Below are 57,671 nucleotides of genomic sequence, written 5' to 3'. Positions count from 1 at the left end.
AGTCGCCAATTGACTGACAACTGAGCAACAGCGCCTGTTCTTCACACCAGCTCGGTTCACCGCTCAGTACCAGCAATCGCCGGACGCCATAGCGTTGCTGCCGGTATTGGCTGTGGAGAAAATCACGCAGCATCATCACACGCGCCGGATGAATCAGGTCTTGCCGATCAGCAGAGAAAGTAACCCTGCGGCGATCAGCGGTCCGACGGGAACACCGCGAAACAGCGCCACGCCCATCACCGTTCCCACCAGCAATCCCGCCACAACGGAGGGTTGGCTGCTCATCAGCGACACGCCGCGTCCGCCAAGCCAAGACACAACAACGCCAATGAGGATCGCCAGCAGAGATTTCCAGTGCAGGAAGGAATGCATCACTTCACTGGCGGTAATTTTTCCGCTGGCAATCGGTGCCATCACGCCAATCGTCAGCACTACAATACCGATACTCAGTCCATATTTTTCCACCCACGGGAAATAGTTATTTAAAGGGGTGATACGTATTGCCAGCAGAATCAGAATTGCCAGCGTGACGGTCATGTTGTGGCTGATAATGCCCAGCCCCGCCAGAACGAGCAGAATTAACAATGTTGGATCGAAGTAAGCCATGGCTGCGAGTCTATCGAGAGTAGTCAGGTTGCGCGTTAAGCAAACCGCGATGATAACATTAATCAGAGTCAGGGGCAGGTCAGCAAATCATGCAGACGGCGGGGGATAGAAACAGCAACTGGAAAGGTTCACCATTAAAACGTTCGAAGTGCCAGCCTATCGCAGACTGGCACCCCGAACGTAAACGATTGCGCAGTTAGTCTAATTTTACGCCGATACGGTGCGCAACTTCTTCATACGCTTCAATCAAACCACCGAGGCTTTGACGGAAACGGTCTTTATCCATTTTGTTCAGCGTTTCTTTATCCCACAGGCGGCTACCGTCTGGTGAGAACTCATCACCCAGCACGACTTCGCCCTTGAACAAACCAAATTCCAGCTTGAAATCGACCAGAATCAGCCCGGCGTCGCCAAACAGTTTGCTCAGCACGTCGTTCGCCTTGTAGCTCAGCTCTTTCATGCGAGCCAGATTCTCTTCATTCACCCAGCCGAACGTCTTGCAGTAAGATTCGTTCACCATTGGGTCATGCATCGCATCATTTTTCAGGAACAGATCGAACAATGGCGGATTCAGCTCAATGCCCTCTTCAACGCCCAGACGTTTTACCAGCGACCCTGCCGCACGGTTACGCACGACACACTCGACCGGCACCATCTCCAGCTTTTTCACCAGCACTTCATTGTCAGACAGCAGGCTCACCATTTGCGTTGGGATTCCCGCTTCTTCCAGCTTGCTCATGATGAAATGGTTGAATTTGTTATTTACCATTCCTTTACGGTCAAACTGCTCAATGCGCGCACCGTCTCCTGCTGATGTATCATTGCGGAACTCCAGCACCAGTAGATCGGGATCTTCGGTGGTGTAGACGGTTTTCGCCTTTCCACGATACAGCTCAGCTAGCTTTTGCATCTTTAATTACTCCACACAGTGAGGGCCAAAAATACGACCCGTATATTTAACGCTTCCCCGAACGGTTGCCAACAACGCCCGCCAATTCGGGTAGAGAGGTTGAATGAAGAAGGGCCGGATAATCCGACCCTTGGTTTATGCGTTATTTACCGAACGCCGCCTGGAATACGGCCACCAGCGCATCGTTCTGAGACTGGGTTAGCGTATGCCCTTTGGAATCGATAAATTGCAGACTGCTGCGGTTATCTAAATCGCCAACCTGCAATTTGTAATCGCCGTTAGGCAGTTCAGGATTTTTCGCGCCTAGGTCATCCCAGGTTCCACCGCTTGGTGCACGATACGTGACGGAGACAGAGCCTTGCGGACGGCTACGATCGTTCACCTTCATGCCGATCTTGTCCAGCGCAGCAGGCAGACGATCCCACACCACCGTGTACGGACCGCGCACAATCAGCAGTGGCAGACCCGTATCATCCGCTCCACTCTGTACATCCAGCGAACCAATAGTGCGGTTTGCCAGCGCGTTTTCGCGTGCCGTTGCCTGAGAATCCAGACCATTACTAAGCGCATTCAGCATCAGCCCAGTGTAACGCTGAGTCTGATCGCCCGCGGTGACTGGCTGACCGTTCAACTGCAATCCCAGCAATTTTACGATCAAAACAACCTGATAGCCCTGCTGCTGCACGGAAACCTGATAACGCCCCTGATACGGTACGTCTTCATCTTCACGCGGCCATGAGATCCAGTCAGTCGTCAGCGTTTGGCTGGCATCCTGACGGCTAGCAATGGTGAACGCCTTGTCTTGCAACACGCGGATAACCTGAGACCAGAGCTGGCTGTTTTGCGCGCTGTTTTCTAAAAACAGCGTGGCCGTATCCCCCGAAACCTGGGTACGGGAACCATTCAACAAAGCCAATGGCTGCACGGGAGGACGAATATCCAGTGCCTTGCCGACCGCACCATTCAGGGTAACCGGTGGGATGTCATAATCCCCGTTCTGCACGGGTAAAATCATCCCGGCAGGCGTATTCAGCGCGTGATGCTCAGGCGCTTTCAAATAGGATTCATCGCCACTGACCTGACGCTTATAGCGCTGATCGCTGGAACAAGCCGCAAGCAACATCACGAGTGATACGCCAACGACTTTTGCCACCATCGACTTTTGTAATGAATAACTCATTAAATCTCCCTAACGATTACAGCAAACCCGCTTGCTTAAGTGCTTGCCCCATCACCGTGCGGCCGGAATCGGTCAGCGGTGTCATCGGCAGGCGCAGCGTATCGGTCGCTATGAGTCCCAATTCCTTACAGGCCCACTTCACCGGAATAGGATTGGGTTCAACAAATAACTTCTGATGCAGTGGCATCAGGCGCTGATTTAAACGGCGCGCTTCGACAAAATTGCCCTGCGCCGCCAGCTTGCAAAGTTCCGCCATTTCACGCGCAGCAATGTTCGCCGTTACGGAAATCACACCTTTACCGCCGAGTTGCATAAAGTCTAACCCGCTGGCGTCATCGCCGCTTAGCAAAATGAAGTCTTCACTAACCAGCTCTTGGATCTGGCTTACCCGACTTAAGTTCCCCGTTGCTTCTTTAATTGCGACAATATTTTTCACTTCAGACAAACGGGCAACCGTTTCCGGCAGCATATCGCAACCGGTACGAGAAGGTACGTTATACAGGATTTGTGGTAAATCGGTATGTTCAGCGATCGCTTTGAAGTGCTGGAATAGCCCCTCCTGCGTCGGTTTATTATAGTACGGTGTCACCGTCAGGCAGCCAACAACGCCCGTGCCATGAAAGCGTTTAGTCAGTGAAACGCCTTCGGCGGTAGCATTCGCACCAGTTCCAGCGATAACGGGAATACGCCCGTCGCTCAGCTCCAGCGTCAACAACACGACATCGCCATGTTCGTCATGGCTCAGCGTAGCGGATTCGCCCGTCGTGCCGACAGAGACAATCGCCGATGTACCGCTAGCGACATGATAATCAATCAGTTTCTTCAAGCTCGCCCGATCGACAGCGCCTTTGGCGTCCATCGGCGTAACCAGCGCAACAATACTTCCCGTAAACATTGGCCATCCCCTCCACAAACAAGTGCTTCATGGTACTTTTGACCTCTATGGAAAAGCAAGCGGACAAGGGCGTTGTAGGTGCATGACGCAGGTTTTTTTATGACGCAGTAAACGAAATTAAAAATGCTTCTGACGTTTTGGGAAAATAGACCGCGTAAATCGAGCTAAAAATGGCTCCAGGCTTTTTATTACGGGCTATCACTGCCCACCGCAAGCGGCGTTAAAAATTGCTCCAGGCTTTTTACGGCGGGCTATCCCTGCCCGCCGCCCTTCGGGCCGCCGCAAGCGGCGTTAAAAATTGCTCCAGGCAATTTTTTATGTTTACCATGTATTCATGGGAAAAAAGACAGGAAGCATGATGTTGCCAAGCTCACAAGAACACTATCTGGTTATTACCGCGCTGGGAGTCGATCGCCCCGGTATCGTCAATGCGATTACCCGCCACGTCAGTAGCTGTGGCTGCAATATCGAAGATAGCCGTCTTGCTATGCTGGGCAAAGAGTTCACGTTTATTATGCTGCTGTCCGGCAGTTGGAACGCGATAACGCTGATTGAATCGACCCTGCCGCTGAAAGGCGCAGAGATGGATTTACTCATTGTGATGAAGCGGACAGAGTCACAGGCCAGCCAGCCGACGCCTTCTACCGTTTGGGTGAAGGTTGACGTCGCCGATTCGCCTCACATTATTGAGCGTTTCACTGATTTGTTCGATTCTCACCAGTTAAACATTGCTGAGCTGGTGTCAAAAACCCAGCCCGCAGAGGGTGGAAAACCCCCTCAGTTGTATATTCAGATTGCCGCACACAGCTCTGCAACGCTTGATAGCTTAATTATTGAGCCAGCCTTTCATCAGCTATGTACAGAATTGAACGCACAAGGCAGTATTAGCGTCGTTAACTATGCCCAATAGTATAAATTATGGGTATATCCACAGCATGAAGAGACACAAGACGGAGAGTCGTGATGAACACACTGAAAGCCGGTGATATTGCACCGAAATTTAGCTTGCCCGACCAAGATGGCGAACAAGTAAATTTAACCGACTTCCAGGGACAGAAAGTGTTGGTGTATTTCTACCCTAAAGCGATGACGCCAGGATGCACCGTTCAGGCTTGCGGCCTGCGCGATAACATGGACGATTTGAAAAAACATGGCGTTGAAGTTCTCGGCATTAGCACGGACAAATCAGAAAAACTGTCCCGCTTCGTCGAGAAAGAAGTCTTAAATTTCACCCTACTTTCTGATGAAGATCATCAGGTTTCAGAAGGGTTTGGCGTTTGGGGAGAAAAAACCTTCATGGGGAAAACCTATGACGGTATTCATCGCATCAGTTTCCTGATCGATGAAAACGGCAAGGTAGAGAAGGTGTTTGACGACTTCAAAACCAGCAACCACCACGACATCGTTCTTGATTATCTGAAAAGCGCCTGATTCGCGGTTTTCAAATCGTCCACCGGCACCGTCATACGTGCCGGTTTTTCTTGCCTTTATCCCTCTTCACCACGTTTTTCCCGTTCGGGCATTTCTTTGTCTGCCATCGCTGGCTAAGATAGTCGGCAGAATGCTTTCACGTTAGCTGTTGATAAGGTTATCTTCCGTTATGTCTATTCGGTTAAGAAAAACGCTCATGTCCGTCCTGTTTGGGACATTACTGGCTGGCAACCTGCTCCCTGTTCAGGCTGACACGCAGGATCGGCTGCCGGATATCGGCACTACCGCGGGTGGTACGCTCAGTATCAATCAGGAGCTGGCGATGGGTGATTTTTATGTCCGTCAACTGCGGGCCGGTGCGCCGCTTATCAACGATCCCCTGCTGTCTAATTACATTAACCAGCTCGGTAACAGATTGGTCAAACAGGCCGACTCCGTGCGCACGCCGTTCCATTTTTATCTGATCCGTAATGACGACATCAACGCCTTCGCCTTCTTCGGCGGCAACGTAGTTCTGCATTCCGCGCTGTTTCGCTATGCCGATAGTGAAAGCGAACTGGCCTCCGTGCTGGCACATGAAATCTCTCACGTAACCCAACGCCATTTGGCACGCAGCATGGAGTCTCAGCAGCGTAGCGCCCCGCTTACCTGGGTCGGCGCACTCGGTTCCATCTTGCTGGCAATGGCTAATCCACAGTTGGGAATGGCAGCGCTCAGCGGCACGCTGGCAGGTGCGCAGCAGGGCATGATTACGTTCACGCAGGCAAATGAACAAGAAGCGGACCGCATCGGTATTCAGGTGTTGCAGCGCGCAGGCTTCGATCCGCAAGCTATGCCGAATTTCCTGCAAAAGTTGGCTGACCAATCACGCTATGCGTCCAGACCGCCGGAAATGTTGCTGACTCACCCCTTGCCGGAAAGCCGCCTGTCAGACGCCCGTAACCGCGCCAACCAGATGCGCTCAACGCCGGTGCAGTCTTCTCAGGATTTCTTGTTCGCCAAAATACGTACCTTTGGCATGTATGGTTCACCGGATCGCCCATTAAACGACGATCTGCTGGTGCAATGGGAAAAAGGTAACGTGCGGGAACAGTTGGCCGCGAAGTATGGCCGTGCCATTCAGCTGTATCAGGCCAAGAAGTACGATGACGCGCGTAATGTGCTACAACCCCTGCTAAGCAGCGCGCCTGAAAACCCGTGGTTTCTGGATATGATGACCGATATCGATCTGGGACAAAGCCGCGCGACGCAGGCTATCGCCCGTTTACAAAACGTACCCGGAATACAGGCCAATCCGGTTCTGCAACTCAATCTGGCGAATGCCTATGTGGAAGGGAAACAGCCTGCTGCTGCGAGCAAAATACTGTATCGCTACACCTATGCACATCCTGACGATTCGAACGGCTGGGAGCTGTTGGCGCAGGCCGCAGCAGCCCAAGGACAGCGTGCAGAAGAGCTGGCCGCACGTGCAGAGAGTCTGGCGCTTAACGGCCAGCTCGATCAATCTATTCGACTACTGAGCAACGCGAGTTCATTGGTCAAATTGGGGAGTCTGGAACAAGCGCGCTACGATGCCCGTATTGATCAATTCCGCCAGTTACAGCAGCGTTTCCGCCAGTACCAGAAATCCTGATAAGGAGCATAACGATGACACAGCCTTCAAACCAAAAATCTGTGACGATTTACCACAACCCGCGCTGTTCCAAGAGCCGCGAAACGCTGGCGCTATTGCAAGAACACAATATTACGCCCGACGTCGTGCTCTATCTCGACACGCCGCCCGATGCCGCGACGCTGTCTCAGCTTATCAAGCAGTTGGGTTTTAGCAGCGCACGCGAATTGATGAGAACCAAAGAAGAGGTTTATCAGCAGTTAGGATTGTCCGATGCCGCACTAACAGAAGCGCAGCTGATTCAGGCGATGATCGATAATCCAAAGCTCATCGAGCGCCCTATCGTCGTGGCACAAGATCAGGCACGTATTGGTCGCCCACCAGAACAGGTACTGGAAATTCTGTAATCGTCAGAGGTCGATCTTCAGCTAGCGATCCCAGCTACAGCCCGAGGATCTCTTTCACAAAGGGAATGGTCAGCTTGCGCTGTGCAGTGATGGAAGCGTGGTCAAGCTGATCGAGCGTCATAAATAACGTGCGCATTTCTCGATCCAAACGCTTAAGCAGAAAACGACTCACGTCTTCCGGCAATTCGAACCCGCGCAGCCTGGCACGCAGTTGCAATGCCTCCCCCTTCTCGTCATCCGATAACGGTTGTAGCTTGTAGATTTGCCCCCAGTCGAGACGAGAAGCCAGATCGGGCAGACGTAAATTTAGCTGACGCGGCGGACGATCGCCGGTAATCAACAGCCGGGCGCGCCCCGTTTCCTGAATACGGTTATACAGATTAAATACCGCCATTTCCCATTCTTCATCGCCCGCGATAGATTCGATATTGTCGATACAGACCAGCGCCAGCTGTTCCATGCCTTCCAGCACGTCCGGCACAAAGTAGGCGCGTTTATCTAACGGCACGTATCCCACCGCGCGTTCCTGACGCGACAGTTCGGCGCAGGCAGCATGCAGCAGATGGCTGCGTCCGCCCCCTTCGCGTGACCAGAAATAGATATAGCTACCATGCTCTTGATACAAAGCATTATTGACGGCGGCAAGAAGAGACGCGTTTTCACCCGGATAGAAACTAGCAAAGGTTTCGTCATCGGGTAAGTAGAGTGGCAATGAAAGCTGTGCCGGCGTGTTCAGAATCACCTCAAGCAGAACGGGCAGGAAAACGGATCGAGTTTACCACAAAAACCTGTCCCTGTTGAGGACGCGATATGCACGACCTCAACAGGGTGAATAACGCCGTTATGAACGCGCGTCGTTCTCTTCCGGCGCATCGAGGATTTCTTCCTCTTTGCGGAACAGGCTGATGACCTTAAACACCAGACTCATCCCAATACCGACAACCGTCGCCAGCGCCATGCCCTTCAGCTCGGTCGAGCCCAGATGCACTTTCGCGCCGCTGACGCCGATGATCAAAATCACGGAAGTCAGGATCAAGTTTTGCGCTTTGTTGTAATCCACTTTGGATTCAATCAGCACGCGAATACCGGATGCACCGATCACGCCGTACAGCAACAGCGACACACCGCCCATGACGGGAACCGGTACAGCCTGAATCGCCGCGGCCAGTTTACCCACGCAGGAAAGCAGGATCGCGAGGATCGCTGCACCGCCGATCACCCAGGTGCTGTACACTTTGGTAATCGCCAGTACGCCGATGTTTTCGCCGTAGGTCGTATTCGGCGTAGAACCAAAGAAGCCAGACAGCACGGTAGAAATGCCGTTGGCGAACATAGAACGGTGCAGTCCCGGCTCACGCATCAGATCTTTCTTCACGATATTCGCCGTCACAACCAGGTGGCCAACGTGTTCTGCAATCACTACCAGCGCAGCAGGCAGGATCGTCAGAATGGCAAACCACTCAAAGCGCGGCGTATAGAATGTCGGCATTGCAAACCAGTGCGCTTCACGAATCGGGGTTAAATCCACCACGCCCAGCGCGAACGACAGCGCATAGCCAGCCAATACCCCGATCAGAATCGGGATGATCGCCAGAAAACCGCGAAACAGCACCGATCCCAGAATGGTGATCGCCAGCGTCGCCAAAGAAATCGTTACCGCAGTAGAATCAACGGATGTGCCATCGGCAGGCAACAATCCAGCCATCCCTGCCGCGACCCCCGCCAGTTCAAGACCGATAACGGCGACAATCGCCCCCATCGCCGCGGGCGGAAACAGTACATTCAGCCAGCCAGTACCCGCTTTCTTAACAATCAGCGCCACCAGACAAAACAACACGCCGCACATAATGAAACCACCCAGTGCAACTTCATACCCCAGCGGCAACAGCAATAAAACGGGGGAAATGAACGCAAAGCTCGACCCCAAATATGCCGGGATTTTTCCCTTACAAATGAATAAATAAAGCAGCGTACCCACGCCGTTGAATAACAGTACGGTCGCTGGGTTGATCTTGAACAGGATGGGGACCAGAACGGTAGCGCCAAACATCGCGAACAGATGCTGGAAACTCAATGGGATGGTTTGTAACAAGGGGGGTCGTTCACTCACCCCGATGGCGCGACGAGTCATCTTCAATATCCTCTGTAGTGTTGTTATCTAGTGTTGCTATTTATGTGTGCAGGTAGACCCACACTTCTTATGTACTCGTCATACTTCAAGTTGCATGTGCATTGGCTGCGGTCACTCACCCGAATCACTTACCTGAGTAAGCTCATCGGGATTCTTTCCCTTGCCGCCTTCCTGAAACTCGAATTATTTGGAGTATTACAGCCAGACTCCTCCCGCCCCACCGTAGTGAAGCAGGATGATGTTGACTGCTGATGTAATAAAAGAACCACGTGTGACGTAACACAGGCTGTGGCGCGCCATAGGAAATACTTAGGTTTGCGCCAAAAAAAAGCCGACTATCACGTCGGCTTACCTGTTATTTCGTACCAAATATTTTATCGCCCGCATCGCCCAGGCCCGGCATGATGTAACCCTGCTCGTTGAGACCTTTATCAATGGATGCAGTATAAAGCTCGATATCCGGGTGAGCTTTCTCTAGTGCGGCAATCCCTTCTGGCGCCGCGACCAACACCAGCACCTTAATACTGTGGCAGCCTGCTTTTTTCAGCAGATCGATCGTCGCGATCATCGAGCCACCGGTCGCCAGCATAGGGTCAACAACCAGCGCCATGCGCTCTTCGATATTGGAAACCAGCTTCTGGAAATAGGGAACAGGCTCCAGCGTCTCTTCATTACGGTAGATGCCGACAACGCTGATACGCGCACTAGGGACATTTTCCAGCACGCCTTCCATCATCCCCAATCCTGCGCGCAGAATTGGTACGACGGTAATTTTCTTGCCCTTGATCTGATCGACTTCAACCGGACCGCACCAGCCATCAATGGTGACTTTTTCGGTTGCCAGATCGGCCGTCGCTTCGTAAGTCAGTAAACTTCCTACCTCGGAAGCCAGCTCGCGAAAACGCTTAGTGCTAATATCGTTCTCACGCATCAAACCCAGTTTATGTTTGACGAGTGGGTGTTTCACCTCGACGATCTTCATCATTATCTCCCCATCGGCTAGTGGACGGACAAAAACGCCAAACGCGTTTTTAAACACCGCTTGCGGCGGCCCGCAGGGCGGCGGGCACGAGAGCCCGTCGTAAAAAAAATCGCGGGATTATACCGCCTTTTTTACTTAGCGCCATATGATTAAGCCTGATCCAGATCAACCGAGAAGAGAAATTGTCGCCATTAACGAAAAATAGCCAGCCGATGACTCATCACTCGCAAACGATTGCCTACACTGTTAGAATTAGCGCGCATTATTTTTACCACAATATATTTGCTAAATACCGTGTTTTCTGAATACCGTGTTTTCTGAATATAATCCGTAACCTTCGTGGGGACTCAGCAGTGACCGACAAAACCTCTCTCAGCTATAAAGACGCAGGCGTGGATATCGATGCAGGCAATGCATTGGTCGACCGTATCAAAGGTGTAGTGAAACAGACCCGTCGCCCGGAAGTTATGGGTGGATTGGGTGGTTTCGGTGCCTTGTGCGCCTTACCGCAAAAATACCGCGAACCGATTCTGGTTTCCGGCACTGACGGAGTCGGCACCAAACTGCGCCTGGCGATGGATCTGAAGCGCCACGATACGATTGGTATCGATCTGGTTGCGATGTGCGTGAACGATCTGGTGGTTCAGGGTGCTGAACCGCTGTTCTTCCTCGACTATTACGCCACGGGAAAATTGGATGTCGATACCGCTGCCAGCGTGATTACTGGTATCGCGGAAGGCTGTAAGCAATCAGGCTGCGCGCTGGTCGGTGGCGAAACCGCCGAAATGCCGGGCATGTACCACGGTGAAGACTACGATGTTGCTGGTTTTTGCGTCGGTGTGGTAGAAAAATCAGAAATTATTGACGGCAGCAAAGTTCAGCACGGCGATGTTCTGGTTGCTCTCGCGTCCAGCGGGCCGCACTCCAACGGCTATTCGCTGGTGCGTAAAGTGCTCGAAGTCAGCAAAACCGATCCAGAGCAGTTCGAGTTGGAAGGCAAACCGCTGGCCGATCACCTGTTGGCACCGACCAAAATCTACGTGAAATCTATCCTGTCCCTGATTGAGAAAGTGGATGTCCACGCGATTTCTCACCTGACTGGCGGCGGCTTCTGGGAAAATATCCCACGTGTGCTGCCAGAAGGCATGCAGGCGACTATCGACGAATCCAGTTGGCAATGGCCTGCTGTCTTTAACTGGCTGCAACAGGCCGGTAATGTCAGCCGCCATGAAATGTATCGTACTTTCAACTGCGGTGTTGGTATGATCATCGCACTGCCAGCCGAACAGGCAGACGAGGCCGTTGCATTACTCAACAGCAGCGGCGAAAACGCATGGAAAATCGGCGTCATTACTCAAACCGATGCCGGAGACGCAGTGGTTATTAACTGATGAAAAACATCGTTGTGCTGATTTCAGGTCATGGAAGCAACTTACAGGCGTTGATTGACGCCTGTAAGAACGGGCGCCTTAAAGGAAAGATCGTCGCCGTATTCAGTAATAATGCGGAGGCTTACGGGCTAGAACGCGCACAGAATGCGGATATTCCTACGTGCGCCTTGAACCCTGAAGATTTTGCCGACCGTGCTGCATTTGATGCTGCACTGGCAAACGAAATTGAACAGTATGAACCGGCGCTGGTGGTTCTAGCTGGCTATATGCGTATTCTCAGCCCGGAGTTTGTTGCGCAATTTGCTGGCAAAATGCTGAACATTCATCCTTCTCTGCTGCCCAAATATCCTGGCCTGCATACACACCGCAAGGCGCTGGAAAATGGCGATCGGGAACACGGCACGTCCGTGCATTTTGTCACCGATGAACTGGATGGCGGCCCGCTAATTCTACAAGCGAAAGTACCAGTCTTTAGTGACGACACGGAAGAAAGCCTGAGTGAGCGCGTGAAGACGCACGAGCACACCATTTATCCGATGGTCATTAACTGGTTCCTGAACGGCCGACTGGTGATGCGCGAAAATGAAGCCTGGTTAGACAGCGTGCGTATTCCTCCACAGGGTTATGCCGCCGAGTAATTCTGTCAGTTCGTCATATTCGTAAGGCTCTCCTGCGGGGCCTTATCTTTTCTTCTTCACTTCTTTCTTTTCCTGCCTATTCGCATCACTACCGCCCTTACCCCCTCTTTACGCTTTAAATATTTACTAATCTTTACGAAAAAACCACTAACCCCCAGATAAGAAAGAACATTTCTACCAACCGAAATTACACGTACTTTTCGTCGGTTGAAAACGAAAATGACAATGATTATCTTTCTCCATCCTAAATTTTGTGAACTCCATCATGCGTACCGTCTTGCTACTTTGTCTGCTTTCACTCAGCCCACTCCTACATGCAAAAACCGTCACCGATATTTTGGGCCGACAGGTAGAGGTTCCAGACAGTCCCCAGCGCATCATTCTGGGCGAGAGCCGCATGCTATATACGTTAGCCCTACTTCAGCCCAATGAACCAGCCAAGAATGTTGTTGGCTGGCCGGGGGACATGGCGCGCTACGATGCACAGAGTTGGTCACGCTATACCGAAAAATTCCCACAGCTAAACCAGATCCCACAACTCGGCAACGGTAGTCTGCAAGCGATGAACGCAGAAATGCTGCTGCCGCTAAAACCCGATCTGGTCATTCTGCCACGGTTGGCAAAAAACGCAGCTAACGAAGATCAACTGCAACAGACGCTGACTCGCGCGGGTATTCCCTTCATTTACGTCGATCTGCGTATCGACCTGCTTAACAACACGTTGCCAAGCATTCGTCTGCTCGGTGAAGTGCTGAATCAACCCCAGCGAGCGACCGCTTTCAGCGATTTCTATCAACAGCATATGGATGTGATTCGCCAACGCATCGCGCAATATCACGGCAAGAAACCGACAGTTATGTTGCATTTGCATCTGGGCAGACGGGACACCTGCTGTACTACGGCAGTCGGCGGCAGCCTTGGCGATCTGCTGACTTTCGCTGGCGGCGAGAATATTGCTAGCGGCACCATCAACAGCGTCTACGGAGAACTGAGCCCGGAGCGCGTGCTGGCCGCCAATCCCGATGTTTACATCGCCACCGGTATGGCTGGGCCGGAGGGCAGGCGCTTCTCCAGTCTGATGCTCGGGCCACTGGTTAACGCCGTGCAGGCGAAAGAAAGTTTCGACACGCTCATTCGCCAAGAACCTATTTTGTCTCACCTGCGAGCCGTACAAACCGCTCGTGCCTGGAGCATGTGGCACAACTTCTATCTCAGCCCGTACCACGTCGTGATGGTTGAGATGTTTGCCAAGGCGCTTTATCCAGATCGATTTGCCGATATCGATCCACAACAAACACTACAACAGCTCTATCAGCAGTTTTTACCTATTGAATTTTCAGGGATTTATTGGAGTCAGATTTCGCATGAATAAAAAGACCACGTTCCGTCACGGCTGGCCACTGCTGGCGCTGCTGCCGTTTAGCACTCAGGCTGCCATCGTCGATGGCAAAGAAGACACCATGATGGTGAATGCCACCACGGGTGCTCAAGCAGGAAAAGAGACCGGCTATCAGCCGCATAAAACCGTGACCGGCACCCGCACTGAAAGCCGTCTGCTGGATGTCCCACAGGCAGTTAACGTTGTCCCCACGCAGGTGCTTGAAGATCGTGCGGTACGCAACATTGATGAAGCACTGTATAACGTCAGCGGTATCACCCAGTCTAATACGCTAGGCGGCACACAGGATGCCATCATCAAACGCGGCTTCGGTGATAACCGCGACGGCTCGATCTTTCGTGACGGCGTGCGTTCTATTCAGGCGCGCAACTTTACCCCCAGCAGCGACCGCGTCGAAGTACTGAAAGGCCCAGCCTCTATGCTCTATGGCATGGGTGAACCCGGTGGCGTCATCAATATCATCAGCAAGAAGCCCGAACTGATACAGAAAACGCACATTGAAGGCTGGGGAAGCAGCTTCAAGGGCGGCGGCGGGCAGTTAGATGTCACCGGTCCGTTAGGTACGTCCGGTCTGGCTTACCGCATGGTGGTCGATCACGATGAAACCGACTACTGGCGCAACTTCGGGCGTAACCGCCAGACGACAATTGCGCCGTCATTAATGTGGTACGGCGAAGACACCACCGTGCGCGTCTCCTACGAACATATGGAATATCTAACGCCTTTCGATCGCGGTACGATTATCGATCCGAAAACGGGCAAACCGGTGAATACGCCGCGCGACCGCCGCTTTGATGAGAGCTACAATGCGACACGCGGCGATCAGGACAGCGTCACCATGCAGGTTGACCGCAACCTGAATGACCGCTGGAAAAGCAGCCTGACCTATTCGTATAACCGCAACCGCTACAGCGACAATCAGGCGCGGGCGACAATCAGGCGCGGGCGACGAAATACAATGCCAACACAGGAATCCTGACGCGTCAGCCAGACGCTACTGGCTATGCACATAGTCAGGCTCAAATTGTCCAGCTCACGCTGAACGGTGATGTTGACTGGGGCCGCATTAATCACCAGCTGTTGTTTGGATTTGATTATGAAGCAGATAGAACCTTCCGTGGCGATATGATTCGCGGTACAGCGACTTCAGGGTTCAACATTTACAACCCGGTATATGGTCAACTGCCTGCCTCTACCGCCGTCAATGCCAAAGACAGCGATCAACGAGAGAATATCGACAGTAAAGCCGTCTTTATGCAGGATGCCATTCGCCTTAACGATCGCTGGCAATTATTGGGCGGTCTGCGTTATGACACCTTTGATGTCATGGCAGGTAAAGGGCGTCCGTTCATCACCAACACTGACAGCTCATACCACCGCGTCGTGCCGCGTGCGGGCATTATCTACAGTCTGACATCGTATTCATCACTCTATGCCAGCTACAGCGGATCATTTAAGCCCAACAGTAATATTGCCAATAATATCGGCGCTCTTCCGCCGGAAATTGGTAAGTCTTACGAAATCGGAGCCAAACTCGATCTACCCAATCGTATGACTGGTAACGTGGCCTTGTTCGACATTGAGAAGCAAAACGTGATGGTTAAGGTCGATGACAATCTTTACCGCACTGCGGGCAAAGTGCGTTCACAAGGCGTGGAACTGGATTTGGCAGGCAACCTCACAGATTCACTAAGCCTAATCGGTTCTTATGCCTATACCGATGCTCGCGTCACAGCCGATCCTGAAAACACCGGTAAGCGTATGCCTAACGCCGCACGTCATACTGCTTCGCTGTTCCTGACGCAGGACTTTGGCAACATTGGGCTGGCAGCCGGTGACGATCTCCGCGCCGGTGCAGGTGCACGCTACGTCAGCCGTCGCGCGGGCGATGCAGCAAATACCTTTTATCTCGATGACTACACCGTTGCCGATGCGTTTATCGCCTATAGCCTGCCGCTCAACGGCTACAAGGTGAAATGGCAGCTCAACGTGAAAAACCTGTTCGATCAAACCTATTATCCATCAAGCGGTAACAACCTGCGTGTCGCCATCGGCGAGCCGCGTCAGGTGGTGCTGCGCGCCAGCGTCGATTTCTAATGCACTTTAGCCCCGTGTCTCAGCGATACGGGGCATTTTGCTACTTGCCATTCCACATTGGGAGTTCAGCACCCGCCTCCCCACCGCTATACTAGCGTTGGCACATCCATGTCAGCGTGACGCCGGTAATGCCGTTTCACGTTTATCTAATCAATTAAGGATTCACTATGTCCGGTACGAGCAATTCCGTTCGGCTACGACCGCTGGAGCGAGACGATCTCACTTTTGTTCATCAATTAGATAATAACGCCAGTGTAATGCGTTATTGGTTTGAAGAGCCTTACGAGGCCTTTGTCGAACTCAGCGATCTGTACGACAAGCATATTCATGACCAGAGCGAACGGCGTTTCATTATTGAACACGAGCAGACTAAGGTAGGTTTGGTTGAACTGGTGGAGATTAACCATATCCACCGTCGCGCGGAATTTCAGATCATCATCGACCCGGCCTATCAGGGCCGCGGCTACGCCAGCGTGGCGGCCAAGCTGGCGATGGATTACGGCTTCTCGGTATTAAATCTCTACAAGCTGTATTTGATTGTGGATAAGGAAAACAACAAAGCGATCCATATCTACAGCAAGCTGGGGTTTGAGGTAGAAGGCGAACTGATCCACGAGTTTTTCATCAACGGTGAATACCGCAACACGATCCGCATGTGCATTTTCCAACATCAATATCTGGCGAAGCACAAAACCGTGACGGGAACCGGCGGCGAAGCACCAGGAAGTTCTCTCAGCCAATAAGGTAAGAAAGTCGATTTTCTCTGTTATCCGGCATCAAAAATTATGCAGCGGTGAGCTTGACCGCCGAGTGAGCGACAGGACGTCGCGAAAGCCAGTGCCGCGTCGGGAACGCGTCACTGGCGGCTCGATCAGCGGTCATGCACACTGATGGCACCGCGTAGCGGCATAATTTAGCCAGAAGCCAGGGTTCGCAGGGCTGCGGCGCTTGAGCGCCCTGCGTCGGGCGCTTATAAGGTTTTGCATAAACGTGGCGGCGCTGCTGCGCACGAAACTTTCTCTGTGTTTGCATAGCAATGCGTATCAGAGAAAATGGCGTATTTCATCCGCAATATTACCCCGCGAATTGCCGGAATAGCGCTTTACCGCGCAAGAGTCGTAGCCCCAGCCAGCCGCCGCAGAGCGACAGGAGGAACGCTGCGATTAACGGGAGCGTTATCCACATCGTGATATTCGGCTCCCAGGCGAAGTTAAAGACCTTGCGCTGCAACAGCCACAGAGCCGATTCTGCGCCAATCGCCGCCGCCGTTCCCGCCACCAGCCCCAGAACAGCAAATTCACACCACAGCGTGGTGCGCAGCAGGCGTAATCCGGCTCCCAGCGTGCGGTATACCATCAGTTCCTGACGCCGCTGGCGCATCCCAACCTGAATTTGAGCCAGCAACAGCAGCACGCCGCAGAACAGCACCAGTATGACCATAATCTCCAGCGCGCGGCTTACCTGCTGCAAGACCTGCCCAACCTGACGCAGAATACTGCCGATATCCAACACGCTCACCGTCGGGAACTGACGGTTCAGTTGCGTAATCATCTTCTCATCGCCATCGTAGCGGAAGCTCGTCAGCCAAGACTGTGGCTGGTTATCCAACGCCCCCACGGGGAAAATAAAGAAGAAATTCGGACGCAGGCTCTCCCAATCCACCTGACGGAAGCTGGTCACCGTGGCGCTAAACGGCTGTGTATCGCCGGTAAAGGTCAACGTATCGCCAATCTTGATACCCATCTCTTTGGCTTCTTTTGCTTCCATCGAGACTTCACCCGTCTTCGGCGCTTCCCCTTCCACCAACACGTTGTGCTGTGGAATCCCGTTCATCCAGGTCAGATTCAGCTCACGGTTTACCGTGTTGCCGCCCGGATCGTCTTCGTGGATCACTTCCGTAGCAACCTGCTGATTAATCTCCGTCAGGCGCGCACGAATAATCGGGAAGAACTGCTCTGGCGTCACGTCATGCTGAGAAAGAAACTCCCTCACCTGCGGCACCTGTTCCGCCGTGATATTCAGCAGGAAATAGTTCGGGCTACCCGGCGGCAACTGCTGCTGCCAACGCTCCAGCAAATCACCGCGCATCACCAGCAGCAGCGCTAATAGCATGAAGGACAACGAAAACGCCGCCAGTTGACTGAGCGTCGACCACGGCTGACGCAGCAGGCGATTAATCGCCAGACGCAGCGCTAGACGTTTAACCGTCAGACGCCGTAACAGCAGCAAACCGCCCCAGCCAATAACACCCAACAGTAGCGACAACACCGCCACGCCGCCGAGCAGCGACCACAGCAGCACGCCGCCACCGGACAACACCGCCAGCAGGCCGACGACAATAAGCAGGACAATCGGCAGGTAATAGCGCAGCGGCCACACGTTCGCCACCACATCCTGACGCAATACGCGCAGCGGTTGTGTCGCTAGCAGCAGTCGATACGGCCGCAGCCCAACCAGCAGCGAGATCAACACCAGCGATCCCAGCGCCCATACCCACGGCCACAGCCCAGAGGCTGGCAGTGCAGCAGGCAGCACCGGTGCCAGCATTTTCATCAACAGCGCCTCAAACCCAAGGCCGAGTATGCTACCGCACACCGCCGCCAGACCCAGCACCGAGAGCCATTGGCCGATGATTAAGCGCCTCAGCGCTTGTTTGCCCGCGCCCAACGTTTTCAGGATAGCGACCAAGTCATAACGGCTGCGGCAGTAGTGCCCCATCGCCACCGCGACCGCAGCAATAGACAACAGCAGCGTGAGCAGCGCCGACAGCAACAGGAACTGCTGTGACCGCTTTAACGACTGGCTCAGCGCACTTTCAGAATCTTCCATGCCATACCAGCGCTGATCGGGCTTGAGCTGTGGCTTGATGAAGTTACTGAACTCACTAATTTGTTTTTCATTGCCGGAAAACATGTAGCGCCAGGTAATACGGCCACCCGGCTGAATTGCCCCTGTTTTCTCGACATCGTCCAAATTCATCAGAATACGCGGCGCAGTTTCGAACGGGTTAAAACCGGAATCTGGTTCCTGAATCAGCTCACCGCTGATGCGTAGCGAGGTATCGCCAACGTCCAGCATGTCACCGACTTTCAGCCCAAGTAGCGCCAGCAGGCGCGGCGCTACCAGCACCGTTCCCGCTTCGGCATGCAGCCCTTCAGGACGCGTCTGCAAATTGCCATACAGCGGATAACGCTGGTCAGTCGCTTTAACCTGTGCCAGCTGCGGTGTATCGCCCGCGAACGTCATGGTCATAAAGGAAATCTGGCGACTGAGCGTCAGTCCGCGCTGCTGCGCGTCCAAAAGCCAGTCTTCCGCGACGGGCCGCGAAGCACGCAATACGCGGTCACCCGCCAGAAAATCACGGCTCTGCTGGCTGAGCCCTTTTTCCATCCGGTCGCTAATCGTACCCAGCGCCAGCACGCAGGCCACGGCCAGCGTTAACGCCAGCCAGACAATCAATAAGGAAGGAGAGCGCCATTCGCGCCAGAACCACCGCCAGATCATGCGTCCTCCCGCAGCTTGCCGTCGACTAACCGCAGGCGTCGCTCACAGCGTGCCGCCAGTTGTTCATCATGCGTCACCAGAATCAGCGTGGTGGCATAATCGCGATTGAGAGAAAACAGCAGATCAACAATGCGCTCACCGGTTTTACGATCCAGATTCCCCGTTGGCTCATCGGCAAACAGGACGTTAGGACGCCCACTGAATGCTCGCGCCAGCGCCACTCGCTGCTGCTCACCGCCAGAAAGCTGGGCGGGCAGATGATGTAAGCGCTCGCCCAGTCCGAGCTGTTGCAAAAGCTGTTCGGCCTGTCCACGACTGTGGCTATCGCTTTCACCGCGCAACAATGCGGGTAGTTGTACGTTCTCCAGCGCATTCAGCGTCGGCACCAGCATGAAAGACTGGAAGACGAAACCGACATGCTGGGCACGCAGCGCCGCACGGCCTTCTTCATCCAGTGCACTCAGCGATTTGCCCATCAGGCTCACATCGCCCTCGGTGCCATCATCCAGACCAGCCAAGATCCCCAGCAAGGTTGATTTCCCCGAACCCGATTCACCAATCAGGGCAATTGTCTGCGCAGGTTTGACAATAAGCTCAACTCCGGTAAGGATGGAAAGCCGATTCTCTCCTTGACCAACGTGCTTACTAAGATGATGAACTTCAAGAATGTTTTCTACGTGCGCAGTCTTGCTTGGCGTAGCACTCGCTGGGCTGGTCTTCGCAAACATGTTTTCGTCCTTTTGCTTCTGGGATTATGCAGCGTACGCGCTTTCGCCGCTGACACATTATTAATTTTGGGCGATAGCCTCAGTGCGGGCTATCAGATGCCGATCGCTAACGCGTGGCCAACGCTGCTGAACACGCAGTGGCAGACGCAGAAAAAAGGCATCGCAGTGGTTAACGCCAGCATTAGCGGCGACACCACCGCACAGGCTCTGGCGCGACTTCCTGCCCTACTGAAACAACATCAGCCGCGTTGGGTGTTGATTGAACTGGGCGGCAATGACGGGCTTCGAGGGTTTCCGGCAGCCAATATCGAGCAGGATCTGGCAAAAATCATTACGCTAGTCAAACAGGCTAACGCCCAGCCGCTGCTCATGCAGGTTCGTTTGCCGACCAACTATGGCCGCCGCTACACCGAGTCATTCAGCAATATCTACCCCAAACTCGCGGAGCAGTTTACGCTTCCACTGCTGCCTTTCTTTATGGAGCAGGTGTATCTTAAACCGGAGTGGATGATGGAAGATGGCATCCATCCAACCCGTGATGCCCAACCGTTTATCGCAGAATGGATGGCGAAGCAGCTGGAACCCTTAGTTAACCATGAGTCTTAATAAATAGGCTTTTGAATTAGGTAAAGTTATGCAAAAAACGGTCTTCATTACCGGTTGCTCTAGCGGCATTGGCCTGATTGCCGCACAGGATTTGCAAAAACGCGGCTATCGCGTGATTGCTGCCTGCCGCCGCGCAGAGGATGTCGCTCGTCTGACCGCATTGGGTTTGGAAACCATTGCGCTCGATCTGGATGACAGCGCCAGCGTTGAACAGGCCGCAGCGGAGGTGATCAGGCTGACCGATAACCGTCTGTATGGTTTGTTTAACAACGCCGGATATGGCTTGTATGGGCCATTGAATACGATCTCACGCCAGCAGCTCGAACAGCAGTTTTCCAGCAACCTGTTTGGCACGCATCAGCTCACCCAGTTGCTGCTACCTGCGATGCTACCGCACGGTGAAGGCCGTATCATCCAGACCAGTTCGGTCATGGGGCTGGTATCTACACCGGGACGCGGCGCGTATGCCGCCAGCAAATATGCACTGGAAGCCTGGTCGGACGCATTGCGTATGGAATTACACGGCAGCGGGCTGCACGTCAGCCTGATCGAACCCGGCCCGATTAGCACTCGCTTTACTGATAACGTGGCACAGACGCAGACAGATAAGCCGGTCACCAACCCCGGTATCGCTAAACGTTTTACGCTGCCGCCGGAAGCGATACTGCCGAAGCTCCATCACGCGCTGGAAAGCTCGCGGCCTAAATTACGCTATCCCGTGACGCTGATAGCCCATGCCTTAACCTGGCTGCGTCGTCTGCTACCGGGGTGTCTGCTGGATAAAGTATTACGAGGATAAGGCAGCAGAAGGCGACGTATTGCGCACTCACCGCTGCACGAGGCTTGTAAGTGACACCGACAGGCCCCATCTAAAGGTCAAGTGAATTCAAGAAGTAAGAGAGACTACTCATGTTAGAACAACAAGCGACTATCGTTGACGTTAACGAATCCAACCTGCACCAGGTTTTGGAACACTCCACGACACTGCCAGTCCTGTTTTACTTCTGGTCGGGACGTAGCCAGCACTGTCTGGAATTGGAGCCGGTGCTGGATAAACTGGCGCAGGAATACGCAGGGCAGTTTGTTCTGGCGAAGGTGGACTGTGATGCCGAACAGCGCGTCGCCGCTCAGTTTGGCCTGCGCTCAATCCCAACCGTTTATCTGTTTAAAGACGGACAGCCGCTGGACGGTTTTCAAGGGCCACAGCCAGAAGAAGCGATTCGTGAACTACTGAAACGCGCACTGCCAAAAGAAGAAGAGCTGAAAGTCGCACAAGCACAGCAGTTGATTCAGGAAGACAAACTGCCAGAAGCGATGCAGCTACTGAAAGACGCCTGGCAACTCAGCCAACAGCGCAGCGATATCGGCCTGATGCTGGCAGAAGTGCAGATTCAAATTAAACGCAGTGAAGACGCCGAAGCCGTGCTGGCGACCATTCCTTTGCAGGATCAAGACACGCGCTATCACAGCCTCGTGGCGCAGATTGAATTACTGAAACAGGCAGCAGACACGCCGGAAATTCAGCATTTACAGCAGCAGTTGGACGCTGACCCACAAAATGCGGATCTGGCAGTACAGCTATCTCTGCAACTGCATCAGGTTGGCCGTAATGAAGAAGCGCTTGAACTGCTGATGGGATTCCTGAAGAAAGATCTGACCGCCGCTAACGGCAGCGCACGCAAAACGCTAATGGACATTATGGCCGCCCTCGGCACCAGCGACGCCCTCGCCGCCCGCTATCGTCGGCAGCTCTATTCGTTATTATATTGATTTATCTTGTGAAAAAGGCCAGAACGTTGATTCTGGCCTTTTTATTTGCGGGCCCCCCGTCTTATCTCGTCTTATACTGACTTGATGCGATGATTTTGACGTTACTCGGCGTAAAAAATTATGCTGAGGAGATAGCAGGCTTAGGATGAGCCGCATGGATGCGGCGAAAGCTTGCGCCACGTCGGGAACGTGTCGCAAGCGGTCCGTTAAGCCTGATACCGACGAAGGAACCGCGCCAGCGGCATAATTCACGCCAAAAAGCCTAGGGGTCACGGGGCGAGCGGCGCTTGAGACGCCCCGTGTCGGGCGCGTGCTATGAAGTTGCATGAAAATGACGGTATCATCGCGCACGAAACTGCCCCGAAAACCGAATAGAAATGTGCCCAAGAGGCAGGATGAGAATCAGCTCTTCAATCCCCCGCTGACTACAACGTCTTCAACACCGTGATCCAACCATGGCCGCCGTAGACGGACCCGCCATTTAGCCAACGGCGCAGCATGTTCATCGCTAGCATCGCAACCACTTCCTGATGGGTTTTCAGGCTGTAGCGCTGTACGTTGAATTGTATCGTTTGGGCAAAAGATCCTTCCGGCGTATGCAACGCTAATGACAGCTCAGCATCGTTCCGGCTGCCGACCACCAGCGCTAATGACGCCCCCTGACTCTCCGCCAGATGGCGAGCATAATCCGCTAGCCCAGACAGGCTGACATCCTCAACGTTTGCCAGCAGTTCTCCGCCCACCAGCGGAACGTTCGCCGACTGGAGCTGCCAGTTGAGCAATCCTGCCGTGAAGTGTTCACTCACTGCCAGCGTCATATCACGCTCGGCAAGACGTCGTGCCAGCTGTGCAGGTAATCCCTCGGTTCCTTCGAAGATGGTATTTTCCCCTGCCACGGTGCGCACCGTTTCCCACAGTTGCTCCATCTTTTCCTGCTGGGCTGCGGGGCCAGTCAGCTTCAGCTCGATAATCGGCATAGAAGAGCGGTAGCCCAGCACCACGCCCGGCGGTAACGCCATGCCGTCCAACTGGCTTGCCAGATCGCTCTCAGAGCGGCCAAAGGTGGTCAGGCGCAGGCACAGCGGGGCATCGGCGACAGCAAAACGCTCGCGCAGGCGCGGCATAATTTGCTGATCGACCATGACCTTAAACTCAGACGGCACGCCCGGTGTAAAAAACATCAGGCACTTGTTCAATTGCAGCGCGAAACCACAGGCGGTGCCCACCGGGTTATCCACCATTTCCGCACTGGCAGGGATGTGCGCCTGTTTACGGTTGCTCGGTGCCATCACTCTGCCACGCTCAGCAAAGAAAGCCTCCATACGTGCCAGCCATTCGGCGTGTTCAACCAATCCCTCTCCTGCCGCGGTGGCTGCCGCCAATGCGCTGAGATCGTCGCTGGTCGGCCCCAGCCCGCCGTTTACAATCAGGATATCGGCTATCTGGCTACGCTGCGTTATCGCCGTTACCAGCGCATCGAGATCGTCACCCACCGTCATCCGGCTGGTCATCGGTAGTCCCTGCACAAACAGATAGTCCGCCAGCCAGGCCGCATTGGTGTCAATAATCTGACCATGCAGCACTTCATCGCCGGTACATAACATCTCAACCCTAAGCATTTTTTCACTCCTGATGATAATCCTGAATCCACTTTAGAAAGTCGGATGCGCAAACACAATATTTCTTTCAGCCTGTCCAATAACGCCCTGCTGCCGATGGCTCGCCTCTGGTGTAAATATAAGATTACACTCGTCGTAACGGCGTTTTGACAGAAATCACTGAATATTCTACTCTGCTGCCAAAAATATCTGGATAGCCGCGCTATATATAGAGGAATAGGTGAAAAATCGTACTCTTGGCAGTATTTTTATCGTTGCAGGTACCACAATTGGAGCAGGAATGTTGGCAATGCCGTTGGCAACGGCTGGCGTCGGGTTTGGTACTACCTTAATGATATTAATCGGTCTGTGGGCACTGATGTGCTACAGCGCCTTGTTGCTGGTCGAAGTGTATCAACATCAGCCGTCGCACACCGGGTTAGGCACGCTGGCAAAAATCTATCTCGGCCGTTGGGGGCAGTGGATTACCGGCTTCAGTATGCTATTTCTGATGTATGCGCTCACCGCAGCCTATATCAGCGGCGCAGGCGAACTGCTCGCCAGCAGTATTAGCCAGTGGAGTGGCTACTCACTTCCGCTGTCTGCGGGCATTCTGCTCTTCACGCTGGTTGCTGGCGGCGTCGTCTGCATCGGTACATCCTCAGTCGACTTGTTTAACCGTATCCTGTTTAGCGGCAAAGTGCTGATGCTCGTCATCATGCTCGCCGTCATGGTGCCACACATTCAGCGCGTTAATCTTTTAACGCTGCCGCTGCAACAGGGTCTGACGCTCTCGGCATTGCCTGTCATTCTGACCTCATTCGGCTTTCACGGCAGTATCCCCAGTATCGTGCACTACATGGGGGGAGACAGCCGCAAGCTACGCAAGATATTCCTTATCGGTAGCGTAATACCGCTGATTGCCTATATTTTCTGGCAGCTCGTGATGTTGGGCAGCCTCAGCTCTTCAACATTCAATGCTATTTTGGCCGATCAGGCGGGGTTGAATGGGTTGATGCAGGCAATTCGCACACTGGTTGCCTCGCCGCACGTTGAACTGGCTGTCCACCTGTTTGCCGATCTGGCACTGGCGACCTCGTTCCTCGGCGTGGCGCTAGGGCTATTCGATTATTTAGCCGACTTGTTTAAGCGTAAGAATAGCGCCATAGGGCGTGCGCAGACGGGACTGCTGACCTTTATTCCACCACTGGTCTTCGCACTCTTTTATCCGCAAGGCTTTGTAATGGCCTTGGGCTATGCAGCAATTGCACTGGCCGTGCTGGCGTTACTCATTCCCGCCTTGCTGAGCTGGCAGGTACGCAAGCAGCGTCCTGAAATGCGCGCAACCTGCGGTGGCGCCCCCGTGTTGGTGCTGATCTTCGCCAGCGGCGTGAGCATTATTCTGATCCAGTTGGCGATGGTTGCGGGCTGGCTGCCATCAATCAATTAACGCCGCGATCGGTTGACCCAAGGTAAAAAACGCAGGGCGCGTTTTTTACTATCGCGTGCAGGATGCACACCATAAAAAAGAGCGTGAACTCAACATTCACGCCCTTTTTTCTTTCCGGTCACGACATCAAGCCAGTACACCTACGGCTTGATGTATGACGGTATATTAGAAGTTCAGCCCAACGCCGATATAGGCAGAATCAGCCAACTTGTTATCTGGGCCGTTTTCTCGCGCCATATTGATATAGCGGTAACCGACATCGACGCTCAGCGGTGCAAACACCTGCCAACGCACACCCGCTTTCCCTTCAACATAGTGGTCAACATGGCTGGAGAACGAATCCGGCGCATAGTAACCTTCACCATACAGTGAGAACTGACGGCTTAGCGGCCACTGCACGCCACCGCCCAGAGCAACACCATAACCATCATTGCCGTGATCCTGATTCAGGTACAACGCTTTACCCCCCAGAGTCAGCTTAAGTGCGCCAACAGGGATGGTGTATCCCAGGCCAAAACCGTATACATCATTGTTGTTGTCGCCATGGGAATAGCTCACGTTACCGGCAAGCCCTGGAATACCCAGACCGAAGCCCGCGCTAGCACCTGCGTAATCACGGCCTGCTTCCCCGGAAAGGCTAATGGCATGTACAGAAGCACTTGCAAGTAACAGGCTCCCCGCACAGGCAATCACAAATTTTTTCATTTTCAATATCCTTAAAACCGTCGTTAAACGCGCGTGTAAAGATGTTATCGTTGCCGATTCTACCCGAAACGCGCCTTCACTCCAGCATGAAATAATGTAAAGCCAAGTCGCACTATGGTTTGAGCTGAGGGTGCATTGCATTAACCCAGCTTTTCACCTGCTGGCGAGAAAGCTTAATCCCACCATTTTTTAGTTCAGTTGGCAGCGCATAATACGCGACCGGACGCTGAAATCCGGCAAGCCGCGGCTGTAGCCACTCACGTACCGCGTCGAGCGTCGTGGAATGAGCCACCTCTACTACCGCAACGGGGCGATGGCCAAACTCCACATCGTCAACGGGTACAACACAGGCCTGTTGAACATCGGGATGCATCAACAGCACGGCTTCGATATTCTCCGGCTGAACCCCTTCTCCACCGCTGAAGAATTGATTATCCAAACGCCCCAGAATATGCCACTCGCCCTCGGTAAATAGCCCGCGATCTCGCGTGTGGAACCAGCCGTCATCATCGACCAGCGGGATCAGTTTTCCGTCACGCCAATAACCAGCCGCTAAGGTGCTGCCACGCAGCAGAATTTCCTCCTCCGCCAACCGGATCTCTCGTCCCTGTAGCGGCGTACCGACGCCCGAGCGACCATCGGCACGTTTCGCGCAGACCGTCGATGCCAGTTCCGTCAGACCATAACCACACCAGCAGCTGACGCCTCGTGATTCTGCCTGTTGCGTCAGCGCCTGCGGGATCGTCGCACCGCCAAGCAATACGGCTTTCAGTGCCGTAGGCAATGTCTCCTCCGACAGCAGTCGCCACAGTTGCGTCGGCACCAGAGAAGCATGGGTACAATCGCGCAGCGCACTTTCCAGCGACTGATGCGCACGAACCACTATCGTGGCTCCCGTAGCCAGCCAGCGCCAGACAATACCCTGCCCGGATACGTGAAAAAGCGGAAGTGACAGCAGCCAGCTGTCGCTGGCAGAAAATGCCATCATTTGAACCACACCTTGCGCGCTGGAGAGATGAGCAGCAAATGAATGCGCCACCGCTTTCGGCATTCCGCTGGAGCCGGATGTCAGCGTTAGCGTTGCCAGTTGGTCGGCCTGCCAGCGTAATCGATGCGTGTCGTTGGTGACTTCGGTATCACACGATGACGAGGAATCTGAGGGTAAAGAAAGCGTGCGTACAGCCTTCGGCCACGATTTATCATTCAGGCACAGGCCATACGTTACCTTCAGCGCAGGCAGCAGCGCCTCGCTTAATGCATCAGGTAACTGTGGATTCAGCGGCAGTACACGCACGCCGCACTGTAACAGCGCCAGATAGCTGAACAGCATCTGGACACTATTTTTCCCGCGTAGCGCAACCGTACTGTCTACCGTAACGCCCTGCTGTGTGAAATGCTCTGCCAGATGATCCACCCGCTGGGCAAGCGACTGCCAGCTCCAGCGGGTTTCATCTTCAATCAATGCGACAGACTGGGGTATCTGGCTCGCCCAATGTCGCCACGGCCAGTCAGTCAGGATTGCCATACCACGTCCAGTTGCTCGGCAGCCAGCAGCGGCAACGTACTATCCGGCCAGCGTTGAATCACCTGCGCCTGCATCAGATCCAACGTGTCCAGCCCTGGAACCGTATCCGGCGTCAGCCAGTGCGCCAGACGTGCCAGCTGCGTTAAACCCAGACTGGATTCGATGCTGGAGCTGATCACCGCCGTTAATCCAGCCTGATGCGTTTCCTGCACCAGCTGCTGGCAGCGTGCCAGGCTGCCAACCAGCGTCGGCTTGATCACAATCGCGCTCACGCCAGGTTCGGCTTCTACCCGAAAATCCGCCTCGCGCACGCTTTCGTCCCAGGCAATGTTGATGCCCGTTTCCCGCGCAAACTCACGAGATTCCTCACGGGTTTTGCAAGGCTCTTCGAGAAAGGCAATACGCGAACGCAATGACGGGGCAACATAGCGGGCAAAGCCGTCGGCTTTGGCACGCGTCCAACTGCGGTTAGCATCCAGACGGAGTTTCAGATCCGGCAAGGCTTCCAGCAGGACGTTAACGATCATCCCGTCACGCACGGCTTCGTACAGGCCGACTTTTATCTTTGCCACTTTCTCGCCCGGCATCGCCTGAAGCATCTCAAACAGTTCATCAGGATCGCCATTACACAGCGGCGCTTTGCGGTAGTTCGCCGCCTGCGGCAGGTGCTGATCCAGTTCGGCCTGCGCGCAGCTCAAGCCAAAGGCGACCGACGGCGGAAGAACGTCAGAAAATGCTTGCCCTACCGCCCACAATTTTAGCTGTTCAAGTGCGGCTGATTCCGCCTCTGCCAGCGTTTCCACGCTGAATTCCGGCAGCGGCGCGATCTCGCCCCAGCCAAACCGTTCATCGTCTTGCAGGCGAACGATAAGGCCATCGCGGGTTTTCAGACGCTGATTACGCAGCACCACTCCGGCTTCCATCGGCACGCTGTAACGATAGAGAGTGACCTGACGCATTACGGATTCCGTTTGAATTTGCTGAAGTCAGGCTGACGTTTTTCATTGAACGCGTTGCGGCCTTCCTGCCCTTCATCTGTCATGTAGAACAGCATGGTGGCGTTACCCGCCAGCTCCTGCAAGCCCGCCTGACCGTCACAGTCTGCGTTCAGTGCCGCTTTCAGGCAGCGCAGCGCCATTGGGCTGTTTTGCAGCATTTCACGGCACCAGCGCACAGTTTCTTTTTCCAGATCGGCCAACGGTACTACCGTGTTCACCAATCCCATATCCAACGCTTGCGCAGCATCGTACTGGCGGCACAGGAACCAGATTTCACGCGCTTTCTTCTGACCGACGATACGTGCCATGTAAGAAGCGCCCCAGCCGCCGTCAAAGGAGCCGACGCGCGGACCCGTTTGACCAAAGATGGCGTTTTCTGCCGCAATCGTCAGGTCACACATCATGTGCAGAACGTGTCCGCCGCCGATGGAATAGCCTGCAACCATCGCGACGACCGGCTTCGGACAGGTGCGGATCTGGCGCTGGAAATCCAGCACGTTCAGGTGATGCACACCGCTGTCGTCCTGATAGCCGCCGTAGTCGCCACGAACTTTCTGATCGCCGCCGGAGCAGAATGCTTTATCGCCCGCGCCGGTCAGGATAATCGTCCCGATACCGTCGTCATGACGGGCATTATCGAGCGCCTGAATCATCTCTTTTACCGTTTGCGGACGAAACGCATTGCGTACCTGAGGACGGTTAATGGTGATTTTGGCAATCCCATCGATAGATTTATGGTAGAGAATATCGGCGAAGTCGCCGCTGCAATCGTGCCATTCAATCGGTGCATAAAGCAGGTCTTCACTCGGATAAAGCATAGTTATCAGTCCTTAACGGGATGCAAAAGAAAAGAGCGAACCCGCTCGGCATAGGCCGTTGGATTCGCCTGATGAGCATTATGACCCGCCTGAGCGACGCTCAGTAACGGCAGGCCGTATTGCGCCGCCAGCGTCTGAAATTTCACATCGCTGGCACCACATAAGTAAACAAAAGGTATCGATAGATGCCGCAGGCGCTCCGCCAAAAAAGGCTGTCGCCCCAGCGAGGTGGCTTCCAGCATCGCCGCAACGGACGCACCATGATTGGCGCTGCGGCGAGCAACCAGCTGTTCACGCTGAGTAGAATCCACATCGGCAAAGACCGCCTGCTGATACCAGTCCGGCAAGACCGCTGGCAGCGGTTCCTGACGAAAGCGCTGCGCCCAGCGTGCATCATGGTAGATACGATCCTGACATAGCTCAGGCGTTGCTAAACCGGGGTGTCCGCCTTCGACCAGCAGCCCCAGCATGCCATCATGCTGTCCGATGCAGGCGTGATACATCGCGATGCGCCCACCGAGCGAATAGCCCAACAGCCAATAACGATCGATGCCTTGTGCCCGCAACGTCGCGCTTAGCTGGCGACTGACATCGGCAAAATCTGCTGTCGCAATGGATCGCGACGCGCCGTGTCCGGGTAAATCCACCAGCAGCACCGGCCAGTCACGCAAAAACGGAAGAACAGGCAGCCAGTCTTCACCGTTTCCCAATAAACCATGCAGGCACACGAGCCACGGCTGCGTCAAAGCAACTGCGCCATGCGCCACTTTCCGGCAGCTTAGCTCCTGAACATCTATCCCCTGAAACTCTAGTGCGCCCACGTCGCCACCTGAGCGACCAGTTCATTGAGCGTTTCCGCGCCGTCTTTCGGCTCAACCACCACTTCCAGCAGCGTGACGCCGCCCTGAGTCCAGCAACCTGCCACCGTGTCTGCCAGCTGTTCCCAGTTCTCGGCACGCACGTAATTCAAGCCAAACATCGCGGCCGCGTGGCCGAACTCCACATTCTGCGGCATGCAGTAAAACGCTTCACGCTGGTCAACCGGCGTCGGCAGCAGGGAAAATATCTGGCCACCGTTATTGTTCACCACGATCAACACCAGCGGTGCGGGGGACTGACGCAACAGCGCCAGCGCATTTAAATCGTATAATGCAGAGAGATCGCCGACGATGCCCAGCGTCGCTTTTGACGTGGCTCGCTGCACACCGGCCAGCGTGGAGATCAGGCCATCAATGCCGCTGGCACCACGATTACCGTACACCGGATAGCCCTGCGGGAGCTGCGCCAGCGCGTCGATCAGGCGCACCACGAGACTGTTGCCGACAAACAGCTGTCCATCCGGCGGTAACAACGCCGGTATGCGCTGCGCCAGCTGCGCTTCACCAAAACGGGAAGCCAGATGCGTATCGATCTGCCGCTGCGTTCTGTCGGCAATATCCACCAGCAAATCCGCCCACGACGCCTGTTTTTCTGCTGGATGCGCCGACAGCCATTCGCCCACGTCCGCCACCAGACGACGCCCGCGATGGTGAGCCGGGTCCAACCGTCCCGGCAGATCGTCAATTAACCAAAATTCTTGCGGCTGGCACTGTTCCTGCCATTGCAGCAGGCGCTTACCGGTCAGGCTACCGCCAAACTGTAGGACGATGTCTGCCTGCCGTAAAAGCGTTACCGCTTCAGGATGCGCTAGCCAAATATCCGCACAGGGTAACGGCTGCCCGCTTTGCGACAGCACATCGCCAATCAGCGGCCAGCCCAGTTCGTTCGCCCACGCTGCGAGTTGTGCCCCTTGTTCGGGACTCACGCGCCCAGCGAGGACGACGCCACGTTTTTGCCGCCACTGCGGCCAGTCCGGCTGCACCGCTAGCGCACTCTGGCGCATTTCGCGCAGCCAAGGCTCGCGGCTGTTCCACCAGTCACCCAGCGTCATCAGCCAGTCTTGATAAGCCGTGCCATCATCAGCACCATAAAGCGGTTCAGCAAAGGGGCAGTTAATGTGCAACGCGCCGTGCGTCAGACGCGCCATGGCACTATCCACCGAGGAAACCAGCCAGTTAGCGGGAATATCTGGCGTAGGGCGCGGTAAATCCAGCGCCAGCGTGGGGTGTGAAGCATACAGTGCATGCTGACGAATCGCCTGATTCGCACCGCAGTCAATCAACTCCGGCGGACGGTCGGCCGTCAAAACCACCAGCCGCTCACCAGTCAGCCCTGCTTCAATAATTGCCGGATAAAGGTTGGCAGCAGCAGTACCTGACGTCACGATAATCGCAACCGGTTCACGAGAAGCTTTTGCCAGCCCGAGCGCAAGATGCCCCAGCCCCCGTTCGTCGAAATGCGTGTGGCAAATCAGTGCGCGATTATCTGCCGCAGACAGCGTCAGCGGGGTAGAGCGAGAACCAGGCGCGATGCAGATATGCCGGACGCCATGGCGGGTCAGCGATTCCAGCAGCAATGTAGCCCAGCGGCGATTAAATACACTTGTTGACATGATGTACTCAACAACTCAGGTTGCAGGTTATAAAACAAATACTCTTGATCCAACTGTTGGCGGCCTGGTTGCCCTTCAACGACTATCGCGATCAGCCTTATTATATTTTTTTTTACCACGCTGACTTTGATATAAACCAGTACCTGGCACAACAACCATAAAACAAAACTATGACATATCACCGTCTAACAGCGATCTCAGCCCGGCAGCTTTGTTTTCCAACTCCTGCCATTCTTGTTCTGGATCAGAACCTGCCACAATTCCGGCACCAGCATAGAGCGTCAAAATATGATCCCGCACCTCTGCCGAACGCAGTGCCACACTGAATTCAGACTGCTGACGCGACAAGTAACCCGCAGACCCCGCATACCAACCGCGCTCGAACGGTTCATGAGCCGCAATAAAGCGGCGCGCTTCCTGCCTCGGCAAACCCGCTACTGCCGCCGTGGGCTGCAATGTATTCAGGCACGCACTATCAGACGCGGTTCGCAGCGTGGCATGAATGGTGCGACGCAGGTGTTGCACCTTACGCAAACGCACAATTTCTGGCGGCATGACATCCAGCGACAGCGCAGATTGCTGTAGCCGCTGACAAATATCATCCACCACCAGCATGTTCTCGCACTGATTCTTAGTGTCTTTCATCAGCCAATCGGCCAGTTCAGCGGCTTTGTGTGCATCGCGATCGCTTGCCACCGTTCCCGCCAGGGCTTCCGTTTCCAATTCGCTCCCCCGCCGGCGATAAAGCCGTTCCGGGCTAGAACCAAGAAACGCATGACGCGCATCGTGTGCCAGCATGAAATGGAAACAGTGGTGATTCGCCGCACGGCTGGCAGCCATAAAGGTGGTTGCCTGTAGCGGTTGTGTCAGCGTTAGCGTGGTTGCCCGTGCCAAAACGACTTTTTCCATTAGCCCTGTTTTGATGTCATGCAGCGCCCGCTGAAGCAAATCAATCCACCCCTGACGCTCCGGCTGATGCGCGACAGACTGCACTTCCGCATGCAAAAGGGGCAATGGCGCGGGTGGAAGAAGCAGGTTAATAAACGCAGAGGCTTCGACAGCATCCTGTTGCAATGACGTTTCACTGAACAGGTTAATGCTCAGGCTGAGCATATCATCCTGACGTCGCAGTTCCGCACGGGGCAAGAATAGGTAGCCAGGTGACGAAGCGCCCTCTTCTTTCGACTGGTTAAATGCATTCAGCCCCCAGATGCGGACATCGGGATCGCACTGCTGCTGAACGAGGAATGCCTCAGCGTCCTGAATATGACGAAACCCACACACCTTGCCACAAACGGCAACCTCTTCACGATCCTGACGGTGCTGCCAATAGAACTGGGGATACACAGGCTGAGTCGCCAACCACGGCAATAACTCAGCCGCCTCACTGAGCCGTAATGAACGCGTTATTTGTCTGAAACCTGCGCGTTCAGGCTGTGGCTCGCGCAAATCTTGCTGCATATGGCGCAGCAAGTCGGAAAGTTGTTTCACCGTCACCCCGGAGACCTAACACAAAGTAGGGGATTATACGGGAAAAAAACACGTCGTGGGCGAGAGGTTATACAAGACGCAAAAGCCACCACCAGCAGAGTACGTTTCAGTACATTTTTATGACGTGCCATCTCTGGCCGTCACCCTTACGGGCCGTTGCTTGCGCAACGTTAAAAATTTCTCCTGGAAATTTTTTACCCCCTAAAAGGTATCCGCCTGACCACAACGGTGAGCACGAGGTGAAATCGCATCAAACGGCAAAACGGGTCGCACACATCACATTAAAATCTCATTTCATCATCATTATTGCTTCAATTGACCCTTTCTTCTGCCGATTATCTAGTCGGCATTTTTTTGCGTGCGGCATCGCATCAAGACAGTTTTTCACCTCTCGCCCTGCACCGTCTGCTTGGATTCTTTCCATTCAGACCGCTAATTATGGTAAAAATAGGCCCTTGTTACGTATACCGGATAGCCTCGTTCAGGATGAGTACGACACTGCATTCCAACTCGTTAAGCATTAATCAGAATCTGCCGGGCAAAAAAGCACAGGCAGCCACGCGCATCGCTTTCTTTGTTGCAGGTTTTGCTATGGCTTCCTGGGCACCGTTGGTGCCCTTTGTTAAAGCGCGACTGGCTATCAGCGATGCCTCTCTCGGGATGTTGTTACTTTCTCTGGGCATTGGCTCACTGTTGGCCATGCCGCTCACCGGTTTCCTCACCAGTAAATGGGGATGCCGCAGCGTTATTTTGCTGGCAAGCGCGCTGCTTTGTCTGATATTGCCCGCCCTGACGCAAGCAGAAACGCTGCCGTTGATGGCGGTCGTGCTGCTCTTTTTTGGCGCGTCCATAGGTATGATCGATGTTGCCATGAATATTCAGGCCGTCATCGTAGAACGCGCCAGTGGCCGAGCGATGATGTCCGGCTTTCATGGCTTCTTTAGCATCGGAGGGATTGCCGGTGCTGGTGGCGTCAGCGCCCTGCTGTGGCTTGGCCTGTCCCCGTTAATGGCAATACTGACTATTGTTGCGTTGGTGCTGATATTCATGGCAACGGCGCACAAGCACCTGCTACGCACCACAAACCAAAATGAAGGCGGCCCGCTGTTTGTGATCCCACGCGGATGGGTCATGTTCATTGGTTCACTGTGCTTCATCATGTTCCTCGCCGAAGGTTCGATACTGGATTGGAGCGCCCTCTTTCTAACCGTTGAGCGCAACCTGAGCGGCGCACAGGCAGGTATGGGCTATGCGGCATTTTCCGTCGCGATGACGCTAGGCAGACTGAATGGCGATCGCATTGTTAATGCGCTTGGGCGCTACGCGATTCTTACTGGCGGCAGCCTCTGTGCTGCACTCGGTCTGCTGTTAACGATCGGTATTGATAATTCAGTGACCGCCATTCTTGGCTTCGTGATGGTGGGGATCGGCGCATCTAATGTGGTTCCGATCCTCTTCAGCGCAGCGGGGAATCAAAAGATCATGCCCCCCAATCTGGCCATCGCCTCCATTACCACAGTAGGCTATGCGGGCATTCTTATCGGCCCAACCATTCTCGGCTTTATTGCACAACTCAGCAATTTGGCTACCGCATTCGGGTTTGTCGCACTGCTGTTGCTGGCCGTCAGCGCCAGTGCACGAGCAGTCATCCGCTAATCAGGAGCGTTAATTGATGCCAGCCATGATCTTGCGTTATTTTTCCCTCCTTACGGTGTTATCGCTCCTTATTACTGGAACGTTTGGCTATAGCTACATCAACGATTTGCTGGCGGACAAAAAACATGCGCTGACGACCATTGCTCAGGGCATACAGAAACGCGTCGATACTTACCGTTTTTTCACCTATCAAATTTACGGCAGTCTGAACAGCGAACCGTCCGCTAGTGACGCCAACATTAGCGCGATTAATTTAATGCCCAATGTTTTCTATGTAGAAAAAAACGGTCAGAAAACGGATGCGTTGATTTTTGGGCAACACGATAAAGGGACGCTGACGTCGGTTCGTCGGATATCACGCTATCTCGATATACTCTGGGGAGCAGAGAATAACGTCTATTCCATGTATTACCTGAATGGTATCGACAACAGCCTGACGATGATTTCCACGCAGACGCTGAAAGATATCTCCTCACAGTTCCGCGGCAATTATATTACCGTTATCGCCGAAGCCCGCCGGACAGAAATGCTGCAACAGGCGAATGTATTAGACGAGCGCGAAAGCTTTTCCCCGCTGCGTAAATTACGCTTCTATAACGACTACTATTTTACGCTGCGCACCACATTCAATCAGCCGGGTCATCTGGCGACAATTCTGGCATTCGATTTGCCAATTAACGATTTAATCCCGGACACGATTCCGCGCGAGCACCTTATGCTGAAGCCAGATACGCCGGCGGCCAGCAATATTGACAGCAGCAATAATGGCGAAGGTACAGCGGATGTGCAGCTTCATGGCTCTAATCTTGAAATCTCCGCCACACTCGTTAATGCACCGCTAAAAATCGTTTTTCAGGTGCCAGTGAAAGCTCTGATTATTGATGTGTTGCGTAATAACATTTGGTTTCTGCTGCTGAATCTGGTTCTGTTGAGTTCGTCCGTTATCGGTTTTTATCTTTTCCGGCGGGCGTATGTGCATCCCGGCGAAGACGTATCCCATCAGTTGGAAAATAAGCTGGATATTTACCGTGAAACCACGGGAAAAATCCCGATGGGTGTGTTGGTTTATGATTTCAGCAGCAACAAGGTCATTATACAAAATGAGCGTGCAGAACATCTGCTTCCTCACCTGAGCCTGCAAAAAATCACCAATATGGCAGACGAACATCAGGGCGTTGTTCAGGTCACCATTAATAATGAAATGTATGAGATCCGCCAAATTCGTAGCCAATATTCGCCAGACTATTGCCTCTTCCTACTGCGCGAACAGGATAAAGAGATTCTGGTGCAGCGGAAATTACTGCTCGCCCAGCGTGAATACGAAAAGAATATTCATGCCAGAAAACGCCTATTCCAAAACCTGCTCAGCGAATTCAAACAACCGCTGATCTCATTGCAACAACATATTCATGCGATACGCCACAGTGATACGGCGGTCATAGAAGCACAGACGCTGGAGCAACTAGCAGCAGATACCCGCTGCGCGATCGAGCTGCTGGAAAATATCGCCCTGCATGAAAAGCTGGAGGCACAGGAATGGACAGTGGTCAACGCCAGCTTTTCACCGCTAGCGCTTATCGACAATGTTCTCCTTGAGCTGCTGCCGCGATTGAATCAAAAAGGGTTAACCCTATTCCATCATTATCATCTGGATAGTAATCAAACTTATGTGGGTGATGCCGAGCTGTTGAAAAAGATGCTGGCACTGCTGCTAAATTATTCGGTGACCAATACGGATTACGGAAAAATCACGGTGTCGGTTGACAGAAAAAATAATGAGCCGGACAAGCTGGTTATTCAGGTCAGCGATACAGGAACACATATTTCAGGTAAAGAGCAGGAAAACATTCGGCATCCTTTCCTGCATCCTGCCACTTCCGACCGTTTCGGACAAAATTCAGGATTGACCTTATTTTTGTGCAATCAACTCTGTAATAGACTGGGCGGTGCGTTAACCATCAACAGTAAATCTGGGCTAGGCACACACTATATTCTGACGTTAAAACTGGAGCCGGAAGCGTTGCCCGTTGAGGACGAAAAACTGCTGGATGGTATTACCGTTCTGCTGGATGTAACGTCTGATGAAGTACAGAATATCGTGGGTAATATGCTGGCGGGCTGGGGAGCGAATTATCTGATCAGCGATGAACGCCAGATTACTCAGGAAGCCGATATTTTTATTACCGATGACCCGGAGAAAAAAGCAGATTATACGCTGCTGTTAAGTCATGACGATGACACGCTAATGCCTTTGGGCCCGCGCCGTTTACGGGTGAACTACAATATCAGCCACCTCCTGCTGGAGGCATTGCTTAAGCTGATTGAACTGCAACTGGAAACACCACCCGATGCGTCGCAGGAAGGAGAACAGAATGATGTCGAATTTTACGCCGCACAATTGGCGTCAAGCGACTATTATTCGCTGTTCGTGGAGACAGTACCGGATGATTTAAAGAGGCTGTATACTGAAGCGGAAGCAGGCGATTTTCCGTCACTTTCGCAGACGGCGCACCGGCTGAAAGGCGTGTTTGCCATGCTGAATCTTCATCCTGGCAAACAGTTGTGTGAACAGCTTGAACAGCATATTACCGCGCACGATAGTATACAGATTGAGGCTAACCTTCATGAAATTGAACGGTTTGTCAGTGCATTACTATCCCCAAGCGAACCTAAAGGGCAGCAAGGTAGCCAACAAGATGAGTAACCCAAACGATGAGTAACCTAAACGTAATTATTGCCGACGACCATCCTATTGTCCTTTTTGGCATCAAAAAATCACTTGAGCAAATTGAATGGGTCAATGTGGTTGGCGAATTTGAAGACTCAACAGCGCTGATCAATAACCTGCCTAAGCTGGATGCTAACGTTTTAATCACCGATTTATCCATGCCGGGCGATAAATACGGCGATGGTATAACCCTCATTAAATATATTAAGCGCCATTTTCCTCATCTCTCTATTATTGTTCTCACCATGAACAATAATCCGGCGATTCTGAGTGCGGTGCTGGATCTGGACATCGAAGGTATCGTACTGAAACAGGGCGCGCCGACCGATTTACCCAAAGCGCTAGCAGCCCTGCAAAAAGGCAAGAAATTCACGCCGGATAGCGTATCCAAAGTGCTGGAAAAAATCAGCGCCAGCGGCTACGGCGATAAACGCCTATCACCAAAAGAAAGTGAAGTGCTACGCTTGTTTGCGGAAGGTTTTTTGGTCACCGAAATCGCCAAAAAGCTGAATCGCAGTATCAAAACGATCAGTAGCCAGAAGAAATCAGCCATGACTAAGCTAGGCGTAGAGAACGATATTGCCCTGCTCAACTACCTGTCCTCCGTTAACGGCGGCGCAACACAGGTCGACTAAGTTTTGCTCCCTGCACCGGCAACTGCGCTGGTGCAGGTTACTTCACCGCGGTTCTCGTCTGACGCACCACATTACTGTAATACGCCAGCGCCTGTTGCAACGTATCCAGCGTCACCGGTTTTGACAAACAGTGATCCATCCCCGCCCCAAGGCAGCGTTCTCTTTCCTCTGCCAATGCATTCGCCGTCACGCCAATGACTGGGAAACGTAGCCCATGCTCCCGCATACGCTGGGTGAATAAATAACCATCCATATTCGGCATGTTGACATCCGTCAGCACGATATCAATGTGGTTTTTACTCAATACGCTCAGCCCATCTACGCCGTCATTCGCCGTCATCGCCTGATACCCCAGAGAACCCAACTGATCGGCCAGCAATCGACGGTTGATAGGGTGATCGTCAACAACCAGAATCATAATGTCGCCATTCTCAACCCGCTCATAGTGCGTCAGCGGCGGTGAAATCTCCTCGCGAGTGTTTTCTTCACTTTCTGAGCGATAAATTTTCTCCAGCAAATCAGGCAGATGTTGAGGTGTAGATGTCCCCTGCACCCAGTGGCCCTCGCTCACTTTCTGTGCCGATCCGTTATGTGCGCCGCTTATCACGATATGCGCCCGAACAGTAATATCCTCTAGCGAGCTGTAATCACTAATCATCACATCATCAGGCGACACAGTTTGATTCTGGTAACGCACAGCCTGCACGCCCTGGTTCTGCAACAACGTCAGTAGATACGCCTCCAGCCGGGCATTGCGCACCCTCAGCCAGCATATTTTCCCTTGCAGGCTGGCGTTGATCGCCGCAGGAGCATAGTGCGCTTTATACAACGGAATTCTGACGCCAAACAGGCTGCCGAGCCCGGGTTCAGACTCGATGGTAATGTCGCCATCCATCAGATTGACCAGCTTCTCACAAATTGCCAACCCTAATCCTGTACCCTGAAAATGGCGCTGTACACCGCTCCCCGCCTGGAAGAATGGATCGAACAACTTCACTGCCTCACGCGGTTGAATACCCACACCGGTATCACGCACCACAAATTCCAGATAACCATCGCGGCAGCCAACGTCAAAAATGATGCAGCCCGTATCCGTAAACTTGATCGCGTTACTCAACAGGTTAGACAACACCTGCTGTAAACGAACAGGATCGCCAAATAGGCTGACCGGTACATTGGGATCGATAAAGCAGTACAGCATCAGGCGTTTTTTGACCACCAGCGGGAGATAGTTACTGGTGATGTGGCTGATAACCTCATGCGGTGCAAATTCACAGGGTTCTATCTTCAACTGCTCCGACTCAATCTTGGAAAAATCGAGGATATCGCTGATGATTTTCAGCAGCAGTGAGGAAGAGTTGTTCATCGCCAAGACCAAACGGTTAGCATCCTGCGGCAGCGCCTTGGTTTGCAGCAAATCGAGATTGCCAATAATGCCATAAAGCGGCGTGCGCAATTCATGGCTGACGGTGGCAAGGAACATCGATTTAGACTGGCTTGCCTGCTCGGCGGCATTCGCCATTTCCTGTAGCGACTCTTCCATTTTGACGCGCGCGCTAACGTCCAGCAGCACACAAATCGCCACATTTTCATTGCGGTAGCGCGAATGGACAAAGCTGATTTGCAGGTGGTGGTTACGGCTGGTCATCACATCCACAAACTTGGACTGCTGCTCGCAAATAATGCGGGTAATTCTCAATCGGTCTTCGTGGGTAAGTAAATTAAGGTAGTTGTGCGCCAGTTCGTTACTGAGGATATTTGTACCGTCACTAATACGCAGAATACAAATGCCTACCGGTGCCGACGCCACGATCTTGCGGTTGAATTGCTCATTCTCTTCCAGTTGAAAGGCATTCACTTCCGCAGGCAATAGCATTTTTCGCTCAAAAACCAGCGCCAACACAAACAATAGCACTGCCGAGAGGATATTCAGCACGAGCATATTAATCATCAACGCGCTGATATGGGACAACAGCACCTTCAGCGGCAGCGAGTACACAATACTGAACGAAGTAGGCGGCAGCGCCTTCTTCAGAATGAGTTCATCATAGCCATTCGCATAGCCAAAATAGTTATGAGCGGAGGGATACCCCTCTACCGAGGAGGCTGAAAGCCCTTTGTCATCGGAAAACTGTAAAACGACCTGATTATATTGATCCAACAGCTTGGCATTGAGCGGAAATTTGCTGACGGTGACGAAGTCATCCAGACGAATAGTCTGTTCAATCCCCATGATAACTTCCAGCTTGTTATCCACATAGATCGGCGTGAGTGCATATAAATAGCCGACATCGGGGATGGATGCGGGGGTAATCCAATAAAGCGTTTCATCACGCCCGGTTGGGGTACGATTCTTCTTCTGATCCTGAAACCGATCCTGCACATTTTTAAGCAAGTTATCACGGTCAAGTGACTGATTGCGAATGCCAAAATCAACCATACAGCGTCGATCGCCGCCGACAAAAAAGACCCGATTAAGATCGTAGACGGCAGAGAAATTATCCTGCCAACCGTTGAAAAAATGACTCAATGAGAGCAGCGCTGCATTCCCGCCATATTGCGTGGAACAGGTTGCACCGGGCGTAAGCGCATAAACAGAGACACCCGGCCCCCCTTCTGTTGGCGGCTCAGCCCTTTCTCTTGCTAGTACCAAACGGTTTGCCGCCAGATACTGAAGTTCGCGCACAATATCCGCAGCATGGCGGATATATCCCTGCGACTGATCAAAGCTAAGATTATATTCCTGACGCAGCTCCGACTCTTTTTCATTCAATACTTTAGTAATATAGAAAACAGATATTAGCGCGCCCAACACCCACAGCATGATCGCCAAAACCCGGAACAAATAGCGGGAGACTTTTAATGTGGTATGGAATGAGGCGAGATATTTCAAGTGAATACCGTTGAATGATGGAAGAACCAGTTGGCTGATACACTACCGAGTGTCGATAAAAAAAGCCAGCGCATCGCGCTGGCTTACTCGGCTCATTCCAGTTTAAGGAAAAGGCTTATTCGTCATCTTCAGCGATATCATCATCGCCATCAATGTCGTCAATAGCATCATCGTCTTCGGCAATTTCGCCTTCAACTTTTACCACGCCATCCAGCTCTTCATCTTCTACCGGTTCAGCAACACGTTGCAGGCCAACAACATTTTCGTCTTCCGCTGTACGAATCAGCGTCACACCCTGTGTGTTACGACCAACGATGCTGACTTCAGACACGCGTGTACGCACCAACGTTCCCGCATCGGTGATCATCATGATCTGGTCTGCGGCATCAACCTGAACCGCACCAACCACTTTACCGTTACGCTCGCTGACCTTGATAGAGATAACGCCTTTCGTCGCACGTGACTTGGTTGGGTACTCACTCACCGCAGTACGCTTACCAAAGCCATTTTGTGTGACGGTCAGGATATCGCCCTCACCGCGAGGAATGATCAGCGAAACGACGCGATCTTCGCCTTGCAGGTTGATACCACGGACGCCCGTTGCCGTTCGGCCCATGGAACGTACCGCCTGCTCAGAGAAGCGAACCACTTTACCTTCCGCAGAGAACAGCATCGCTTCATCGCTACCGTCGGTCAGGTCAACGCCAATCAGCTCGTCACCTTCGTTCAGGTTAACCGCGATGATCCCCGCGCTGCGCGGACGACTGAATTCCGTCAACGCCGTTTTCTTCACCGTACCGCTTGCGGTTGCCATGAAGATATGGCGGCCTTCTTCGTATTCACGTACAGGCAGAATCGCCGTGATACGTTCATTTGGCTCAAGCGGCAACAGGTTAACGATCGGACGACCACGCGCACCACGGCTAGCTTCCGGCAGTTGGTACACTTTCATCCAGTACAGACGACCTCGGCTGGAGAAACACAGAATCGTGTCGTGGGTGTTCGCCACCAGCAGACGATCGATAAAGTCTTCTTCCTTAATACGAGCCGCAGATTTACCACGGCCACCACGACGTTGGGCTTCGTAGTCGCTCAATGGCTGATACTTCACATAACCCTGGTGGGACAGCGTGACGACAACATCTTCCTGATTAATCAGGTCTTCGATATTGATATCGGCACTGTTTGCCGTGATTTCTGTGCGGCGCTCATCGCTGTACTGCGTTTTGATTGCTTCCAGCTCTTCGCGGATCACTTCCATCAGGCGCTCAGGACTGTTGAGGATATAAAGCAGCTCGGCGATCTCCGCCAACAGCTCTTTATATTCATCCAGCAGCTTTTCGTGCTCCATGCCGGTCAGTTTCTGCAAACGCAGATCCAGAATCGCCTGCGCCTGCTGTTCTGTCAGGTAGTAGCGACCGTCACGAATGCCGAACTCTGGCTCCAGCCACTCTGGACGCGCAGCATCATCACCCGCACGTTCCAACATGGTAGAAACGCTGCCCAGTTCCCACGCTTGTGCGATCAGTGAGGCTTTCGCTTCAGCAGGTGACGCCGCACGACGAATCAGTTCGATAATCGGATCGATGTTCGCCAGCGCAATTGCCAGACCTTCCAGGATATGGGCGCGGTCACGGGCTTTACGCAGTTCAAAAATGGTACGGCGCGTCACCACTTCACGGCGGTGGCGCACAAATGCAACCAGAATATCTTTCAGCGGCATGATCTTAGGCTGGCCCTGATGCAGTGCCACCATGTTGATGCCGAATGACGTCTGAAGCTGCGTCTGGGAATACAGATTATTCAGGACCACTTCGCCCACAGCGTCGCGCTTAATCTCGATGACGATACGCATACCGTCTTTATCGGATTCATCACGCAGGGCGCTAATCCCTTCAATACGTTTGTCTTTGACCAGCTCTGCAATTTTCTCGATCAGGCGTGCTTTGTTCACCTGGTACGGAATTTCATGCACGATGATAGTTTCACGCCCGGTTTTCGCGTCCGCTTCCACTTCAGCACGCGCACGGATATAAATTTTACCGCGCCCGGTGCGATAGGCCTCTTCAATACCGCGTCGGCCATTGATGATCGCCGCCGTCGGGAAATCCGGGCCTTTGATGTGTTCCATCAGCCCTTCGAGGCTAATGTTTTCATCGTCGATATACGCCAGACAGCCGTTCACGACTTCAGTCAGGTTGTGCGGTGGAATGTTCGTTGCCATCCCGACGGCGATACCGGAAGAACCATTAACCAGCAGGTTGGGAATACGCGTAGGCATGACGTCAGGAATCTGCTCGGTGCCGTCATAGTTCGGCACAAAATCGACCGTCTCTTTTTCGAGATCGGCCAGCAGTTCATGAGCAATTTTCGACATGCGAATTTCGGTATAACGCATCGCCGCTGCGGAGTCGCCATCAATCGAACCGAAGTTGCCCTGACCATCAACCAGCATGTAGCGCAGTGAAAAAGGCTGCGCCATACGCACGATGGTTTCATAAACAGCAGAGTCGCCGTGCGGGTGGTATTTACCGATGACATCCCCGACGACACGGGCGGATTTTTTATACGGTTTGTTCCAGTCGTTACCCAGTACGCTCATCGCATACAGTACGCGGCGGTGTACCGGTTTCAGTCCATCTCGAACATCTGGTAATGCACGTCCGACAATAACGGACATCGCATAATCCAGATACGAGCTTTTCAGCTCTTCTTCAATATTGACCGGTGTGATTTCTCTGGCAAGGTCGCTCATGGAGCCGCTATCCCTCTATTTAGGCATCTACCCGTGTTCAGAAAAGTGAACCGTTCAGAAAGGTGAACTGTTCAAAAGGTGAAAAATTATATCACAAACCGCCGTTTCGGGGGAAACTCCCTTCCGCTCTGAACAGACTGTTTTCCTCATGGGGGTTTATCCCACAGAAAAAAGCGACAGCGCTGCACGTTGTGACATGAAGGGGTATACTCGCGGCAGTAGAAGATGATGAAAGGCAGCGATGACACATGAATGTAGAAAATCAAACCCCGAACGTTGACCATCAGGAAATTGCCAAATTTGAGGCTATCGCTTCCCGCTGGTGGGATTTAGACGGTGAATTCAAACCACTACACCGCATTAACCCACTGCGTCTGGGTTATATTTCACAGCGTGCAGAAGGCTTGTTCGGCAAGAAAGTGTTGGATGTTGGCTGCGGCGGCGGCATTTTGGCCGAGAGCATGGCGCGTGAAGGTGCGGACGTCACCGGGCTGGATATGGGCGCAGAGCCGTTAGACGTTGCGCGTTTACATGCGCTGGAAAGCGGTATCACTGTCGATTACGTGCAGGAAACGGTAGAAGCACATGCTCATGCTCACCCAGGCCTTTACGATGTGGTCACCTGCATGGAAATGCTGGAGCACGTTCCCGACCCGCAATCCGTGGTGCAGGCTTGCGCTAAGTTGGTCAAGCCCGGCGGACACGTGTTTTTCTCCACCATCAACCGCAATGCAAAAGCGTGGATGATGGCCGTTATCGGCGCTGAGTATGTTTTAAAAATGGTGCCACGCGGCACGCACGATATTAAGAAATTTATTCGCCCAGCGGAGCTAATGCACTGGGTTGACAGTACGCCGCTGCGTGAAAAGCATATCACCGGGCTACACTACAATCCGTTGACGGACCACTTTAAGCTCGGTCCAAACGTAGACGTGAACTACATGCTGCATACCCGCCACGATAAATAGAACCCATTAAGAATGCTCTTAAAAATTGCGTGGTTTTTCACCGCGCAATTTTCTGGGTTTATCTGAAAAACCAACAAAATGGCCGCGACTTATTTTTTTTACAGAATATTGACATCCTCTTAGCCCTTACAAAATCAGGATTTCGAGAAACCAACGCTTCAGCAACCTGAAATTAACACCAAAATCAAGCCTTGTACTCAAACGAATCCAGACTAGAATACTCACCATGTAGTAGCCATTTATCAAAAAATATCCATATCTAGTATTTATCCACAGAGTTAGTCACAGAGGAATTTCTGTGAATAAACGGGGGATATTTTTTTATTTTCATCAACAGGTAAATCCCAACATGAACCAGAGCTTGCTCGTTACCAAACGCGATGGCAGTAAAGAAAAAATCAATTTGGATAAAATCCACCGCGTCATTACCTGGGCCGCAGAAGGTTTACACAATGTCTCCGTTTCTCAGGTGGAACTGCGTTCCCACATTCAGTTTTACGACAGCATCAAAACCTCTGATATCCATGAGACCATCATCAAGGCCGCTGCCGATCTGATCTCCCGCGAAAGCCCGGATTATCAATACCTGGCCGCGCGTCTGGCTATCTTCCATCTGCGCAAGAAAGCCTACGGTCAGTTTGAGCCGCCAGCGCTGCTGACCCACGTCACCAACATGGTAGAGCTGGGTAAATACGACAAGCACCTGCTGGAAGACTATAGCCCCGAAGAATTCGCTCAGATGGACGCTTTCATCGATCACTGGCGCGACATGAATTTCTCTTATGCGGCGGTTAAACAGCTGGAAGGGAAATATTTGGTCCAAAACCGCGTGACCGGTGATATCTACGAAAGCGCCCAGTTCCTGTACATTCTGGTCGCCGCCTGCCTGTTCTCCGGCTACCCGCGTGAAACCCGTCTGGATTACGTTAAACGTTTCTATGACGCGATTTCCACATTCAAAATTTCTCTGCCGACGCCAATCATGGCGGGCGTGCGCACCCCAACTCGTCAGTTCAGCTCCTGCGTGCTGATCGAATGCGGCGATAGTCTGGATTCCATCAACGCAACATCCAGCGCTATCGTGAAATATGTTTCCCAGCGTGCTGGTATCGGCATCAACGCGGGCCACATCCGTGCACTCGGTAGCCCAATCCGTGGCGGTGAAGCGTTCCATACTGGCTGTATCCCTTTCTATAAGCATTTCCAGACGGCGGTGAAATCCTGTTCTCAGGGCGGTGTACGCGGCGGGGCTGCCACGCTGTTCTATCCGCTGTGGCATCTGGAAGTTGAAAGCCTGCTGGTGTTGAAAAACAACCGTGGTGTCGAAGGCAACCGCGTTCGTCATCTCGATTACGGCGTACAGTTGAACAAACTGATGTATCAGCGCTTGGTAAAAGGTGAAGAGATCACGCTGTTCAGCCCATCTGACGTTCCAGGGCTATACGACGCATTCTTCGCCGATCAGGATGAGTTCGAACGCCTGTATGTGAAATACGAGCAGGATGACAGCATCCGCAAGCAGCGCATCAAAGCCGTTGAACTGTTCTCCCTGATGATGCAGGAACGTGCTTCTACAGGCCGTATCTATATTCAGAACGTTGACCACTGCAACACACACAGTCCGTTCGATCCGGTGATTGCGCCGGTTCGTCAGTCCAACCTGTGTCTGGAAATCGCGTTGCCGACCAAGCCGTTGAACGATGTGAATGATGAAAGCGGTGAAATCGCACTGTGTACGCTGTCAGCGTTTAACCTCGGTGCGATTAATAGCCTGGACGATTTGGAAGATTTAGCGACGCTCGCGGTACGTGCGCTGGATGCCCTGCTGGATTATCAGGATTACCCGATTAAAGCAGCAGAGCGCGGTGCGATGGGTCGTCGCACGTTGGGCATTGGCGTCATCAACTTTGCCTACTATCTGGCGAAAAATGGCGTACGTTACTCCGATGGCAGCGCCAACGGCCTGACGCACAAAACGTTTGAAGCGATCCAATACTATCTCCTGAAGGCGTCGAATGTGCTGGCGCGTGAGCAAGGTGCCTGCCCATGGTTCAATGAAACCACCTACTCGCAGGGTATTTTACCGATCGATACCTACAAACGCGATCTGGACGCGATTTGCAACGAACCGCTGCATCTCGACTGGGAAGCGTTGCGTAAAGATATTAAAGAGTACGGCCTACGCAACTCAACGCTGTCTGCGCTGATGCCGTCTGAAACGTCGTCTCAAATCTCTAACGCGACCAACGGTATTGAACCACCGCGCGGCCACATCAGCGTCAAAGCGTCCAAAGACGGCATTCTGCGCCAGGTCGTGCCAGAGTACGAAACGCTGAAAGATGCCTACGAACTGCTGTGGGACATGCCAAATAACGATGGATATCTGCAACTGGTAGGTCTGATGCAGAAATTTGTCGATCAGGCGATCTCTTCTAATACCAACTACGATCCATCACGCTTCCCGTCAGGTCGAGTGCCGATGAAGCAGTTGCTGAAAGATCTGGTCACGGCTTACAAATTCGGCGTTAAAACGCTGTATTACCAAAACACCCGTGACGGCGCTGAAGACGTACAAGACGATCTGTTGGCAGAGCCGCAGGACGATGGCTGCGAAGGCGGCGCGTGTAAGATTTAAGCCAATAATAAAAGGCTGCAACGCAGCCTTTTATCCTTTTAGCGCGGGCGTCCTACCCGCAGCCGCAAGCGGCGTTAAAAAATGCTCACGGCATTTTTTTGGAGAGATTAATGGCCTATACCACTTTTTCACAGAATAAAAATGACCAGTTGCTAGAACCGATGTTCTTCGGTCAGTCGGTTAATGTTGCGCGTTTCGATCAGCAAAAATATGAAATTTTCGAAAAACTGATCGAAAAACAGCTGTCCTTCTTCTGGCGCCCGGAAGAAGTTGATGTGTCTCGCGACCGCATCGACTATCAGGCACTACCCGATCATGAAAAACACATCTTCATCAGCAACCTGAAATACCAGACGCTGCTGGATTCGATTCAGGGACGTAGCCCAAACGTAGCGTTACTGCCGCTAATCTCTATCCCTGAGCTGGAAACCTGGGTCGAAACCTGGGCATTCTCGGAAACCATTCACTCACGTTCCTACACCCATATTATTCGTAATATCGTGAACGATCCGTCGCTGGTCTTTGACGATATCGTGACGAACGAAGAGATTCTGAAGCGTGCCAAGGATATCTCCGGCTACTACGATTCGCTGATCGAGATGACCAGCTACTATCATCTGCTGGGTGAAGGGACACATCAGGTTAACGGTAAAACCATCACCGTGGATCTGCATACGCTGAAAAAACAGCTGTATATCTGCTTGATGAGCGTTAACGCGCTGGAAGCGATTCGTTTCTATGTCAGCTTTGCCTGCTCGTTTGCTTTTGCAGAGCGTGAACTGATGGAAGGTAACGCCAAAATCATCAAGCTCATCGCCCGTGACGAAGCACTGCACCTGACCGGCACGCAGCACATGCTGAACCTGATGCGTTCCGGCCATGACGACCCTGAAATGGCACAGATTGCCGAAGAGTGTCAGCAGGAGTGTTATGACCTGTTCGTACTCGCCGCCCAGCAAGAAAAAGAGTGGGCGGAATACCTGTTCCGCGACGGTTCGATGATTGGCCTGAACAAAGATATTCTGTGCCAGTACGTGGAGTACATCACCAACATCCGTATGCAGGCGGTTGGGCTGCCGCTGCCGTTCCAGACGCGAACCAACCCTATTCCGTGGATTAACGCCTGGCTGGTATCCGATAACGTCCAGGTCGCACCGCAGGAAGTCGAAGTCAGCTCTTATCTGGTCGGTCAGATCGATTCAGAAATCAGCGATGACGACCTGAGCGATTTCCAGCTGTAATCGATGAGCAATCCAACTATTACGCTGCGCACATCCGGTGCGCAGTTTTCCTGTTCAGACGATGGCCCTTCTCTGCTGGATGTGCTGGAATCCAACCGCGTCAGCATTGAATATCAGTGCCGATCTGGCTATTGCGGTTCCTGTCGGCTGCGTCTGGTAAAAGGCAGAGTCGCGTATCGTCAAACCCCGCTTGCCTGCATCCAACAGGATGAAATCCTGCCCTGCTGCTGTATGCCGCAAGGCGACATCGAATTGGATCTATAGCCCTATCTCTTTCATATTTTTTGTTCTTGCTATTGAAGATTATTTAATTGAATAAGCTCGCTTATTTGGTTATTTTTTCTTTACTCATAATAAGTCAATAATATCGATACATCATGTCAAAATAATAACCATCACATCACAATTCGATATACAGTTGCTTTACGATTTTGACTATACATAGCAAAAAAAGGACATATCACATGAAAATAAGTACAAGATTAAACACCGGATTCGGTGCAGGGATGCTAATAGTCGCTATTATTGGCTTTATTTCAACAGTTAATTTATCCAACCTTAATAATCAAGTAGAAAAAATAGTTCAGACGCTCTATCCCACCACGGCTTACGCCAATACTTTAATTAGTGAAATAAATAACGTCTTCGTCGAACAATCCGCATTTTTTATCAATGAAAAGCCGGAAGACAATGAGGCAACTATTGAAGCGATTAAGAAACATCGCAGCAAGATGGTCGAAAATCTGGATCAGCTACAGCGACTGGTCGTAAATGATCCTGGCCTTCAAGAGAAATTGGCTGAACTAAAAAAAGCGCATCAGGCCTTTTCCCAATCGAGCGATAACTTACTTCAGGAAGCAAAAATAGGTAACAAAGACGGGTTACGCGAACAGGCGTTAAATGTGACCTGGCCGCTTGGCACGACGCTGAAATCACTCGCCGAGCAGTTTATTGATGAATCGAATAATAGAATGACGCAGTCGGAAAAAACGGTACATGATGAATATCACACAGCCAGATTATTTCTCCTGTTTATTATTGTAGTCGGTATTGTCTTTAGCTTTATCATTTCTCGCATCGTCATTCGCAGCATTATTCCGCCATTAACGCAGGCATTACATTTAGCCCAGCATGTCGCAAAAGGTAACCTGACACATTCTCTGCAAGGCTCGACGAAAGATGAAGCCGGTATATTACTTAATGAATTAAACAATATGACAACCAGCCTACGAGATATTGTCAGCCAGGTACGTGACGGCGCCAGCGCGATCTCCACAGCGACATCGCAATTGAGCGCCGGAAATAGCGATCTATCGGCTCGGACTGAACATCAGGCTAGTTCGCTGGAAGAAACTGTCTCATCAATGGAGCAGTTAACGTCCACGCTGAAAAATACGGCTGAAAATACTCATCGCGCCGACACCCTTGCTTCCGAAGCATCAAAGGATATGCAAGACAGCACAACGACGATGAAACAGGTAACAGAAAAAATGCGCGATATCCGCGATTCATCGCGCCGCATGGTGGAAATTATCGGTACGATTGACGGCATCGCATTCCAAACTAATATTCTGGCGCTGAATGCCGCTGTTGAAGCCGCCAGAGCGGGTGAGCAAGGGCGTGGATTTGCCGTCGTCGCAGGCGAAGTGCGCAATTTGGCACAGCGTAGCGCATTAGCCGCCAAAGAGATTAAAGTGCTGATTGATAACTCGGTGGATAAAATCCATGAAGGTATGGAGATGGTGGAAACCGCAGAATCATCGATCGGTGCGCTGGTCGACAACGCGTCAACCGTCGGCCAGATCATGAATGAGATTGCGCGCGCCAGCGGAGAGCAGAGCGAAGGGATCAATCAGATCAATATTGCCATCGGGCAAATTGACATGGCCACACAACAAAATGTGTCGTTGGTCGAGCAGTCCACCGCTGCGACACAATCGCTGCAAGATCTGGCTCAACAGCTATCGGCATCCGTATCCACCTTTATTCTCACTGATTCTATCGATACGCCCCAGTTCATCAATGCCCCACAGCGCCTCTTGACGGGCTTGCCAGCAGCAACGTCTCGTCTCTGATCTCGACAACGAATCCCCTCTATTAACCAGCCAGCCCGACTGTCTCGGGCTGGCTGCCGTCAAAAATAGGTTTTAGCCGCAGATGGCGCTAGAATCGTCATGCAATACATTTTCGCCTAATTTTCTCTGGGACACTCAAAAAACAGTCATAAATAGAGGTTAATACTATGCTTACCGTCATTCCCGTTTTGATCTTTGTTGCACTTATCATCGTCTGGTCAGGCATCAAAATCGTACCTCAGGGATACCAATGGACTGTAGAACGTTTTGGTCGCTATACCAAAACGCTGATGCCGGGGCTTAATCTGGTCGTGCCTTTCATGGATCGTGTTGGTCGTAAAATCAACATGATGGAACAGGTATTAGATATCCCCTCTCAGGAAATTATTTCACGCGATAACGCCAATGTCGCGATTGATGCCGTCTGCTTTATTCAGGTAATCGATCCCGCGCGGGCGGCCTATGAAGTCAGTAATCTGGAACAGGCTATCGTCAATCTCACCATGACCAACTTCCGTACCGTGCTGGGCTCCATGGAGCTGGACGAAATGTTGTCTCAGCGCGACAGCATCAATACTCGCCTGCTGCACATCGTTGACGAAGCCACCAATCCGTGGGGCGTGAAAATCACCCGCATCGAGATCCGCGACGTCCGTCCACCAGCAGAACTGATTGCCGCGATGAACGCGCAGATGAAAGCAGAACGTAACAAGCGTGCCGATATTCTGGAAGCTGAAGGGGTACGTCAGGCTGCTATCCTGAAAGCCGAAGGGGAAAAGCAGTCACAGATTCTGAAGGCGGAAGGCCAACGCCAGTCCGCGTTCCTTGAAGCGGAAGCGCGTGAACGTGCAGCAGAAGCAGAAGCACAGGCAACTAAAATGGTCTCTGAGGCCATCGCAGCGGGTAACATTCAGGCGATTAACTACTTTGTCGCCCAGAAATATACCGATGCCTTGCAGCAGATTGGCTCCTCCAATAACAGTAAAGTGATCATGATGCCGCTAGAAGCCAGCAACCTAATGGGAGCCATTGGCGGGATCACCGAGCTGATTAAAGATAGCAAAAACAGCCGAGGTCAATAATGGGCGTTGAACTGGTGATGGAAAATGCACACTGGTTCTGGCTGTCACTCGGCGGCCTGCTTTTAGCCGCCGAAATGCTAGGTGCCAGTGGTTATCTGCTGTGGAGCGGATTATCAGCCGTATTGGTTGGGTTACTCACGTGGGTTATGCCGCTGGGCTGGCCATGGCAGGGGGCGATTTTCGCCATCATGACGATCGTTACGGCGCTGCTCTGGTGGTATTGGCTGCGTAAGCGAACGCTGTCACGCCCACCGTCAACGCTCAACCAACGCGGGCAACAGTTGATTGGCCTGCGCGCTACCCTGACCGAGCCAGTGACTAACGGCTTTGGCCGAGTCAACATCGGTGATAGCAGTTGGCGCGTGAAATCAGAGCAGGAGCTGCCTGCTGGCACGCAGGTTGAAGTCATTGCCGTTGACGGCATCACGCTGCATGTCCGACCGATTGAGCACTAACAGAGCGCACTATTTAGGGGGAGTCCGTCTCCCCTTTCTGACTGTTTGTTTTTTGACAACAGCCCGCCAGATTATTAATGATCGGACACTCCGCGCTTCCGTCCCCCGGACACTGCTCGGCTAACGCCAGCAGTTGTTCACGCATCGTTTTCAACTCTTTGATATGCATCTCGATTTCTTGCACTTTCTGCAAAGTACGGGCTTTTACATCCGCGCTTCGCCGCTGCGGATCGTTAAATAACGTGACCAATTCCCGGCATTCATCCAGATTAAAACCGACCTGACGCGCCTGACGCAGCAGCGTTAGCTCTTCAACATGATGGTCGTCGTAGCTGCGGTAACCATTTTCAGAACGCAGCGGCGTAGTCAGAAGTTCTTTCTCTTCATAAAAGCGAATGGTTTTACTGCTAAGCCCGGTTTTTTTTGCCACATCACTGATATTCATGATTTCCCCCAACATTTTCCCTGTTAAGAAGATGACGAAAAAATCTATTCGTGTAAAATTTCTTGACTTCATTGGTGCTTGCGACGGAATGCAGCAAGCTGGTCATTATCAACAAAGAAAAAACTATTATGGGATTAATCAGTACACTCGGCAAGTCGCTGGATAATGCACAACAACTTAAAGAGCTCCACCAACACATTGAACGTTACAATGTTCCTGTTACGTCTAAAGACGATCTTTTTCAACAATTTATTGAGATCGAGCGTTACCTCGGAGGCACGGATTACGCATCAATACATGCCAAAAAAAGCAAGGTGAATATCCTGACCGGTATTTTTGCTATGCCTATTCTCATTTTCGCCCTTTTTTTCATACCAGACCGTTATCTTAAATACTTCAATATTGAATTCGATATTGCTGGTATGGCACGAGATTTATCTATCACTCTCTTCGAACAGTTATGGGCTGTTATTGCTTATGCCTGTGCCTTTGTCGGTTCGATTCTTTATTTTTATTATTTAAATCGCCGAGCGGAAACCGAAGCCAATAGACTGATTCAATCATTCATTACCCGAACATCAGGCCACCCCTAATGATTCAGAGTTAATAACTCAAAGGTTCATCATCAACCGGACACCTCTTCTCTTCGCCCGGTTGTTTTCAGACTTTACCTGACATAACACTGCCACAGCGTTCCACTCACCATCATTAAAAATAGCATTAAATCCCTTGACCTTTACCTTGCAGGAAGGTTTACCCTTCATCACAACAAGCCGCTATCACGCAACGGCAAAAATTTTCTGCTGTCGCGCTAACCAGAGGAAAGATGATGTCACAAACCATCGTATTGTCATTGCAGGGACTGACCTGCGGGCACTGTGTTCAACGCGTTAAAAAAGCACTGGACGCGCTACCTGCTGTCGAACAAACCAACGTCACCCAACAGTATGCCAGAGTCAGCGGAGCCGTTGATTCTCAAACGCTGATCGACACTATCGAACAGGCTGGTTACGACGCGCAGCTCGCCACCACGCCAGATGTCTCTCTCCAGCTTTCCGGCCTGAGCTGCAACCACTGTGTCGCCGCTACGCGTAAAGTGCTGGACGCTATTCCCGGCGTCGTGGCAACGGATGTCACTCAAGAACAGGCCACCGTATATGGCAACGTTGAGGCCACAGTACTGATTAGCGCTATTGAAGAAGCCGGCTATCACGCCAGCGTGCAGGAGAGCGTTCACCCAAAAACTGAGCCGCTGGCACAGGTAGCGACAACGCCGGAAGCGCTGCCAGCGGCCGAGAGTACTCTTCCGGCAATAACAACACGAACCACCAGCGATGACGACAGCATACAGCTCCTGCTTCAGGGGATGAGCTGCGCCAGCTGCGTGAACCGCGTACAAACGGCGCTGCAAAACGTCAGCGGCGTTACGCAAGCGCGGGTGAACCTGGCCGAACGCAGTGCGTTGGTCAGTGGTCACGCTGAGCCTGAGGCGCTGATTGCTGCCGTTGAGCAAGCAGGTTACGGTGCGGAAATTATTCAGGACGAAGAAGCGCGCCGGGCTCGCCAACAGCAAACCTCTCAGCAGGCCATTCGACGTTTTCAGTGGCAGGCGGCGCTAGGTTTACTGCTTGGTGTACCCCTGATGCTGTGGGGCGTATTGGGCGGCAGCATGAGCCTGACGCCGGAAAGCCAAACGCCGTGGCTCGTCATCGGTATTCTGACGCTGGCGGTGATGGTGTTTGCTGGCAGTCATTTTTACCGTAACGCCTGGCGCAGCTTGAAAAACGGCACCGCGACCATGGATACGCTGGTCGCACTGGGAACGGGCGCTGCATGGCTTTATTCTATTACCGTCAACCTGTGGCCGGATCTTTTCCCGATGGCGGCACGCCATCTTTACTACGAAGCAAGCGCGATGATCATTGGTTTAATCAACCTCGGTCATGCGCTGGAACAGCGCGCCCGCCAGCGCTCCTCTCGTGCGCTGGAGCGGCTGCTGGACTTAACACCGCCTACCGCCCGCGTCGTGACGGCAGAAGGAGAAAAATCCATTCCGCTGTCAGAAGTCCAGTCCGGCATGACGTTGCGCCTGACAACCGGCGATCGTATTCCTGTCGACGGCGAAATTTTGCAAGGCGAAGTGTGGGTCGATGAAGCCATGCTGACCGGGGAACCGATCCCACAGTCCAAAACATCTGGCGACACCGTTCACGCCGGCACGCTGGTTTCCGACGGTAGCGTCCTCTTCCGGGCAGACGCGATCGGCAACCAGACAACACTATCACGCATTATCCGACTGGTCAGACAGGCGCAAAGCAGTAAACCCGCTATCGGGCAGCTAGCCGATCGTATTTCTGCCGTGTTTGTTCCCGTCGTCGTTGCCATCGCACTTCTCAGCGGTGCGATCTGGTTCTTTGTCGGGCCACAGCCGCAGATAGTCTATACGCTCATTATCGTCACGACCGTTCTGATCATTGCTTGCCCTTGTGCGCTTGGGCTGGCAACGCCGATGTCGATTATTTCCGGCGTTGGACGTGCAGCGGAGTTTGGCGTACTGGTACGGGATGCCGATGCCTTGCAACAGGCCAGCAAGCTGGATGTGTTGGTGTTTGACAAAACCGGGACGCTAACCGAAGGGCAGCCGCGCGTCGTGGCGATTCATACCTTCGGCGATGTCACGGAAGCACTGGCGCTAACCTGGGCAGCGTCGCTGGAACAGGGATCTAATCATCCGCTGGCGAAGGCAATTCTTGAACGTGCGGAAAACCTTACGCTCACGCAAGTCGAGCAGTTCCGCACGCTGCGCGGCCTCGGCGTCAGCGGCAAGATCTCGGATGTCGACCTGCTGCTGGGGAATCCAGCGCTGCTCAAACAGCATCAGGTCGATATCACCGCTGGTGACACGCTGATCGGCGAGCAGGCTCAGCGCGGCATCACACCGGTGTTACTCGCAGCAAATGGCCGCCTCATTGCGGTATTCTCTATTCACGATCCGCTGCGAGCGGATAGCGTCAGCGCGTTGCAACGCCTACACCAGCAGGGCTATCAATTAGTTATGCTCACAGGAGACAACCCACTCACGGCAAAGAGCATTGCTAAAGAAGCCGGTATCGATCAGGTGATTGCTGGGGTGCTGCCAGACGGCAAAGCAGAGGCGATTAAAAAGCTACAGGCGCAAGGCAAACGCGTGGCGATGATTGGTGATGGCATCAACGATGCGCCCGCACTCGCGCAGGCCGATGTCGGCATTGCAATGGGCGGCGGCAGCGATATTGCGATTGAGACCGCCGCTATCACACTGATGCGCCACAGCCTGCACGGTGTCGCCGATGCACTAGCACTCTCCAATGCCACGCTGCGCAACATGAAGCAAAATCTGCTGGGCGCGTTTATCTATAACTCGCTGGGTATACCGATTGCCGCAGGCGTGCTCTACCCGCTGACCGGAACGCTGCTCAGCCCGGTAGTCGCCGGTGCCGCGATGGCGCTCTCCTCTATCACGGTAGTCAGCAACGCCAACCGCTTGCTGCGCTTTAAGCCTAAAAGCCAGTAATGCAAACGCGGCGCGTTGTTGAGACACGCCGCGTTTTCCTTTGCCGAAAACCATCGTGATTTTATCACTGGCAACCAGACCTATTCGCCACGCTTACTCCAGTTCATGGCGTGCGGCTTCTGCTAAAAAATGGCTGCGATCGCGATAAGTACCCGGCTGCTCTCGCACGCGATTATCAATATTACGCGTAGGGAGAATCGATAGAGAATGAGTAACCAAACGTTTAGGGCTTCCGTGCCCTTAAGATTGGTATCCCTTGTATTGTTCCATATCTAGCGTTTAGCATAGTTATTCACACATCAGGAGACGGAACCAATGGGGCAACTGCTGCGTAGGATCGCGACTTTTCTTGGCTTTGTTTCACCGCTAGCTTATGCCTACCCGGCGATAGACGTTCAACTCACTAACGAACGACAGTTGCATCTGGTCGGCAGCATTCATATGGGTAGCCAGGATATGGCACCGCTGCCCGCTACGCTGCTACAGCAACTTAGACAGGCAACCGCTCTGATCGTAGAAGCCGATATCTCTGATTCTCATTCCCCCTTCGGTAAGAACGATGCAGAGCCACCGCTCGCACAGCGCCTCAGTCCAGAAAACTATCGCCAGCTGCAAAAAATCTGCGAATCGCTCTCTTTCGATGAGAGCACGATCGATACCCTTCCGGGCTGGCAGGCCGCGCTGATGCTACAAGCAAGACAGGCTCAACTGCTGGGCTTACGCCCCGACTACGGCATTGATTATCAGTTGATTAATGCCGCAAAATCTCACGGCATTCAGGTTATCGAACTGGAAGGACAGCAAACGCAGGTTAATCTGTTACAGCAACTGCCGCAGGGTGGCCTGTTACTGCTGGAAGATACGATCCAACACTGGCACGCCAATGCTCGTCTGTTGCAAACGATGGTAGGCTGGTGGCTAGACAGCAGACCAGGAAAGTATAAACCGGATATTCCCGCGACGTTCAGCAATGAAATGTCCGACCTGCTGATGGGTCAACGTAACCACCGCTGGCAACAGCAGCTTCAGGCGCTACCAGCTGGAAATTACATTGTGGCCGTCGGCGCACTGCATCTGTATGGCGATGAAAATTTACCTTCACTGCTAAAAAATAGCCATTCAGAAACCCCGTAAAAGAACACTCTATGACGTGCCACCACGTCCATAAGATAAGGCCCACAAAGGGT

General features: G+C 52.7%; 46 protein-coding genes and 2 pseudogenes (1 of these 48 only partly in view). 26 read left to right on the top strand and 22 right to left on the bottom strand.

The window, feature by feature from the left end; genetic code table 11:
* The 5 genes from EDI29_RS01485 to dapA form a co-directional block, all read right to left on the bottom strand.
* Positions 1-136 carry the start of a tRNA(Met) cytidine acetyltransferase TmcA gene (locus tag EDI29_RS01485; RefSeq protein ID WP_137739430.1) on the bottom strand. 1,964 nt of this gene lie to the left of the window's left edge, so only the first 136 of its 2,100 coding nucleotides appear in the window; it begins with the start codon at positions 134-136; its stop codon lies off the left edge, out of view.
* Positions 137-153: 17 nt separating this feature from the next.
* Complete coding sequence (locus EDI29_RS01480) at positions 154-606, bottom strand: DUF441 domain-containing protein (RefSeq protein ID WP_137739429.1); 453 nt, start codon at positions 604-606, stop codon at positions 154-156.
* A 196-nt stretch (positions 607-802) separates the two neighbouring features.
* Positions 803-1,516 (bottom strand): phosphoribosylaminoimidazolesuccinocarboxamide synthase, encoded by a 714-nt coding sequence (gene purC / locus EDI29_RS01475; RefSeq protein WP_137739428.1) that lies wholly within the window; start codon positions 1,514-1,516, stop codon positions 803-805.
* A gap of 142 nt (positions 1,517-1,658) precedes the next feature.
* Positions 1,659-2,696 (bottom strand): outer membrane protein assembly factor BamC, encoded by a 1,038-nt coding sequence (gene bamC / locus EDI29_RS01470; RefSeq protein ID WP_137739427.1) that lies wholly within the window; start codon positions 2,694-2,696, stop codon positions 1,659-1,661.
* A 16-nt stretch (positions 2,697-2,712) separates the two neighbouring features.
* Entirely contained in the window at positions 2,713-3,591 is an 879-nt protein-coding gene (gene dapA, locus EDI29_RS01465) for a 4-hydroxy-tetrahydrodipicolinate synthase (RefSeq protein WP_107168343.1), read from the bottom strand.
* Between the two features lie 358 nt (positions 3,592-3,949).
* Here dapA and EDI29_RS01460 point away from each other — a divergent pair, with 358 nt between their 5' ends.
* The 4 genes from EDI29_RS01460 to arsC all read left to right on the top strand — a co-directional run bounded on the left by EDI29_RS01460 (position 3,950) and on the right by arsC (position 7,041).
* Positions 3,950-4,501 carry a glycine cleavage system transcriptional repressor gene (locus EDI29_RS01460; protein ID WP_193555632.1) on the top strand — a complete coding sequence of 184 codons (552 nt, stop codon included), beginning with the start codon at positions 3,950-3,952 and terminating at the stop codon, positions 4,499-4,501.
* Positions 4,502-4,554: 53 nt separating this feature from the next.
* Entirely contained in the window at positions 4,555-5,022 is a 468-nt protein-coding gene (gene bcp, locus EDI29_RS01455) for a thioredoxin-dependent thiol peroxidase (protein ID WP_039356343.1), read from the top strand.
* A 169-nt stretch (positions 5,023-5,191) separates the two neighbouring features.
* Entirely contained in the window at positions 5,192-6,655 is a 1,464-nt protein-coding gene (bepA, locus tag EDI29_RS01450; RefSeq protein WP_137739426.1) for a beta-barrel assembly-enhancing protease, read from the top strand.
* Positions 6,656-6,669: 14 nt separating this feature from the next.
* On the top strand, positions 6,670-7,041 hold the full coding sequence (arsC, locus tag EDI29_RS01445; RefSeq protein WP_137739425.1) for an arsenate reductase (glutaredoxin): 372 nt from the start codon (positions 6,670-6,672) through the stop codon (positions 7,039-7,041).
* 34 nt (positions 7,042-7,075) lie between these two features.
* Here the strand turns inward: arsC and hda are convergent, their stop codons facing one another.
* The 3 genes from hda to upp all read right to left on the bottom strand — a co-directional run bounded on the left by hda (position 7,076) and on the right by upp (position 10,154).
* Entirely contained in the window at positions 7,076-7,783 is a 708-nt protein-coding gene (hda, locus tag EDI29_RS01440; protein WP_005976214.1) for a DnaA inactivator Hda, read from the bottom strand.
* A 99-nt stretch (positions 7,784-7,882) separates the two neighbouring features.
* Complete coding sequence (gene uraA, locus EDI29_RS01435) at positions 7,883-9,172, bottom strand: uracil permease (RefSeq protein ID WP_137739424.1); 1,290 nt, start codon at positions 9,170-9,172, stop codon at positions 7,883-7,885.
* Positions 9,173-9,527: 355 nt separating this feature from the next.
* Positions 9,528-10,154, bottom strand: coding sequence for a uracil phosphoribosyltransferase (gene upp / locus EDI29_RS01430; protein WP_005976210.1), 627 nt, complete (start codon positions 10,152-10,154; stop codon positions 9,528-9,530).
* Positions 10,155-10,507: 353 nt separating this feature from the next.
* Here upp and purM point away from each other — a divergent pair, with 353 nt between their 5' ends.
* From purM to speG, 5 genes and pseudogenes are all read left to right on the top strand, one after another.
* The gene (gene purM, locus EDI29_RS01425; protein ID WP_137739423.1) at positions 10,508-11,545 is read left to right on the top strand and encodes a phosphoribosylformylglycinamidine cyclo-ligase; all 1,038 of its coding nucleotides are present in this window, start codon (positions 10,508-10,510) and stop codon (positions 11,543-11,545) included.
* Positions 11,545-12,183, top strand: coding sequence for a phosphoribosylglycinamide formyltransferase (gene purN, locus EDI29_RS01420; protein WP_137739422.1), 639 nt, complete (start codon positions 11,545-11,547; stop codon positions 12,181-12,183). The genes purM and purN overlap by 1 nt, the downstream gene beginning before the upstream one ends.
* Before the next feature lie 265 nt (positions 12,184-12,448).
* Positions 12,449-13,555, top strand: a complete 1,107-nt coding sequence (locus EDI29_RS01415) for an ABC transporter substrate-binding protein (protein ID WP_137739421.1) — start codon at positions 12,449-12,451, stop codon at positions 13,553-13,555.
* Positions 13,548-15,679 (top strand): annotated as a pseudogene (locus tag EDI29_RS01410) (TonB-dependent siderophore receptor). Before EDI29_RS01415 ends, EDI29_RS01410 begins: the two are co-directional and overlap by 8 nt.
* Positions 15,680-15,846: 167 nt before the next feature.
* Entirely contained in the window at positions 15,847-16,422 is a 576-nt protein-coding gene (gene speG, locus EDI29_RS01405; RefSeq protein WP_137739420.1) for a spermidine N1-acetyltransferase, read from the top strand.
* Positions 16,423-16,753: 331 nt separating this feature from the next.
* On the opposite strand, the gene ybbP is transcribed toward speG, so the two are convergent.
* Complete coding sequence (ybbP, locus tag EDI29_RS01400; protein WP_137739419.1) at positions 16,754-19,183, bottom strand: putative ABC transporter permease subunit YbbP; 2,430 nt, start codon at positions 19,181-19,183, stop codon at positions 16,754-16,756.
* Positions 19,180-19,911: a putative ABC transporter ATP-binding protein YbbA gene (gene ybbA / locus EDI29_RS01395; RefSeq protein ID WP_010307452.1), complete on the bottom strand. Its 732-nt coding sequence runs from the start codon at positions 19,909-19,911 to the stop codon at positions 19,180-19,182. Before ybbA ends, ybbP begins: the two co-directional genes overlap by 4 nt.
* Here ybbA and tesA point away from each other — a divergent pair.
* The 3 genes from tesA to EDI29_RS01380 all read left to right on the top strand — a co-directional run bounded on the left by tesA (position 19,834) and on the right by EDI29_RS01380 (position 22,287).
* Entirely contained in the window at positions 19,834-20,517 is a 684-nt protein-coding gene (gene tesA, locus EDI29_RS01390; protein WP_137739418.1) for a multifunctional acyl-CoA thioesterase I/protease I/lysophospholipase L1, read from the top strand. The two genes, ybbA and tesA, sit on opposite strands and share 78 nt — an antisense overlap.
* Before the next feature lie 28 nt (positions 20,518-20,545).
* A complete protein-coding gene (locus EDI29_RS01385) occupies positions 20,546-21,316 on the top strand; it encodes an SDR family oxidoreductase (protein WP_137739417.1) in 771 nt (256 codons plus the stop codon).
* Positions 21,317-21,426: 110 nt separating this feature from the next.
* Positions 21,427-22,287, top strand: coding sequence for a co-chaperone YbbN (locus EDI29_RS01380; protein ID WP_137739416.1), 861 nt, complete (start codon positions 21,427-21,429; stop codon positions 22,285-22,287).
* Positions 22,288-22,712: 425 nt separating this feature from the next.
* Here EDI29_RS01380 and EDI29_RS01375 read toward each other — a convergent pair whose 3' ends face one another.
* Positions 22,713-23,906 carry a nicotinamide mononucleotide deamidase-related protein YfaY gene (locus tag EDI29_RS01375; protein ID WP_137739415.1) on the bottom strand — a complete coding sequence of 398 codons (1,194 nt, stop codon included), beginning with the start codon at positions 23,904-23,906 and terminating at the stop codon, positions 22,713-22,715.
* A 220-nt stretch (positions 23,907-24,126) separates the two neighbouring features.
* Between EDI29_RS01375 and tyrP the strand changes: the two genes are divergently transcribed.
* Positions 24,127-25,335, top strand: a complete 1,209-nt coding sequence (gene tyrP / locus EDI29_RS01370) for a tyrosine transporter TyrP (protein WP_137739414.1) — start codon at positions 24,127-24,129, stop codon at positions 25,333-25,335.
* 165 nt (positions 25,336-25,500) lie between these two features.
* Here the strand turns inward: tyrP and EDI29_RS01365 are convergent, their stop codons facing one another.
* From EDI29_RS01365 to menF, 7 genes are all read right to left on the bottom strand, one after another.
* Positions 25,501-26,040, bottom strand: coding sequence for a YfaZ family outer membrane protein (locus EDI29_RS01365; RefSeq protein WP_137739413.1), 540 nt, complete (start codon positions 26,038-26,040; stop codon positions 25,501-25,503).
* Between the two features lie 112 nt (positions 26,041-26,152).
* Positions 26,153-27,565, bottom strand: coding sequence for an o-succinylbenzoate--CoA ligase (gene menE, locus EDI29_RS01360; protein WP_137739412.1), 1,413 nt, complete (start codon positions 27,563-27,565; stop codon positions 26,153-26,155).
* Positions 27,553-28,524 carry an o-succinylbenzoate synthase gene (gene menC / locus EDI29_RS01355; protein WP_137739411.1) on the bottom strand — a complete coding sequence of 324 codons (972 nt, stop codon included), beginning with the start codon at positions 28,522-28,524 and terminating at the stop codon, positions 27,553-27,555. The genes menE and menC overlap by 13 nt, the downstream gene beginning before the upstream one ends.
* Positions 28,524-29,381 (bottom strand): 1,4-dihydroxy-2-naphthoyl-CoA synthase, encoded by an 858-nt coding sequence (gene menB / locus EDI29_RS01350; RefSeq protein ID WP_010301311.1) that lies wholly within the window; start codon positions 29,379-29,381, stop codon positions 28,524-28,526. The genes menC and menB overlap by 1 nt, the downstream gene beginning before the upstream one ends.
* A 5-nt stretch (positions 29,382-29,386) precedes the next feature.
* Positions 29,387-30,202, bottom strand: coding sequence for a 2-succinyl-6-hydroxy-2,4-cyclohexadiene-1-carboxylate synthase (gene menH / locus EDI29_RS01345; protein WP_137739410.1), 816 nt, complete (start codon positions 30,200-30,202; stop codon positions 29,387-29,389).
* Positions 30,190-31,872 (bottom strand): 2-succinyl-5-enolpyruvyl-6-hydroxy-3-cyclohexene-1-carboxylic-acid synthase, encoded by a 1,683-nt coding sequence (gene menD, locus EDI29_RS01340; protein ID WP_137739409.1) that lies wholly within the window; start codon positions 31,870-31,872, stop codon positions 30,190-30,192. The genes menH and menD overlap by 13 nt, the downstream gene beginning before the upstream one ends.
* A 168-nt stretch (positions 31,873-32,040) precedes the next feature.
* Positions 32,041-33,363 carry an isochorismate synthase MenF gene (menF, locus tag EDI29_RS01335; RefSeq protein ID WP_137739408.1) on the bottom strand — a complete coding sequence of 441 codons (1,323 nt, stop codon included), beginning with the start codon at positions 33,361-33,363 and terminating at the stop codon, positions 32,041-32,043.
* A gap of 486 nt (positions 33,364-33,849) precedes the next feature.
* On the opposite strand from menF, the gene EDI29_RS01330 reads away from it, so the two are divergent.
* The 3 genes from EDI29_RS01330 to rcsB are packed head-to-tail and all read left to right on the top strand — an operon-like array spanning position 33,850 to position 38,382.
* Positions 33,850-35,019, top strand: coding sequence for an MFS transporter (locus tag EDI29_RS01330; RefSeq protein WP_137739407.1), 1,170 nt, complete (start codon positions 33,850-33,852; stop codon positions 35,017-35,019).
* A gap of 16 nt (positions 35,020-35,035) precedes the next feature.
* Positions 35,036-37,723: a phosphotransferase RcsD gene (gene rcsD / locus EDI29_RS01325; RefSeq protein WP_137739406.1), complete on the top strand. Its 2,688-nt coding sequence runs from the start codon at positions 35,036-35,038 to the stop codon at positions 37,721-37,723.
* An 8-nt stretch (positions 37,724-37,731) separates the two neighbouring features.
* Positions 37,732-38,382 carry a response regulator transcription factor RcsB gene (rcsB, locus tag EDI29_RS01320; protein WP_005976164.1) on the top strand — a complete coding sequence of 217 codons (651 nt, stop codon included), beginning with the start codon at positions 37,732-37,734 and terminating at the stop codon, positions 38,380-38,382.
* Positions 38,383-38,419: 37 nt separating this feature from the next.
* Here the strand turns inward: rcsB and rcsC are convergent, their stop codons facing one another.
* On the bottom strand, positions 38,420-41,275 hold the full coding sequence (gene rcsC / locus EDI29_RS01315; RefSeq protein WP_137739405.1) for a two-component system sensor histidine kinase RcsC: 2,856 nt from the start codon (positions 41,273-41,275) through the stop codon (positions 38,420-38,422).
* Positions 41,276-41,390: 115 nt separating this feature from the next.
* Complete coding sequence (gyrA, locus tag EDI29_RS01310; RefSeq protein ID WP_137739404.1) at positions 41,391-44,030, bottom strand: DNA topoisomerase (ATP-hydrolyzing) subunit A; 2,640 nt, start codon at positions 44,028-44,030, stop codon at positions 41,391-41,393.
* 248 nt (positions 44,031-44,278) lie between these two features.
* Between gyrA and ubiG the strand changes: the two genes are divergently transcribed.
* The 7 genes from ubiG to EDI29_RS01275 all read left to right on the top strand — a co-directional run bounded on the left by ubiG (position 44,279) and on the right by EDI29_RS01275 (position 52,486).
* A complete protein-coding gene (gene ubiG, locus EDI29_RS01305; protein ID WP_137739403.1) occupies positions 44,279-44,998 on the top strand; it encodes a bifunctional 2-polyprenyl-6-hydroxyphenol methylase/3-demethylubiquinol 3-O-methyltransferase UbiG in 720 nt (239 codons plus the stop codon).
* Positions 44,999-45,347: 349 nt separating this feature from the next.
* Positions 45,348-47,633 carry a class 1a ribonucleoside-diphosphate reductase subunit alpha gene (gene nrdA / locus EDI29_RS01300; protein WP_137739402.1) on the top strand — a complete coding sequence of 762 codons (2,286 nt, stop codon included), beginning with the start codon at positions 45,348-45,350 and terminating at the stop codon, positions 47,631-47,633.
* A 110-nt stretch (positions 47,634-47,743) separates the two neighbouring features.
* Positions 47,744-48,874: a class Ia ribonucleoside-diphosphate reductase subunit beta gene (gene nrdB / locus EDI29_RS01295; protein ID WP_137739401.1), complete on the top strand. Its 1,131-nt coding sequence runs from the start codon at positions 47,744-47,746 to the stop codon at positions 48,872-48,874.
* Between the two features lie 3 nt (positions 48,875-48,877).
* On the top strand, positions 48,878-49,138 hold the full coding sequence (gene yfaE / locus EDI29_RS01290; protein WP_107168368.1) for a class I ribonucleotide reductase maintenance protein YfaE: 261 nt from the start codon (positions 48,878-48,880) through the stop codon (positions 49,136-49,138).
* A 200-nt stretch (positions 49,139-49,338) separates the two neighbouring features.
* The gene (locus EDI29_RS01285; protein WP_137739400.1) at positions 49,339-50,949 is read left to right on the top strand and encodes a methyl-accepting chemotaxis protein; all 1,611 of its coding nucleotides are present in this window, start codon (positions 49,339-49,341) and stop codon (positions 50,947-50,949) included.
* Positions 50,950-51,116: 167 nt separating this feature from the next.
* Positions 51,117-52,031: an SPFH domain-containing protein gene (locus EDI29_RS01280; RefSeq protein ID WP_137739399.1), complete on the top strand. Its 915-nt coding sequence runs from the start codon at positions 51,117-51,119 to the stop codon at positions 52,029-52,031.
* Complete coding sequence (locus EDI29_RS01275) at positions 52,031-52,486, top strand: NfeD family protein (RefSeq protein WP_137739398.1); 456 nt, start codon at positions 52,031-52,033, stop codon at positions 52,484-52,486. Before EDI29_RS01280 ends, EDI29_RS01275 begins: the two co-directional genes overlap by 1 nt.
* 13 nt (positions 52,487-52,499) lie before the next feature.
* Here EDI29_RS01275 and cueR read toward each other — a convergent pair whose 3' ends face one another.
* Positions 52,500-52,931, bottom strand: coding sequence for a Cu(I)-responsive transcriptional regulator (gene cueR, locus EDI29_RS01270; RefSeq protein ID WP_137739397.1), 432 nt, complete (start codon positions 52,929-52,931; stop codon positions 52,500-52,502).
* Between the two features lie 62 nt (positions 52,932-52,993).
* Between cueR and EDI29_RS01265 the strand changes: the two genes are divergently transcribed.
* Both EDI29_RS01265 and copA read left to right on the top strand, forming a co-directional pair.
* Positions 52,994-53,524, top strand: a complete 531-nt coding sequence (locus EDI29_RS01265; protein ID WP_241664874.1) for a DUF6097 family protein — start codon at positions 52,994-52,996, stop codon at positions 53,522-53,524.
* Between the two features lie 236 nt (positions 53,525-53,760).
* Entirely contained in the window at positions 53,761-56,484 is a 2,724-nt protein-coding gene (copA, locus tag EDI29_RS01260) for a copper-exporting P-type ATPase CopA (protein WP_137739550.1), read from the top strand.
* 93 nt (positions 56,485-56,577) lie between these two features.
* On the opposite strand, the pseudogene EDI29_RS01255 reads toward copA, so the two are convergent.
* Positions 56,578-56,670, bottom strand: a pseudogene (locus EDI29_RS01255) (type II toxin-antitoxin system HicB family antitoxin); the annotation flags it as partial.
* A gap of 129 nt (positions 56,671-56,799) precedes the next feature.
* Between EDI29_RS01255 and EDI29_RS01250 the strand changes: the two are divergent.
* Positions 56,800-57,618 carry a TraB/GumN family protein gene (locus tag EDI29_RS01250; protein ID WP_137739396.1) on the top strand — a complete coding sequence of 273 codons (819 nt, stop codon included), beginning with the start codon at positions 56,800-56,802 and terminating at the stop codon, positions 57,616-57,618.
* Positions 57,619-57,671: the final 53 nt, after the last annotated feature.

Origin of the sequence: Pectobacterium polonicum, assembly GCF_005497185.1 — a bacterium.
Classification (GTDB): Bacteria; Pseudomonadota; Gammaproteobacteria; order Enterobacterales; family Enterobacteriaceae; genus Pectobacterium; species Pectobacterium polonicum.
This window is presented reverse-complemented; position numbering and strand designations above follow the sequence as displayed.

What these genes read in the sequence shown, in the direction of transcription:
- EDI29_RS01480 (WP_137739429.1), bottom strand. Translation starts at nt 606, where the DNA reads ATGGCTTACTTCGATCCAACATTGTTAATTCTGCTCGTTCTGGCGGGG.
- purC (WP_137739428.1), bottom strand. Translation starts at nt 1,516, where the DNA reads ATGCAAAAGCTAGCTGAGCTGTATCGTGGAAAGGCGAAAACCGTCTAC.
- bamC (WP_137739427.1), bottom strand. Translation starts at nt 2,696, where the DNA reads ATGAGTTATTCATTACAAAAGTCGATGGTGGCAAAAGTCGTTGGCGTA.
- dapA (WP_107168343.1), bottom strand. Translation starts at nt 3,591, where the DNA reads ATGTTTACGGGAAGTATTGTTGCGCTGGTTACGCCGATGGACGCCAAA.
- EDI29_RS01460 (WP_193555632.1), top strand. Translation starts at nt 3,950, where the DNA reads ATGTTGCCAAGCTCACAAGAACACTATCTGGTTATTACCGCGCTGGGA.
- bcp (WP_039356343.1), top strand. Translation starts at nt 4,555, where the DNA reads ATGAACACACTGAAAGCCGGTGATATTGCACCGAAATTTAGCTTGCCC.
- bepA (WP_137739426.1), top strand. Translation starts at nt 5,192, where the DNA reads ATGTCTATTCGGTTAAGAAAAACGCTCATGTCCGTCCTGTTTGGGACA.
- arsC (WP_137739425.1), top strand. Translation starts at nt 6,670, where the DNA reads ATGACACAGCCTTCAAACCAAAAATCTGTGACGATTTACCACAACCCG.
- uraA (WP_137739424.1), bottom strand. Translation starts at nt 9,172, where the DNA reads ATGACTCGTCGCGCCATCGGGGTGAGTGAACGACCCCCCTTGTTACAA.
- upp (WP_005976210.1), bottom strand. Translation starts at nt 10,154, where the DNA reads ATGAAGATCGTCGAGGTGAAACACCCACTCGTCAAACATAAACTGGGT.
- purN (WP_137739422.1), top strand. Translation starts at nt 11,545, where the DNA reads ATGAAAAACATCGTTGTGCTGATTTCAGGTCATGGAAGCAACTTACAG.
- EDI29_RS01415 (WP_137739421.1), top strand. Translation starts at nt 12,449, where the DNA reads ATGCGTACCGTCTTGCTACTTTGTCTGCTTTCACTCAGCCCACTCCTA.
- speG (WP_137739420.1), top strand. Translation starts at nt 15,847, where the DNA reads ATGTCCGGTACGAGCAATTCCGTTCGGCTACGACCGCTGGAGCGAGAC.
- ybbP (WP_137739419.1), bottom strand. Translation starts at nt 19,183, where the DNA reads ATGATCTGGCGGTGGTTCTGGCGCGAATGGCGCTCTCCTTCCTTATTG.
- tesA (WP_137739418.1), top strand. Translation starts at nt 19,834, where the DNA reads ATGATGAACTTCAAGAATGTTTTCTACGTGCGCAGTCTTGCTTGGCGT.
- ybbA (WP_010307452.1), bottom strand. Translation starts at nt 19,911, where the DNA reads ATGTTTGCGAAGACCAGCCCAGCGAGTGCTACGCCAAGCAAGACTGCG.
- EDI29_RS01385 (WP_137739417.1), top strand. Translation starts at nt 20,546, where the DNA reads ATGCAAAAAACGGTCTTCATTACCGGTTGCTCTAGCGGCATTGGCCTG.
- EDI29_RS01380 (WP_137739416.1), top strand. Translation starts at nt 21,427, where the DNA reads ATGTTAGAACAACAAGCGACTATCGTTGACGTTAACGAATCCAACCTG.
- EDI29_RS01375 (WP_137739415.1), bottom strand. Translation starts at nt 23,906, where the DNA reads ATGCTTAGGGTTGAGATGTTATGTACCGGCGATGAAGTGCTGCATGGT.
- EDI29_RS01365 (WP_137739413.1), bottom strand. Translation starts at nt 26,040, where the DNA reads ATGAAAAAATTTGTGATTGCCTGTGCGGGGAGCCTGTTACTTGCAAGT.
- menE (WP_137739412.1), bottom strand. Translation starts at nt 27,565, where the DNA reads ATGGCAATCCTGACTGACTGGCCGTGGCGACATTGGGCGAGCCAGATA.
- menC (WP_137739411.1), bottom strand. Translation starts at nt 28,524, where the DNA reads ATGCGTCAGGTCACTCTCTATCGTTACAGCGTGCCGATGGAAGCCGGA.
- menB (WP_010301311.1), bottom strand. Translation starts at nt 29,381, where the DNA reads ATGCTTTATCCGAGTGAAGACCTGCTTTATGCACCGATTGAATGGCAC.
- menD (WP_137739409.1), bottom strand. Translation starts at nt 31,872, where the DNA reads ATGTCAACAAGTGTATTTAATCGCCGCTGGGCTACATTGCTGCTGGAA.
- EDI29_RS01330 (WP_137739407.1), top strand. Translation starts at nt 33,850, where the DNA reads ATGAGTACGACACTGCATTCCAACTCGTTAAGCATTAATCAGAATCTG.
- rcsD (WP_137739406.1), top strand. Translation starts at nt 35,036, where the DNA reads ATGCCAGCCATGATCTTGCGTTATTTTTCCCTCCTTACGGTGTTATCG.
- rcsB (WP_005976164.1), top strand. Translation starts at nt 37,732, where the DNA reads ATGAGTAACCTAAACGTAATTATTGCCGACGACCATCCTATTGTCCTT.
- gyrA (WP_137739404.1), bottom strand. Translation starts at nt 44,030, where the DNA reads ATGAGCGACCTTGCCAGAGAAATCACACCGGTCAATATTGAAGAAGAG.
- ubiG (WP_137739403.1), top strand. Translation starts at nt 44,279, where the DNA reads ATGAATGTAGAAAATCAAACCCCGAACGTTGACCATCAGGAAATTGCC.
- nrdA (WP_137739402.1), top strand. Translation starts at nt 45,348, where the DNA reads ATGAACCAGAGCTTGCTCGTTACCAAACGCGATGGCAGTAAAGAAAAA.
- nrdB (WP_137739401.1), top strand. Translation starts at nt 47,744, where the DNA reads ATGGCCTATACCACTTTTTCACAGAATAAAAATGACCAGTTGCTAGAA.
- yfaE (WP_107168368.1), top strand. Translation starts at nt 48,878, where the DNA reads ATGAGCAATCCAACTATTACGCTGCGCACATCCGGTGCGCAGTTTTCC.
- EDI29_RS01285 (WP_137739400.1), top strand. Translation starts at nt 49,339, where the DNA reads ATGAAAATAAGTACAAGATTAAACACCGGATTCGGTGCAGGGATGCTA.
- EDI29_RS01280 (WP_137739399.1), top strand. Translation starts at nt 51,117, where the DNA reads ATGCTTACCGTCATTCCCGTTTTGATCTTTGTTGCACTTATCATCGTC.
- EDI29_RS01275 (WP_137739398.1), top strand. Translation starts at nt 52,031, where the DNA reads ATGGGCGTTGAACTGGTGATGGAAAATGCACACTGGTTCTGGCTGTCA.
- cueR (WP_137739397.1), bottom strand. Translation starts at nt 52,931, where the DNA reads ATGAATATCAGTGATGTGGCAAAAAAAACCGGGCTTAGCAGTAAAACC.
- copA (WP_137739550.1), top strand. Translation starts at nt 53,761, where the DNA reads ATGTCACAAACCATCGTATTGTCATTGCAGGGACTGACCTGCGGGCAC.
- EDI29_RS01250 (WP_137739396.1), top strand. Translation starts at nt 56,800, where the DNA reads ATGGGGCAACTGCTGCGTAGGATCGCGACTTTTCTTGGCTTTGTTTCA.